General features: G+C 34.7%; 38 protein-coding genes (1 of these 38 running past the window's edge). 11 read left to right on the plus strand and 27 right to left on the minus strand.

All coding sequences use genetic code 11. The annotated features are described in order from the left end of the window. Positions 1-413 carry the 3' portion of a hypothetical protein gene (locus PL77_RS06200; RefSeq protein WP_044202995.1) on the plus strand. It extends 10 nt beyond the left edge of the window, so only the last 413 of its 423 coding nucleotides appear in the window; its start codon lies beyond the left edge, outside the window; its stop codon occupies positions 411-413. A 179-nt stretch (positions 414-592) separates the two neighbouring features. Here PL77_RS06200 and PL77_RS06205 read toward each other — a convergent pair whose 3' ends face one another. From PL77_RS06205 to pckA, 6 genes are all read right to left on the minus strand, one after another. After that, positions 593-1,507 carry a family 16 glycosylhydrolase gene (locus PL77_RS06205; RefSeq protein WP_082026422.1) on the minus strand — a complete coding sequence of 305 codons (915 nt, stop codon included), beginning with the start codon at positions 1,505-1,507 and terminating at the stop codon, positions 593-595. A 120-nt stretch (positions 1,508-1,627) separates the two neighbouring features. Then, positions 1,628-4,012, minus strand: coding sequence for a glycoside hydrolase family 3 N-terminal domain-containing protein (locus PL77_RS06210; protein WP_052444213.1), 2,385 nt, complete (start codon positions 4,010-4,012; stop codon positions 1,628-1,630). A gap of 242 nt (positions 4,013-4,254) precedes the next feature. Next, positions 4,255-5,802, minus strand: coding sequence for a hypothetical protein (locus tag PL77_RS06215; RefSeq protein WP_156152266.1), 1,548 nt, complete (start codon positions 5,800-5,802; stop codon positions 4,255-4,257). Positions 5,803-5,824: 22 nt separating this feature from the next. Beyond that, positions 5,825-7,498, minus strand: a complete 1,674-nt coding sequence (locus PL77_RS06220) for a RagB/SusD family nutrient uptake outer membrane protein (protein WP_172665810.1) — start codon at positions 7,496-7,498, stop codon at positions 5,825-5,827. 13 nt (positions 7,499-7,511) lie between these two features. After that, the gene (locus tag PL77_RS06225; protein WP_052444214.1) at positions 7,512-10,580 is read right to left on the minus strand and encodes a TonB-dependent receptor; all 3,069 of its coding nucleotides are present in this window, start codon (positions 10,578-10,580) and stop codon (positions 7,512-7,514) included. 873 nt (positions 10,581-11,453) lie between these two features. Next, complete coding sequence (pckA, locus tag PL77_RS06230; protein ID WP_044202885.1) at positions 11,454-13,064, minus strand: phosphoenolpyruvate carboxykinase (ATP); 1,611 nt, start codon at positions 13,062-13,064, stop codon at positions 11,454-11,456. Between the two features lie 569 nt (positions 13,065-13,633). Between pckA and PL77_RS06235 the strand changes: the two genes are divergently transcribed. The 5 genes from PL77_RS06235 (at position 13,634) to PL77_RS06260 (ending at position 18,068) form a co-directional block, all read left to right on the plus strand. Continuing rightward, positions 13,634-15,082 carry an arginine deiminase family protein gene (locus tag PL77_RS06235; protein ID WP_044202888.1) on the plus strand — a complete coding sequence of 483 codons (1,449 nt, stop codon included), beginning with the start codon at positions 13,634-13,636 and terminating at the stop codon, positions 15,080-15,082. Between the two features lie 506 nt (positions 15,083-15,588). After that, positions 15,589-16,083, plus strand: a complete 495-nt coding sequence (locus PL77_RS06245; protein WP_044202892.1) for a DUF255 domain-containing protein — start codon at positions 15,589-15,591, stop codon at positions 16,081-16,083. A gap of 2 nt (positions 16,084-16,085) precedes the next feature. Continuing rightward, a complete protein-coding gene (locus PL77_RS06250) occupies positions 16,086-16,478 on the plus strand; it encodes a hypothetical protein (RefSeq protein ID WP_044202894.1) in 393 nt (130 codons plus the stop codon). A 198-nt stretch (positions 16,479-16,676) separates the two neighbouring features. Continuing rightward, positions 16,677-17,249 carry a hypothetical protein gene (locus tag PL77_RS06255; protein WP_156152267.1) on the plus strand — a complete coding sequence of 191 codons (573 nt, stop codon included), beginning with the start codon at positions 16,677-16,679 and terminating at the stop codon, positions 17,247-17,249. Between the two features lie 153 nt (positions 17,250-17,402). Further along, positions 17,403-18,068, plus strand: a complete 666-nt coding sequence (locus PL77_RS06260; protein ID WP_044202898.1) for a hypothetical protein — start codon at positions 17,403-17,405, stop codon at positions 18,066-18,068. Between the two features lie 89 nt (positions 18,069-18,157). Here the strand turns inward: PL77_RS06260 and PL77_RS06265 are convergent, their stop codons facing one another. The 5 genes from PL77_RS06265 to rplS all read right to left on the minus strand — a co-directional run bounded on the left by PL77_RS06265 (position 18,158) and on the right by rplS (position 21,126). After that, positions 18,158-18,538 carry a hypothetical protein gene (locus PL77_RS06265; RefSeq protein ID WP_044202900.1) on the minus strand — a complete coding sequence of 127 codons (381 nt, stop codon included), beginning with the start codon at positions 18,536-18,538 and terminating at the stop codon, positions 18,158-18,160. Positions 18,539-18,621: 83 nt separating this feature from the next. Then, positions 18,622-19,110, minus strand: coding sequence for a YkgJ family cysteine cluster protein (locus PL77_RS06270; protein ID WP_044202902.1), 489 nt, complete (start codon positions 19,108-19,110; stop codon positions 18,622-18,624). Positions 19,111-19,113: 3 nt separating this feature from the next. Continuing rightward, entirely contained in the window at positions 19,114-19,863 is a 750-nt protein-coding gene (locus tag PL77_RS06275) for a hypothetical protein (protein WP_044202905.1), read from the minus strand. A 28-nt stretch (positions 19,864-19,891) separates the two neighbouring features. Beyond that, on the minus strand, positions 19,892-20,635 hold the full coding sequence (locus tag PL77_RS06280) for a UDP-2,3-diacylglucosamine diphosphatase (RefSeq protein ID WP_044202908.1): 744 nt from the start codon (positions 20,633-20,635) through the stop codon (positions 19,892-19,894). A gap of 137 nt (positions 20,636-20,772) precedes the next feature. Further along, positions 20,773-21,126, minus strand: a complete 354-nt coding sequence (gene rplS / locus PL77_RS06285) for a 50S ribosomal protein L19 (protein WP_044202910.1) — start codon at positions 21,124-21,126, stop codon at positions 20,773-20,775. A 356-nt stretch (positions 21,127-21,482) separates the two neighbouring features. Here rplS and PL77_RS06290 point away from each other — a divergent pair, with 356 nt between their 5' ends. After that, positions 21,483-22,118: a hypothetical protein gene (locus PL77_RS06290; RefSeq protein WP_044202913.1), complete on the plus strand. Its 636-nt coding sequence runs from the start codon at positions 21,483-21,485 to the stop codon at positions 22,116-22,118. A 103-nt stretch (positions 22,119-22,221) separates the two neighbouring features. On the opposite strand, the gene PL77_RS06295 is transcribed toward PL77_RS06290, so the two are convergent. The 6 genes from PL77_RS06295 to PL77_RS06320 all read right to left on the minus strand — a co-directional run bounded on the left by PL77_RS06295 (position 22,222) and on the right by PL77_RS06320 (position 30,561). Beyond that, positions 22,222-23,628, minus strand: a complete 1,407-nt coding sequence (locus PL77_RS06295; protein WP_082026423.1) for a PP2C family protein-serine/threonine phosphatase — start codon at positions 23,626-23,628, stop codon at positions 22,222-22,224. Between the two features lie 481 nt (positions 23,629-24,109). Continuing rightward, positions 24,110-25,516 (minus strand): PP2C family protein-serine/threonine phosphatase, encoded by a 1,407-nt coding sequence (locus tag PL77_RS06300; protein ID WP_044202918.1) that lies wholly within the window; start codon positions 25,514-25,516, stop codon positions 24,110-24,112. 715 nt (positions 25,517-26,231) lie between these two features. Beyond that, positions 26,232-26,984, minus strand: coding sequence for a hypothetical protein (locus PL77_RS06305; RefSeq protein ID WP_044202921.1), 753 nt, complete (start codon positions 26,982-26,984; stop codon positions 26,232-26,234). A 55-nt stretch (positions 26,985-27,039) separates the two neighbouring features. Beyond that, positions 27,040-28,965 (minus strand): STN domain-containing protein, encoded by a 1,926-nt coding sequence (locus tag PL77_RS06310; RefSeq protein ID WP_044202922.1) that lies wholly within the window; start codon positions 28,963-28,965, stop codon positions 27,040-27,042. Beyond that, on the minus strand, positions 28,965-29,966 hold the full coding sequence (locus tag PL77_RS06315) for a FecR family protein (protein ID WP_044202925.1): 1,002 nt from the start codon (positions 29,964-29,966) through the stop codon (positions 28,965-28,967). The genes PL77_RS06310 and PL77_RS06315 overlap by 1 nt, the downstream gene beginning before the upstream one ends. Before the next feature lie 46 nt (positions 29,967-30,012). Then, a complete protein-coding gene (locus PL77_RS06320) occupies positions 30,013-30,561 on the minus strand; it encodes an RNA polymerase sigma-70 factor (RefSeq protein WP_052444215.1) in 549 nt (182 codons plus the stop codon). A gap of 441 nt (positions 30,562-31,002) precedes the next feature. Here PL77_RS06320 and PL77_RS06325 point away from each other — a divergent pair, with 441 nt between their 5' ends. Beyond that, on the plus strand, positions 31,003-31,203 hold the full coding sequence (locus tag PL77_RS06325; protein ID WP_044202927.1) for a hypothetical protein: 201 nt from the start codon (positions 31,003-31,005) through the stop codon (positions 31,201-31,203). A 91-nt stretch (positions 31,204-31,294) separates the two neighbouring features. Here the strand turns inward: PL77_RS06325 and PL77_RS06330 are convergent, their stop codons facing one another. Together PL77_RS06330 and PL77_RS06335 are read right to left on the minus strand one after the other, a co-directional pair. Then, a complete protein-coding gene (locus PL77_RS06330; RefSeq protein ID WP_044202929.1) occupies positions 31,295-32,257 on the minus strand; it encodes an NAD-dependent epimerase/dehydratase family protein in 963 nt (320 codons plus the stop codon). Positions 32,258-32,264: 7 nt separating this feature from the next. Then, positions 32,265-33,266, minus strand: coding sequence for an AraC family transcriptional regulator (locus PL77_RS06335; protein ID WP_044202931.1), 1,002 nt, complete (start codon positions 33,264-33,266; stop codon positions 32,265-32,267). Positions 33,267-33,326: 60 nt separating this feature from the next. On the opposite strand from PL77_RS06335, the gene PL77_RS06340 reads away from it, so the two are divergent. Both PL77_RS06340 and ggt read left to right on the plus strand, forming a co-directional pair. Next, positions 33,327-34,421 carry a hypothetical protein gene (locus PL77_RS06340; protein ID WP_044202933.1) on the plus strand — a complete coding sequence of 365 codons (1,095 nt, stop codon included), beginning with the start codon at positions 33,327-33,329 and terminating at the stop codon, positions 34,419-34,421. 23 nt (positions 34,422-34,444) lie between these two features. Continuing rightward, the gene (ggt, locus tag PL77_RS06345) at positions 34,445-36,166 is read left to right on the plus strand and encodes a gamma-glutamyltransferase (RefSeq protein ID WP_044202935.1); all 1,722 of its coding nucleotides are present in this window, start codon (positions 34,445-34,447) and stop codon (positions 36,164-36,166) included. 85 nt (positions 36,167-36,251) lie between these two features. Here the strand turns inward: ggt and PL77_RS31720 are convergent, their stop codons facing one another. From PL77_RS31720 to PL77_RS06355, 6 genes are all read right to left on the minus strand, one after another. Next, positions 36,252-36,398 carry a hypothetical protein gene (locus PL77_RS31720; RefSeq protein ID WP_156152268.1) on the minus strand — a complete coding sequence of 49 codons (147 nt, stop codon included), beginning with the start codon at positions 36,396-36,398 and terminating at the stop codon, positions 36,252-36,254. Between the two features lie 228 nt (positions 36,399-36,626). Next, complete coding sequence (locus PL77_RS31725; RefSeq protein ID WP_156152269.1) at positions 36,627-36,773, minus strand: hypothetical protein; 147 nt, start codon at positions 36,771-36,773, stop codon at positions 36,627-36,629. Between the two features lie 228 nt (positions 36,774-37,001). Beyond that, entirely contained in the window at positions 37,002-37,148 is a 147-nt protein-coding gene (locus PL77_RS31730) for a hypothetical protein (protein WP_156152269.1), read from the minus strand. 235 nt (positions 37,149-37,383) lie between these two features. Continuing rightward, positions 37,384-37,530, minus strand: coding sequence for a hypothetical protein (locus PL77_RS31735; RefSeq protein ID WP_156152270.1), 147 nt, complete (start codon positions 37,528-37,530; stop codon positions 37,384-37,386). Positions 37,531-37,699: 169 nt separating this feature from the next. Then, positions 37,700-38,494, minus strand: coding sequence for a thymidylate synthase (locus tag PL77_RS06350; protein ID WP_044202936.1), 795 nt, complete (start codon positions 38,492-38,494; stop codon positions 37,700-37,702). Between the two features lie 34 nt (positions 38,495-38,528). Continuing rightward, positions 38,529-39,443: a hypothetical protein gene (locus PL77_RS06355; RefSeq protein ID WP_044202937.1), complete on the minus strand. Its 915-nt coding sequence runs from the start codon at positions 39,441-39,443 to the stop codon at positions 38,529-38,531. Positions 39,444-39,645: 202 nt separating this feature from the next. Here PL77_RS06355 and PL77_RS06360 point away from each other — a divergent pair, with 202 nt between their 5' ends. Then, the gene (locus PL77_RS06360; RefSeq protein ID WP_044202938.1) at positions 39,646-40,011 is read left to right on the plus strand and encodes a hypothetical protein; all 366 of its coding nucleotides are present in this window, start codon (positions 39,646-39,648) and stop codon (positions 40,009-40,011) included. 41 nt (positions 40,012-40,052) lie between these two features. Here the strand turns inward: PL77_RS06360 and PL77_RS06365 are convergent, their stop codons facing one another. Further along, positions 40,053-40,559: a hypothetical protein gene (locus PL77_RS06365; RefSeq protein ID WP_044202939.1), complete on the minus strand. Its 507-nt coding sequence runs from the start codon at positions 40,557-40,559 to the stop codon at positions 40,053-40,055. A 236-nt stretch (positions 40,560-40,795) separates the two neighbouring features. Continuing rightward, positions 40,796-41,260: a hypothetical protein gene (locus tag PL77_RS06370; protein WP_044202940.1), complete on the minus strand. Its 465-nt coding sequence runs from the start codon at positions 41,258-41,260 to the stop codon at positions 40,796-40,798. Between the last annotated feature and the right edge of the window lie 325 nt (positions 41,261-41,585).

A 41,585-nucleotide genomic window follows, 5' to 3' on the forward strand; every position in this document is an offset into this window, starting at 1 on the left:
CCAACCTACTACTGATCAATAAACTGAGAGAAGCTGCTTCTAATATTGCATCAGGTAAAGATTATAATTGGGGACATGTAGGAAAATGTAATTGTGGACATTTAGTCCAGGCAATTACTCCTATGAATTCCAAAGATATTTATTCAACTGCTCAAAGGCAAAAACTGGATGAATGGAGTGAGTTTGCTCACGATTATTGCCCAGCAAGTGGTATGCCAGTAGACAATATGATTGACACACTTCTTGATGCAGGTCTTGAAGTACAAGATATACCACATTTAGAGTACCTTTCAAACACTAAAGTGTTAAGTGCCCTTCCAGGAGGTTTCAGATATCTTCAAAAAGGAAATAAAGAAGATGCTGTCACTTACATGAAAGCCTGGGCTAATGTACTCGAAAAAGAGCTAGTGTAAAGGCTTATAAACTACTAACAGGTTCTCAAATTTCATTATGTCCTACTATCATTAGTTTATTTAAAGCTTTGTAAATTAGCTAACATTCAAAATAGTATATAAATAAATGGGTCGAAGTATTTCCACTTCGACCCTAATTTTAATATGAGATCTAAACTATTTAAACAAGCACATTAAGCTTAGTTTTTTGAGAATTCTTGTGTTAATACCTCTTCTTCTTTCTGATAAACACGTACATAATCTACGATTAATTGTTGAGGCCATATACTCTCATCAACTCCCTCAATAGCACCCCACGAACCTCCAACCGCTAAGTTCATCAGAATGTAAAAGTGCTCATCAAAAGGCCATTCTTTGTAGGTTTTCTGTTCATTTCTAAAATGAAAATACTTTTCATTATCTACATAAATAGAATATCCTTCCGGGCTCCATTCCAACTTATAATCATGAAATGCTTCTTCAGCATCTGACAGATAAATTCCTACCATTTTTTCAGTTCCCTTTGCGTGATTATAAGCTTCTGTATGTGCAGAACCATAAACAAAGTCCTTTTCATGCCCAACATGCTCCATAATATTAATTGAACCTTTCTTGGGCCAATCACCAAATTTAGAAACAGAAGGCAACATCCAAATTGCCGGCCATGTCCCCTTTCCAGAAGGAAGCTTTGCTCTGATTACAAATTTACCGTACTTCCAATCTCCTTTCCCTTTGGAACTTAAACGTGCTGAGGTATAATCAAATGTTTCATTGCTAATTGAATCTTTGTAATCTTCTTTTATGGCAGTTATATACAATTTCCCATCCTTTACCACAGTATTTTTAAGACGACTTGCCGTATAAGACTGTAATTCTTGATTTCCCCACTTTTTTTTATTTCCGTCTACCTCATAACTCCACTTCTCACTATCAGGTAAACCTTCGTATTCAAACTCATCTGACCATACTAATTGATAATCTATGTCGTCTGCCAATTTTGCTGATTTCTCTTTTTTAACTTCACATGATATCAAAAAAGAAAGAAACAATATTGTTAGTATTTTATCACGTTGTCTAGAATTGTTGACGAGTATGCTTGTAAATATGCTATTCATTTTCAAATGTATTAAGAAGAAAGATGTAAGTAATAATGTCGAATAATTATTTATTTAATACACTGAATACAAAAAGGGAGTTCAACGAATTAAACTCCCTTCCACCTATTCATCTATTGTCTAATTTTCGAAGTGAATCTTCTCAAATTCAACAGTCTTTGATACGTTTAATGAAACTGATTGATCACCAATCATGATTTTGAACTCTCCAGCTTCAACAGTCCATTTTAGATTTTCTGCTACAAAAGCTAAATCTTTACCATTTAAAGTAAACTCTATCACTTTTGATTCACCAGGTTTTAAGTTGACTTTTTCAAATCTTCTTAAACGCTTATTGTCTGGCGTAATTGAAGCATAAAGGTCTTTTGTATACAATTGAACTACTTCTTTACCTTCTACATCTCCAGAGTTCTTCACCGTTACCGAAACTTTAAAGTCACCATAAGGAGTAATTTCATTCTTAGAAATCTTAAGATCAGAATAATCAAAAGTTGTATAACTTAAGCCAAATCCGAATGGATATTGGAAAGGTAATGAAGAGTTATAATCATACATCCCTTCCATTTTTTCAGATGCTTCGGATGGTTTATGATCATAAGTACCTAACGCATTTGGATACATTGGGTAAGAGTATGGAAGTTTACCACTTGGGTTCACCTCTCCCACTAAAACATCAGCTAAAGCATCACCACCGAAGTTACCTGGCAAGTAAGTGTGTACTACCGCTGCCATATCTTCTTCAAACTGAGAAATCAAACGAGGACGACCTTCATTTAAGATCAATACTACTGGTTTGCCTGTTTTAGCTAAAGCCTCTGCTAACTTTCTTTGATTTTGTGAAATATATAAATCATGTAAGTTACCAGGTGTCTCAGTATAAGTATTTTCACCCAAGCATAAAAGAATTACATCTGAACCTTCAGAAGCTTTTACAGCCGCGTCGATGTCAATGTTTTTCTCTTCGTGATACAAGCCTTCATGGTTGTATTCTACACCCGAAGCAAAAGCTACATTCTCTTTTCCTAATTTGTTTTGCACTGCCTCAAGGATAGTATTGTAATCTTGTGCAAACTCTTCTACTTTCTCACCCTGCCAAGAGTAAGTCCAACCACCGTTCAATGTACGCATAGAGTTCGCATTAGGACCTGCTACAAATACTTTTGTTCCTTTTTTCAAAGGAAGAACGTTGTCATTATTTTTTAATAAAGTGATCGATTCAGAAGCTGCGTTATAAGCAATTTGCTCATGCTCTTTACTTCCGAATTTAGGATAATCACCTTTAGAAGGAGATGGTGTTTCGAATAATCCCAACTCCATTTTCACTTTTAAGATTCTACGTACTGCGTCATCAATTCTTGACATTGGCACCTCACCTTCGTTGACTAACTCTACAAGCATTTCAGCAAACTTGAAGTTGTAAGGAACCATTGACATGTCGATACCCGCATTGATAGATTTCTTAACGGCCTCCTTGTGCGTATCTGCTACTTTATCTCTGTTGTGTAAGTTTTCAATATCTGCCCAATCCGTCACAACTAGTCCTTTGAACCCTAGTTCTTCTTTCAACAATTTGGTCAAATACTTATAACTTGCGTGAACAGGAGTGCCGTTGATGATACCAGAGTTGATCATAATTGTATGTGCTCCAGCATCAATTGCAGCTTTATATGAAGGTAAATAATGCTCTCTTAATTCAATTTCTGGAAGATAAGAAGGTGTTCTGTCTTTTCCTGAACGCTCACTACCGTAGCCTAAGAAGTGCTTGATACAAGACGCTACTTTTGTTTTATCAGATAGGTCGTTATTTTCTCCTTCATAACCATCTATGGCTGCAATACCCATCTGAGAAGTAAGGTATACATCTTCACCGTAAGTTTCCCAAATACGCGGCCATGCAGGATTACGTCCCATATCTAATACTGGAGAAAAATCCCAAGGAATAGAACTAGCTCTTGTTTCATAAGCTGTTACTGCTGCACCTTGACGGTTCAATTCCGTATTCCAAGTGGCAGCCATTCCAATTTGTTGTGGAAAAAATGTTGCTCCAGCGGTATAAGTGGTACCATGTATTGCATCTACTCCATACAATACTGGGACACCAATTTCTTTCATTGCAACTTTTTGGATTTGAGAAATAACTTCATTCCATTTATCCGTCGTTCTTGCTCTGTTATTCGCCGTGTTAAGTACTGAACCGATTTTGTACTTTACGATAGCCTCTTCGAGCAGTTTTTTATCTAGTTTGAGTGGCTCATCACTTACAAACACATTTTCTCCTTTTGTAATAACATCTAGAGTAATTTGTGTCATTTGTCCGACTTTCTCTTCCAGTGATAGTTGGTGAAGAATCTTTTCTACTTTCTCGTCGATAGTTAGGTTACTATTTACAATCATTTCAATTTCTGCGGTATTCTTTTCAGGAGTTGAAATGTCTGGGGTATTAAAACCATAAAGTACAGCACACAAAGCTAGAGATGCGATCCCCTTCGTCCAATTATATTTCATTTTCTTTAATAAATTTAGATAGTTAAAGTGATAGAATAAGTAATTTTCATTTATAATTTTTAGCTGATCAAAGATAGAATTTTCTTTATTTTCATTATTTAATTTTTCAATTATTAATTAATTCACTAAAAAACCTAAAAAGAAATACCACTCTAATCACCTCACTAACAATACATTTTGTAGAAGGGAGCCTAAAAAGGCTCCCGGATATTTATTAAGTAACCTAAAGTACTTTTGTTGTATTACTGAAGTATAAAATCTGAAAGGTAGAAAGTACCAGGTCTAGTGTGTCCTTCTCCACCAATTTGAATGATTACTTTATCATAGAATGTCACTTCAGTTGCCGGAACTGAGTAAGATCCATCTTTGTTTGCATCCGTCATGATAGTTGAGAAATCAAAAGTAACTTCTATCCAAGTTCCGATTTCATCTTCACCCAGAGTATATAACGATTCTGCTCTAGATCTCCATGCTTCACCATCAGTACTGTTTTCTAATCTCAATGCAACTGTTGGAGTCATAGCCACTTCACCTAACCAAGCTGGCGTTTCATCCGCTGTACTAGGCGTCGTAAAATCATTTGAAGGCTCAAAATATACTTTCATTTTGAAGACGTTCCTTTCTGAAAGGTCAATTCTATAAGGAAGTTCAGCTTGGTAGTTTTGCCACCATCCTTGATCTCCTGTAGCATTTGTTCTTTCATACTTACCTACTAACCAGCTCGGAGAGTTGTCTGTTAATCTGAATTCATATGATTCTTCAAATACTAGTGCAGCATCTGTTACGAAATTTAAATTATCTGATTTTTGACCAGAGAAATTATCAAACAGATCTTGAGCTTCTAACTCTTTTTCTGGATCAGTTTCCTCATCGGCATCCGCAATATCTTTCGGAGCAAAAATATAATACCAAGCATTACCGTCAATACCGATTGTTCTTAAGTGTAATTTTTCCTCTGTCAATTCTAAAATTAAGAAGCTTTTACTTTCACCAACATACCAACTGAAGAAACCTCCATTTACAATGTTTAAATATCTATCATCTCCATCAGAAGTCATTTCCCATTTCCAATCTTCTGTATTTAGATCAACGTCAATTCTTAGACCATCTTCTCCACCATCAATACCTACAGTTCCTCCATAATTTGAGAAGAATGATTCTTTAGCAGCAGGTAATACATGTGAATCACCATTGTTATTCAATGTATATTTAAAACCATCCATTGAGAATGTTAACTCATCATCATAGTGACCCAAAGTTGGTTTTTGATTCTTTGATGCAGCCCACCATTCTGGGAAGAAGTTTGATGTAGGTCCTAAACCATTATGTCCTACTTCAAACCTTTGGAATTTCCATACTTTACCTTCTAAGTTATCAGGGCCACCTGTTAAGAATCTAAATTCTTCTGTATCTAAAAGAGAAGCATCTGTATTTTCAATTGTAACAACTTCTGATTTCGATGCTTGTCCCCCCTCAAAGAAAGCCATCAGTGAAATTCTATAATTTCCTGCTTCTGCAAAAGCCACCTCAACAGAATCTCCATTTGCCGAACCAAATGCCTTGTAATAAGTAGAATCATTTTCAACAACCTCTCTTTCATATGTCCAACTTGACATGAAACTTCCAGAAGTATTTGCTAACTCTAAGATATTAGGCGTTTTTGCTGACTCTTGTATAGTAAAAGTTACTGAACTGGGTGCGATACCACCTAACTCTGCGTCGTCTTTGGTACAGCTTGCCATCCCCATAAGGATGACAAAGCTTAAGAATGAATATATATATTTTTTCATGGTATGATTTCTTTAATTGTGATTATCTATAACCTTCATTTTGAATCAAAGTTGGATGTAAATCCACTTCTACTTGTGGAATTGGTAAGAAACCTCTTTTAGTCTTATCAAAAGTCACATTAAAAGTTTCAGCAGTACCAATATCACCTGTCATATTATTCCCGTTATCATCAACATATATCTCATCTGTATCAGATGGAGGAGTTAGAGTATATCCTGATACGTTGATTTCTTCCGCCGCTTCATCCAAACCTCTTCTTAACACATCGAAATAACGATGTCCTTCTAATGCTAACTCTACTCTTCTTTCTTGTTGGATATCTTCAAGTGAAATTGATGACTTATTACTCAAACCAGCTCTTTGACGCACACGGTTTAAATACTCTAATGCTTTGCCTGAATTAGTATCTAAATTCAACTCAGCGGCCATCAATAAAACATCAGCAAATCGGATGTAGTGATAATTCTGTCCCCAGTTTAATGGTGTTTCTGATTCTGCTTCATTCCATGCATGTGTAGTATATTTATTCGTATGCATAGAAGTAAAATTGTAATGAGCTTGATAAACTTCACCTTTTGAATCAATCAAATCTTTTGAATAGATAATTGTTGATGCTTTTCTAAGATCTCCATCTTCAAAAGAGCTTTCTAGTTCTCTTGAAGGTGACATGAAGCCCCAACCTGATTTAAGAATATCGCCACTGTGACCACGTGGTCCTGACATTTGACATAAAATAGAACCGTATGAGTAATCACCCCAATCACCTGAACCTGTATTTGCAAATGCAATTTCGAAGACAACTTCATTATTATAGTCTCCATTTTCATTGAACAAGTCAGCATAGTTTGTTGCTAGTTCTGCTCCTGAATTAGTAATAATATCATTTGCATAATCAATCATATGCGTCTTATTAAGAGAAGTGACTGCACTTTCGCCTTCAACAATTACAACACCGTCTTTTACTGGTAATTCACTCTTTCCGTAATACCCTGTATAAAATAAGAATACTTTTAAAAGCTCAGCTTCTGCTGCATATTTATCTAAACGACCTTCCTCACCTTCAGGAGCACTCTCTGCCATTAAGCTTATAGCTTCTGCCATATCTTTAGCAATTTGGGCATACAACTCATCTGGTGTTGCTTGTTGCACCTCTTTCCAAGCGTCCCCAGCTAGGGGTTCTGTTATTACAGGAACGTTTTCAAACAATCGAGCTAACTCAAAATAGTAATGCCCTCTTAAGAATAAAGCCTCACCTTTAAAGTTATTTTTTAAATCTTCTTCAGCTGTTGTAAAATTAATTTGATCATAATTAACCAATAAAGTATTTGCTCTTTGAATACCTCCATAACACTTATCCCATGCTGCTTTACCTGCAGCATTGTTAGTTTGAGATCTAAACTTACTTAGATCTTGGAAGTAAGGCATATCTGTTCCTGTTGGATCTCCACCTACATAAGCATCATCCCCCATAGCCATATCAAACATTCTTACTTCATTGGGGTTTGCACCATTATAATCTGAACGAAGCTTTTCATAAATCCCTACTAAAGCTTGTTTTGCTTCAACAGACGTTCTAAAGAATGTTTCAGAAGTTTGAGCATCTGTTGGTTTTAATTCTAAGAAGTCTGAACATGAAGTAATTGACATTGCCCCAATAACAATACTTCCTGCAACTAATATATCTTTAATTTTCATTTTGATTTTCTTATTAGAATGTAACATTTAACCCCATTAAGTAAGATCTAGCTTGTGGGTATGATCCGTTATCAAATCCGAACCAAGCACCTCCGTGCCCTACTTCTGGATCCATACCAGTGTAATCAGTAAATGTTAGAAGGTTATTACCAGAAACATAAACTCTCACTTTGCTAATACCTGCTTTTTTACTAATCTTTTGAGGAAGAGTGTAACCAATTTGTAAGTTTTTCAATCTTAAATAAGATGCATCCTCAATATGAACCATGTCGTTCAAGTAGTCATAGTTATGACTCTTAGTATCATCGTAAGTAAATCTTGGGAAAGAGTTAGTTGACCCTTCTCCTGTCCAACGATTTAACCAACGAGTTGGGTAATTTTGTCCTTCTCTTAAATCAGTACGTAATGTTCCGTTAACCATTTTTGCTCCCGCTTGACCTTGCCAGAACATAGATAAGTCAAATCCTTTATAGTCCATTCTTACATTCAGACCATACATCCATGAGTGGATTGGCGAACCGATGTTTGTTCTATCGTCATTATCAATCTTACCATCACCATTGATATCCACATAGCGAATATCTCCTGGTTGTGAATCTGGCTGGATAGGCTCACCGTCTTTTGCATGTGCATTTACCTCATTTTGGTTTTGGAAAATACCGTCTGTTTTGAAGCCATAGAAGTATGGTAATGCATAACCTTCTTCCATTAACAATTGACCTTGAGTATTGAATAAGCCAGGCCCGTAAATTTTACCATCTCCATTGGCTACTTCTATCACCTTGTTATCATTATAAGATGCATTTGCTGTGATGTCAAAATGGAAATCTCCATCTCTTTTAGAGTATGTTAATGCCACCTCAATACCTTGGTTTCTTACTGTACCTAAGTTATAGTTAGGACCTGTAACACCAGTGAATCCTGGTACTGGAAGAGTACCTAATAAATCTTGACGTTCTCTTGAGTAAACATCAACAGTAGCAGTAATCTTATCATCAAAGAAACCTGCATCAATACCTAAGTCAATTTCTGAAGCTGCTTCCCATTTTAAATCTGGATTAGCCATTCTCGTAATACCATAACCTGGCACCATATTCTTGTCTGTACCAAAAGGATAAGATGGTGTTCCTCCAAACAACTCTAAGTAACCAAATGCTCCGATATTTTCGTTTCCTACTTTACCCCATGAAGCTCTTAACTTTAAGAAGTTTACAACATCACTTGTTTTTAAGAACTCCTCTTGTGTAAGTATCCAACCTGCTTGTACTGATGGGAAGAAACCAAATTTATTATTCGGTCCGAAGTTAGATGAACCATCGTAACGAGCTGTTGCTGAGATAAGGTACTTCTCTTTGTAGTTGTAACCTACTTTACCAAAGAATGACACTAAACGATGTTGCCATTCTAATTGACCTGTACCCTTCTGAGTATCATTATCAGCTCCATTGTTTACATATGCATAATCCCAACCTGGAATTTGTAAATTATTTCTTGAAGCTCCTAATTGAATACCACTACCATCTCTCATTGTAGTACCAATTAATGCATCGAAAGAGTGTGCACCAAATTTCTTATTGTATGACAATACATTTTCCCATTGATAAACTACATATGAACCTGCAGATTGGTTTACAGAAGAAGTATTAACCTGGTTATCAATGTTATAATATGCCTCAGGGTTGTAATTTCTGTTTCCCCAATTACCGATATCAACACCAAAGTCAGTTCTAAATTTTAGTCCTTTAATTCCTGGTGTAGCCTCAACAAACACATTACCTAAGAATTTGTTGCTTGCATCCTCACTATGAGTATTATTGATTCTAGCCATTGGGTTAACGATCTCTCTTAAACCTTGTTCTGAAATACCATAGTAACGACCATCTTTATTTGCTGGTTTTAAATCATAACCATCAAATTCTTGTATCTTTTCTGGTCTATCCTCCCATACTGTTGTTAAAGGATCGTGTAGAAGTGCATTTTGTAAAACACCACCAAATTGGTTTTGCTCATTAATACCTTGTTTCTCTTCTCTTGAGAAAGTAACATTAGCTCCTGATTTAAAATACTCTGAAATTTTATGAGTAGAATTTAAACGTATTGTATAACGATCAAAATTTGACTTTTCGGGTGCTACAATACCTTGTTGACCAAAATAACCAACTGATGCCATAAATGTAGATTTTTCTGTACCACCTGTCATTTGTATGTTATGACTTTGAATTGGGGCTTGTTGAAACATCTCATTTTGCCAATCTGTATCTGTTGTATTATTATCGATTTCACTTTGGGTAAATCTTGGTACTCTATCCGCTCTTACAGCTCCTTCATTATGGAACATCATATACTCATTAGCATTCATAAGTGGAGTCTTTCTCCAAGCCTCCTGAATACCATAGTATCCATCGTAAGATACAATCGTTCTTCCTGCTTTACCTTTCTTTGTAGAAACTAAAACTACACCGTTTGCACCTCTTGAACCGTAGATCGCTGCAGAAGCTGCATCCTTTAATACTTCAATAGACTCAATATCATTTGGGTTTAGGAAATTGATGTTATCCATTTGAACACCGTCAACTACATATAAAGGAGTGTTGTTTCCATTTGAACCAGTACCACGCACTCTAATATCAATACCTGCACCTGGCTGACCAGAAACTGGCGTTACTAATACACCTGGCGTTCTACCTTGTAATGATTGAGCTGCATTTTGAATAGGTGTTTGTGTGATATCCTCAGATTTTACTGAAGCAATTGCTCCTGTAACAACTGATTTCTTTTGAACTTGGTAACCTACTACGACTACTTCTTCTAATTGCTCTACATCCTCTTCTAAAGCAATATTGATTGTAGTTTGCGTACCTATCACAACCGATTGCTGAGAATAACCAATAAAAGAGAATATTAATTCTTCTGACCCCTCTGGTACTGATAACTTATAGTTACCATCAAAATCTGTAATTGTACCTGTAGAAGATCCTTTTACTTTTACATTAACACCAGGTAAAAAACTGCCATCCTGAGCAGAAGTTACCTGTCCCGTGATCATTCGATCTTGCGCATTTGAAACGTATGCTGATAACATTAAGCATACGCAAACAAGTAACGAAAGAACATTTTTAGTTTGTAAAAAATTTTTCATTCCATTAAGATTTACGATAGAATAAATTAAGAGTCAAATAATAATTCAGTGTCTTTTTTAAAATAACTAAACTCTTATAGTATAATGAACAGTTGAACTTGCGCTTTTTGTTTTTCTGTCAATTCAAACATACTAGGTAGATGTATACAAATGCAAATTCTAAATTTGTTAATATTTTATAAATTATAACTTAAATAAAAACATTAAAATTATTGAATATCAACAACTTATATAATAAGTGTATCAAGTACATTCATTTAATTAATCAATTAAAAAAAATGAATTTTAACATAAAATTTTAATAAAATAGAATAGAATATCACTAGAAAAAAAGTCGAATACGTAACAATTAATTCATATTGAAATAATCTATATGATCAACTATAATTACACAAGTGTAGTTTCTACTTATTATTCGCTCTCAAAACAACACCTACATCAATAACATAATTAAACACAGCAACGCTCAATAATGTTAATTAGAGCTAAATAATCCTATGCTTAATCACATCTAAGTTTACATCAGTACTTTGAATAGAATATGAAAGTGAGGAAGGTTGTTTCTCAAAGAAAATTATTGTTTCAGAAGAACTGGTAAGTGGTTATTTCCTAGATCGAAATTGAATTATTAGAAGAGACACCCAAATGTTAGCAAGAATAGACCTATTGCCAGCATCACTATAATCTATCATTGTATTGATTACACATTCAATTGTCCTGCTCATAGATGATCATTGTGCATTCTCTTATATGCAAAAAGGCCATCACTTTCGTGACAGCCTTTTAAACTCTGTTATTATGATTTTATCCTAGTACTTATACTTTTTCAGATACCTTCGGAGCTCCTTCTAAAATTGATGGATCTTCCAACCCTTCTTCAAACTGCTTGAAGTTCTCTACAAACTTAGCAGCAAGCTTCATTGCAACAGCATCATAGTTCTTGAAGCCATTGGCTTTCCAAGACGCTTTTGCATCAAGTGCCTCATTTGGCACGCCTTCTACCTCTTTTGGTACTTGTACTCCAAACACTGGGTGTTCTACAAATTCAACATGATCTAACTGTCCTTCCAAAGCTGCGGTGATCATTGCACGAGTATATTTCAACTTCGTACGACCTACTCTATCTGAAGGACCATTTGACCAACCTGTATTGATCAACCAAATATTTGTTTTGTACGTTGTCATTTTTTCACCTAACATCATAGCATATACTGAAGGATGCAATGGCATGAAGGGTGCTCCAAAGCAAGCCGAGAAAGTTGGCGTTGGTTCTGTTACTCCTGCTTCTGTACCTGCTACCTTTGCGGTATACCCAGACATGAAGTGATACATTGCTTGTTCCTTTGTCAACTTAGAGATGGCAGGCAAAACACCGTACGCATCACAAGTAAGGAAAAATATATTTTTAGGGTGTGTTTCTGATACTGATGGAATCTTAGCATTATCAATATGATCAATAGGATAAGAAACGCGCGTATTTTCAGTAACAGTCACATTTGTGTAATCAACTACTGACGTTCCTGGGAAAAAGCGAGTATTTTCCAACGTTGCACCAAACTTAATGGCATCCCATATCTCGGGTTCATTTTCTCTCGTTAGGTCTATGGTCTTTGCATAACAACCTCCTTCAAAGTTGTAAATACCTTTATCAGACCACCCATGTTCGTCATCTCCAATAAGATTTCGGTTAGGGTCAGCTGATAACGTTGTCTTACCTGTACCTGAAAGTCCAAAGAATACGGCTGAATCACCTTTCACCCCTTCATTTGCTGAACAGTGCATAGGTAATACATTTTCATCAACCAAGAGGGCATTCAACACAGAGAAAATACCTTTTTTAATTTCACCTGTATAACGTGAACCTCCTACTAGTGCCGTCTTTTCTCCAAAATTTAAAATTGAGAAATTACCTTGACGAGTACCATCAAGCTGAGGGTTTGCATGAAAGTCAGGTGCTTGTAATACAACATAATCAGGCTCACCGAATGATCTCAACTCTTCATCACTTGGCACGATGAACATGTTGTTTACAAAGTGTGAAACAGAAGCGAGAGGAGTTACAACTCTTACCTTAATACGATATGCCGGATCAGCTCCTGCGTAAACGTTATTGACATACAACTTTTGGTTGTTTAAAAGGTAATCTACCATTTTACTGGCTAAACCTTCAAATTTGTCTTGTGGAAAAGGCTTGTTGATACTTCCCCACCAAACTCGGTCTTTGGTATAATCATCTTCTACGATAAAACGATCTTGAGGAGATCGACCAGTGTATTTTCCGGTATCGCACATGATTGCACCTGTGGAGCTGAGAGCACCTTCTCCATTTCTAATTGCTTCTGCGACCAATTGGGCTATAGACAGATCGCGATTTACTTGTTTAGACTCTGCTAAAAGTTTACTGGCTAATTTGTGTGTTGCTGTCATATTGGTAGGTTTTAATTCGTAATAAAATATTATAATAGTACAATTAATAAAATGTACCTAATGGGTTGATTTCAGCATTATGATAGTAAGTAATTTGAGTAATGTGTTGTTGCTTGTGTTTAAAGTTTACTATACAATACTACAATCTATATTATCATATTCTAGTGACCTACATCAACATTTATTAGTAATTTTATCACTATCCTAGGTAAATATCATTATTACATACCTTAATAAACTGATTAACAGAATATTAACAAATAGTTAAATTTTAAACCTTTGAATTATTTGTAAAAAATACGTTTATTTTTCAACAGAAATAATTCTCTAATAATTGAATTACTCATCAAATGTAGATATTACGTTTAATATAACAAAAGAAAAGAAAGCATAATTCAGTCTTTTTCTTTAAAATATTCAATTTTAGAATATAATCACTAATATTCATCATCATTTACACATGATTTTAATACGTAAATTATACATTTAAAATTAAAGCGTATTTTGTTTGATTGAATTAATAGATTAACGCATATTTGACCCTTTCACATACATTATATAATAGCGACATGCATACTAACCAAGACATTCATGTGAGTTCAGAAGTAGGAACTTTACGAAGATTAATGATACACAGCCCAGATGAGGGCATTGGCAAAGTAATTCCTACAAAAGCACAAGATTGGCTTTTTGAAGACATTATTCATTTGGAGACAATGAGGAAGAAAGAATATGATCTTTATTTAAAAATTCTACTCTACTTTCTAGACTATCAAAACATTCATCCTCGTATCCACTCCATTGATTTACCTGAATCACAAAGACATTTTTATAAGCCTGATAAAAAAGATTATTTCAATAGTGACAAGGTGATTGAACCGCAAGCATTACTTGCTCACATTTTAGAAAAAAATGATATTAGAAGCAGAATGATCGCTTCTGTATGTGCACACGAGGGTACTTCTTATTCTCTTCAAGACGAATTAATGGAATTGGAATCCACTATTCTTGCTAGAACAATGATATCTGGAATCCTTCCTGACAAAAGAATGATTTTCCCTCCTATCCCTAACTTTATCTTTACGAGAGATCTTGGCATTACTGTCAATGATCATATTTTGCTGAATAAGCCCAAGAAAAAAGCTAGAACTAGGGAATCGATTATCATGAAGTATATCTTCTTTAATCACCCTATGTTTGCAGAATATACAGACAAGGTGATTGAGATTACAGATCCTGAAGATTTCTTTTTACTTGACGATGAAGAACAAGAACAAAAGATCGTGACAATTGAGGGTGGTGATGTGATGATGGTCGCTCCTAACCATCTTTTAGTAGGGGTAAGTGAGAGAACTTCTATTCATGCTGCAAGCAAAGTAGTACGCGAAATGCACAAAAGAAATATTGTAGAGAAAGTAACTGTTGTGAAAATTCCTGCAAAAAGAGCTTACATGCATATTGACACTACTTTCACTCAAGTAAAACGTAATCTTTGGGTGATGTTCGGTTCTTTCTCTAAAGAGGGTTTGAAAAAAGAACAAGGTGATTTTATTCCTTCATTGGGTAATTCGAAAAGTGAAAACGAGTTGGAAATCCTTCAATATGTAAAAGGACAAAACTATGATCAACCAATACGATTTGACTATCTGGAAGATCTACTCAACGATATAAGTTTAAACGACCTTCATTCTACTGAACCAACGCAGTTCATCTACTCTGGCAACAATATGTTCCCTCACGGTAGAAGAGAACAATGGACAGACTCATGTAATGTTCTTGCACTCAAAGAAGGAGTTGTTATTGGCTATGACCGAAATGACAAAACTTCTGAAGGTTTTAAAAAGCATGGTATGAAAGTCGTAAAAGCAGCTGATTTAATTCAAGATTTTGCTCAAGAGAAAATTTTACCTGAAGATGTAAAAGACACATTAATTTTACTTCCTTCAGCAGAACTCTCAAGAGCTAGAGGTGGATCGCACTGTATGTCTATGCCTCTAAAAAGAGATTTCTTATATTAATTTTATAGAAGTACAAAGTCAAAAGTATCATTTATTTTCAACTTAGTACCTCAGGGTTAAAAAATGAATCCATCATTAGTATTTCGAATGCATTATAGAAATATTAATGATGGATTTTTATGTTTTATTTCACTCAATATCACATCGAAACGTTTTTCATTTCACTACAAACCGGCTATTTTTTTCTTGTGATATTGCAATAACTTTTTTAATAATGGTTAATATTTATAGTCATGTCTATGACACTGCCTAACTTCCTTACATTTATTTTTTATCCTTTATTAGATAGAATATATTTATAGTGGCGATAAAACCATTTGTGATTACAATTGGCCAAGCACCTAACATGATACCATATATCACAAAAACAACACACCCTACAGAATTTACCAAACGAAGAAGTTTTACATTTTTGAGGGAAAATGATATCATTAATAAAAGTGAGGCCAAGTAACCTACATACTCAGGTGAAAATTCCATATTTACGAACGAAATTAAAATTTAAGATGAAAAAAAGTATAGCAATCTTATTTACAGCATTATTCTCTCTTTTAGCTGCTAATTCAGCCTTCTGTCAAATTGAAAAATATGATCCGAATGCAAATGCGATTGCTGATGTTAAAGCTGCTATTCATTTAGCAAAAAAAACAAATAAACACGTTTTCGTAAAAGTAGGAGGAAATTGGTGTAGTTGGTGTAAACTTTATGCAGAATTTACACATGATAACGAAGATATTGCAAATATCATGGAAGACAACTACATAAAAGTCCTTGTCAACTGGAGTAAAGAAAATAAAAACCCTGCGGCAATGGAATACCTAAAGTTCCCTCAACGATTTGGTTATCCCGTATTTGTGATTATTGACGGGAATGGCACAATCATTCATACTCAAAATTCAGCGTATTTGGAACAAGGGAACGGGTATGACAAAAACAAAATTATGCAATTTTTAATGGGATGGACGCCAAAGGCTGTAGATCCTGATACTTATAAAAACTAAACATGAAACCTATTTTATTCCTTATTGCTTATTTCCCCCTTTTATTATTAGTCCATTCTTGTAAACCTGTCACGGTCTACCCTCTAAAACAAGGAGAAGTCGCTTTTGATTGGAGTAATAGCACTGCTTTAACCGCAAAAGTTATTGTATTGGATCGTTACCCTATGGAACCTCCAGTGTATGGAAAAACCAGGGTATTTACTAGAGCCAGTGACACCGTGAAAGTCAGTACACAGTCTTTCGAATACAGAGGTTCCTGTACTGTTGAACCTTATGAAAATCAGGAAAATTTCCCTTATGCATCTGTAAAATATAGTGTCAGTGTAAGTCAATCCAGTACGAAAGAAGTACAATTATGGGATATCAATGTTGATAATACTAAAGGTTCTAATTAAATTTTCACAACCATAAATCACTAAGACCGATTGACTTAAATAACATAAACTTTTAAAAAAGTTCACCCCAACTTAACTTTTAATTACTTATATTTTATAATTTTTGTTAATAGTAATTTTCATCATTTTGTTTTTTCAGCAAAAGCATCTTATTTATAACATGAAAAATAAACTATCATAAGTTAAATGTAACTTCACGTGTCTACTAAATATTTTTACGCTATTGTAATAGCGGCTATTTGTTTGATAAGCGCTCCCAATGAATTATTTGCTGAAGAAGGCGGTAAAAAGAAAAAAGGAAAAAACGGAGACGAACATGATAAAACCTTGGTAGAAGGGGAACATCATGAAAATCACTTTGAACTAGAATTATCATTCAACAATGGTAACCAACTAGAATTCACAAGCTCGGTTTACTTTGCCCACCTCACTAAATTTCAGGGAACTGTTGAATTAACTGGTCATCACTTTGCAGGTTGCTTTGTGAGAGAGATTCCTATTGGTCATTCTAAATGGGGTACTTTTGTAGGACTGGGCTCTACTTTTGGTTTCGAGCATTTACATGAAGAAACTGATAATGGAAGCCACCAACCTCATTCTAAAGAAAGTACAAACCAAAAAGATTGGAGTGGAAATGTTATTGTACAATCAGGATTAGCTTATTCTTTAGATAAGCATTGGAGTACTGGTTTCACACTTTCTCCGGGTATTGATGTAGAAACTCGTCAGCCTAATTTTGGTATGACACTCGACTTAGTTTTTGGTTTCTAATCAACTTGATGACAACATTCCTTAATTAAGAAATATTAATTGTTTAATCATAAACATAAATGATAATATTGCGTTGAAATTCACATCTACACTTTGTTATTGAAGCGTAGAAGTGATAACCTAATAGACTCATTAATATTATCAACTATCGATATGATTTACAATAATTTCTTATTTCGCATTGCTTCATCGGCTATATGTATAGTTGGTTTAAGTTTTTCCTCTTTTGCACAAACAGAACTGGAACATCATCAATATACTGAAAGCAACGAAGAAGATTATACTTCTCATTCTAAGGTTCACTCTGAATCTAATCTGGAAAAGGAGTTCGAACATCACAATGAGAATGAGAAGCATCATAACCGGTATGAATTAGAAATCTCCTACAATAATGGAGGTAAGTATGAATTTACAGGGTCAATCTACTTTGCTCATTTGACTAAGTTTCAAGGTACAGTAGAATTTACCGGTAAACACTACGCCGCTGTTGTCGTTAGAGAAATTCCTATTGGTCACTCAAGATGGGGTACATTTGTAGGTGTAGGCGGTACGTTTGGCTTCCATGATCATGAAGTCCCTTCAGATCATGATGAGCACTATTTGAATGTTGAATTGCATGACGCTCCACATCCTGATGATTATAGCTCTACTGATGCAGAGACCCATCGAGAATGGAATGGAGCCGTAATTGTTCAAACTGGATTGGCCTATTCGATCAATCGCCATTGGAGTACAGGATTTACACTTTCTCCGGGTATTGATGTCCAAACAGGTGAACCTACTTTTGGAGCAACTATTGACCTAGTTTTTGGTTTTTAATACAACACAACCTTATCAATCAACAAGAAATAAAAATGGGATAGAAATCATTGTGATGAATTCTATCCCATTTTTCATGTTTGAGAAGTCTAATTACATTCTGAAACTGTAAAATCATTGATTTGATCATAGAACTCAAATTCCATCAACTGATCAATATCCTCTTCTATCCAATCGTTATCACAACCTCTTTTAACCATTTTATAATGAAGTACATAATCTTGCTTTTCATTAGGGTTAATTTTCGCTGCTTTTGAATAATTGCCTTTAACAAACTCATTTCTTGAATTTCTTAATTCAAACGTTCCATCTGCAAAAAGCTTGATTTCATTTTTAAAATCCTGATCAAGGTTTGTTCTTTGGTAAACTTGAGCCTGAGGCAGAGCAGGTGCTACTTCATTGTCATTTGAACATGAAAAAAGAGCTAAAACTGCTACTAGAAAAATAGAAAGAAGTGATTTTGTATTCATCTTATTATAAAGTTTTGATTCAACCTTAAAAGGGAAAACAAAAACCAAAACCCCTATCTATTTCCACATTTTTTTATACTGCTCTAAATTTTAGACTTCAATTCTTTTACCACATGAAACACAACAGGACATGTTAAGGTATTTCGTGCATGTAATGCAGGCCTTTGATTAAAACCTTGATTTTGCGTTAAGGGATAATCTCTACATGCTTTTGGTCTTGCCTCATAAATAGAACAGTAGTTATCTGCACCAAGGAAAGGACAAGGTTGTTGATTCATCACATAATCTCCATCACTATCCACACGCATGTACTCAGAAATCACCTCCGTTTCTTTCATTCTGAAGTGTTTTGCTATTCTTTTTACATCTGTAGCAGTTACTACAGGGCTAATCGTCTTACAGCAATTCGCACAAGTTAAGCAGTCAAACTTTTGAAAGGCCTCTTCATCTGCATCATTGACAATTTGATCAATTTGTTTTCCTTTCTTGACTTTTTTAAGTCGTTTTAAAAAGGTTTGATTTTCTTTATATTTTGATTTGGCATTTTTTTGCCAATCTGCATACAAATCCATTTTTTATAATTGATAAGCGTACATCATTTTTTGTTTAAAGCAAAATACTCTTTGTGTTGCATGATCATACAATACGAATTCTACTTTTTTTAAGGGAAGCTTGATGTAGCGAGTTTCTAAACTGTAGAGTGCTTTAAAGTGCAACTCATCTTTTTCTAACCAATACACCTCCTCTGAGGTTAATCCGATGGCTTTTGCTTTCTTGACCGCATAAGGTTCTGATAGAATATTCCCTAAAAGGTCAAATGTAAAAACACCTCTGTATCGATCTAAAACATAAAGGTTATTTTGATGCACTCTCATCCAAATGGGTTCCCAAGAGGTACTATTGATTAGTTGCTCTAATGGTACATCTATAGAGATCTTTTTCACATCAGGAAAATACTTTTTCAGACGAAAACTTCCTTGATCATATAACCAAATCCCTCCATCACTCGCATTAGTAGCTACTGAAGCATACTCTACAAGACCTGGATCAAAAATGTACTCAGACTGTTCGGTCAACTGTTGCCCTAAAATCCGAATACCCTGCCAATCCTCAGAGAATAAAACTGTATTGAGCATTGCCCAAGCATCAATCTGAACCTCCGCTGGAGAAGATGGAGAATACCATCTTTTTTTTTCACCATCAACCCACTGGCTTAAGTTACCTTGTTCATCTGCAACATAAACATATCCTTTCCGATCAATATCTACTGAAACAACCTCTCCTACTTCAATCTCATAAAGTAATTGTTGTGCTTCTGTAAACATTGTAGTAAAGGATAATAAAAATAGTAAACTACTCCTTATAAGTAAGTAGTTCCACTTTTTCTCCATCAAATGTTGCGTATGTATCATAAGAGAGCCATTCACCTGTGTTAATATATTTACCACCTTGATCCAAATCTAACTCAAGAGGTAAGTGCCTATGACCAAAGATATAATAATCTCTGTATTTTTTAGACTGTTGTTCCTGACAATAGACCCAAATAAATTCCTTCTCCTTACTAATGAAGCCATGTTCTTTCTTAGCTCCAGAAGCTCTGCTATGCCTTGACCATGCTGACGCAATACCTATTCCAATAGTAGGATGTAAAAATCCGAATAACCATTGACAAAGCTTGTTGGCAAAGACCTTTTTCAAAAACTTATAACTGTAATCTCCAGGACCTAATCCGTCACCATGACCAATATGGAACTTCTTACCATAGATCTCAACATCAATAGGTTCTCTGATAATCTTGATTCCGAATTCTTTCTCAAAGTAATCAAACATCCACATATCATGATTACCAGTAAAAATAGAGATCTTGATGCCTTTGTCTACCAATTCAGCTAATTTCCCTTGGAATCTTAAAAAACCCTTTGGTATAGCGAAACGATACTCAAACCAGAAATCAAATAGATCTCCTATTAAATAAATATGATCTGCGTCTTTGGAAACCATATCCAACCATCTGCATATCTTTTTTTCTCTTTTTTGACTTTCTTCTAGAGAAGGAGTTCCCAAATGGAAATCAGAAGCGAAATATACTTTACCCATGCTTCAAAGTTAAGAATTAAGAAGGAAGTAAGAAGAATGATTAAACCTATAAAAATCATTTTTCAAACAAAAAAAACCGACTTTCTGATGTAGAAAGCCGGTTTTGTATTTCTTTGGTAAAAAGCCAAGATAAAAGATTAGAATCTTTTCTCTCTAACTTTAGCAGCCTTACCATAACGACCACGTAAGTAGAATAATCTTGCTCTTCTTACTTTACCTTTTCTCAATACTTCGATTTTATCGATGCTTGGAGAGTTTAATGGGAAGATACGCTCTACACCAATTCCACTAGAGATTTTACGTACAGTAAAAGTTTCTCCTAAACCACCTTTGTTACGGCGTTGGATTACAGTACCTTGGAACTTTTGAACACGCTCCTTGTTACCTTCTTTAATTTTTACGTATACTTCGATTGTATCTCCTGCGCCGAAAGCGGGATGTCTCTCCATGTTAGATGAGAAATCCTTTTCAACTTTTTTAATTAAATCCATTGTGATAAGATTTATCGTACAAAAATTTTCGAATTGCAAAGGTAAAAAGAATATCCTTATAAAGAAACTATCCTTCTATTTTTTATTAAGTATGCTTTTCTCTTTAGGTATATTGACAAAAGTTGTAAAGAATAAGGCTTCATTCACCCAAAAAAAGCAAGATAGATGTACGTAATGTTAATTTTATTAAGTTTTATTTACAAAAACGCATAAATACTTACATCACAAGCAGTTAGTTGCATAATTTCTGTAAATTATAGTACTATTCATTTATAATTGCCTTACCAACCAAGTAAAACAATACAAAAATAGTCTACAAAATAATTACAAACTGAACGAGCCGAACCCTTTATACTATGGAAAATGACCTACTAAAGCTATACGATGATTTTACATTAGGCGTAGCCGCCTATCAAAGAATTTCGCCCAATACATACAAAATCTACTATATCAATAAAGTAGGTGTATTGTTGGATCGTTTTAATCTAAATCATTTGGGTAAATATCTACACGAAGTTTACCCTGAAATCGTTTCTTTTGGATTCATTGATCAACTTGAAGAAGTTTTTGACAGTGACCAAGAAATGACAATTCCTTTTCACGCTTATGAAAAGCCTGATGGAGAAATACTCTACAGAGCGAATAAGTTAAAGAAAATTGGAACTGACCTTATTCTGAATATCTATAATGATGAATCAGAAACTTATTCGTATATCCGAGACATGAAAGATAACAACCAAAGACTGAATAAAGCTTTGGATCTAATATCACATGATATTCGTGGTGAAGTTACTACTTCTCTTGGACTCATTGAATTACTCAAACAAGAATTTGATGAGACAAATGACGTGGAAGCGTCTTTGCAAATTATACAGAGAAATATGGAAAATATTGATTTTAAGATCCATGCATTAGTGCATCTACTCTTCGAAAAGTCAGATCAGATGAACGATATGAAAAGTTGGGATAATAACTCTTCTCCATATCGTTAAATCCGTTTATAAAAAAAGCACCCTTTTACTTACGCATCAGTAAAAGGGTGCTTTCTGTTTTATGGAATCCTTCCAAAATCGCTAAAATGCCACTACAACTTACTTAAGTCAGGTTAAAGCAAAGAACGGTAATATCATCCTCTTGCTCTTTGGCAAAATTTTCTGTAATGTATTTATCAAAACTTTCTTTCCAAGACTCATGATATCCATTATAAAAGCCTTTAATCAACCCTTCTAGCGTGTTATGCCCTACAACTTCTCCCTTCTTGGTTTTATGATTGACAAAACCATCCGTAGATAAAATAATCACATCATCAGAAGAAATATCATATTCATAATCTTTATAAGGGATCGATGCTTTAGCACTTACTGTTTTACCAATTGATCTATCAGAACTTTTCAGTGGTATGGTGCCATTTTCATTGACGATGTAACCAATTCCACTGGCTCCAGAGTAAATAATATGATGGTCTTCAATGTACACAATTGACATATTACAGCCTCTTTCATTGAGGTTGCTGTAATAATTAAAGTTATCTCTTATGTATTGATGCAGTTCATAGATCAACTCTGTAGGACTAGAAGGTAGCCTTTGAAGTGTGTCAAGATAAGATGTAATCACTGTTCCCAACAGCATTCCTGTCAACCCTTGGTTATAACAATCTATCATTGCAACGATCGTTGTTCCCATAAAGTTATTTACATAATAATAATCTCCCCCAACAGTATCTTTAGGTTGATAATAGATATAATATTCTGCAAAATAGTCTTTTAAAATTTTATCTGAAGGGAGTGTATTTAACTGTATTTTAGAAGCATATTCAATACTTGTTTTAATGGCTTCCAAACTATTTTCTGCTTTTATTTTGTCCAATTCGTGCTGTTGTTTCTCAAGCTTTTCATTTTTGATTTCCTGCTCCTGAATTGCAATAATTTCTTCCTGTTGTTGCTTCAGTTCTTCCTCTTGTTGTAAGATTTCATTTTGATGATCTCTTAAAATATTTTCTGCTTCATCACGCAGCTTATTATAATTCGTAATTGTGATGAGTACATCCATTCCTACACCGATAATAATAGCAAAAGTGAAGATATGAATATTAATACTGCTCACATCTAGTGGAGGAAATGGATTCAATCCTAAAATTCCAATTACAAAAAGTGTTACAATACACACAAATGACGCCGTAGCAAAATATCTCCCAACTTTGGCCCCGAAGGAAAGATAAGCCGACATAATTGGTGACAAGAAAAAATAGATGACAGGTGAAAAAATCCCTCCTTGTACTATACAGAAAGAAAGTACAATAATTGTTATATACACATGTAGTATATAGTTTTTCAGTTTTTTATTGTAAGGAATAAAAAGCAATGGAGCGTAAATCAACGTATGAACTCCAAGCATTACAGCTTCCCTATGTAGTCCTAATGGAATATCTACAAAGATAAAACCGATCAACATGTATAAGATGAGTTTTAACTTCGTAGCCAAAAAGTTATTCTGATTATTCATTTAATTAAAAAACGTAGTGTTTAATGTAGCCTGATAAATAAGAGTTCAACCTTTTAAGCACATTATACAATACTTCTGACTACCCACACATCAACCTTTTTGAATGATAATTTGTAGTGAAAAGAAGTCCACAATAATAAGTTCGTTAGTGAATAAGTTTGACTTTGTAGCATATAAAACTACAATATGTGAAGTCGATGAAATATGATATAATTCCTGAAAGCCTGATTCCGCTACAAAGGAATATATTTTCATTGGTTCACAATACTTTAGAGCGCTAATGTTTCTTAACAACACACACAACAGTAAAAGAATCTCTATTGTTATATTGTTGACTAAGTTCTCGTTAACTCCAATCGACCTTTCTATAAGCTTTTCCCTTCAAATCTAAAGACACCAATAGCATCAATTTTATCCTGTTAAATCATCAGAAATATCCTGATTTCTAACCACCATAAAAATTAAAATGAAAGAGTGTTTATTATGTTAGGTTAAAACACATCACTGTAATATCATCTTCTTGTTCTTTCTTGAAATACTCAGAGATATACTCATCAAAACTTTCTTTCCAAGTATGTTTATATCCTTGATAGAAATCTTTGACAATCTCTTCCAGCACTTCACGTCCTATCACCTTGCCTTCCTTAGTTGTATGATTGACAAAACCATCTGTTGACAACACAATTACATCATCTGAGTTAATCTCATATTCTTTATCCATATAAGGAATAGAATTAGGGTCATTGTTCGTCACACCAACAGACCTGTCAGAACTCTGAAGTCTTACGACTTCTTCATTCTTCACAATATATCCAATACCATTGGCACCAGAATAAACAATATGATTGTCTTCTACATATACAATAGAAAGGTTACTACCCTTATTATTAATACTACTGTAATAGTTGAAGTTCTCTCTGATATATTGGTGCAATTCATAAATCAACTCTGAAGGACGGTCAGGCAGTGACTGCAAAGTATCTAAGTAAGAAGTGATCACCGATCCCAAAAGCATACCTGTCATACCCTGATTAAAACAATCAATCAACACCACTACCGTAGTACCTCTAAAACTATTTACATAATAATAATCTCCGCCTACAGTATCTTTAGGTTTGAAATAAATATAATATTCTGCAAAATAGTCCTTCAATACTTTATCACTAGGCAAAGTATTCAATTGAATTTTAGAAGCATATTCAATACTCGTCTTGATCGCCTCTAAACTATTTTCTGCCTTGATTTTATCGGATTCATACTGCTCCTTCTCTCTTTTTTCATCAATGATCATTTGTTCTTGTGTAGCAATGATCTCTTCCTGCTGCTGCTTTAACTCCTCTTCCTGCTGTAATATCTCATTTTGTTTTTCTCTTACAATAGTTTCAGCTTCATTACGAAGTGAATCATAATTGATGATCGTAATAATTACATCAACTCCAACACCAACAATAATAGCGTAAGTGAAAATTTGAATATTCGAGGATGCATCATCCAAATTAGAGAAGGGAATTAAATCAAAAAGTCCTAATACAAAAAGTAATGTTATACATCCTAAAACAGCATAAGCAAAACGTTTACCGACTCTCCCCCCAAAGGAAAGATAAGAAGACATAATAGGGGAAAGGAAAAAGTAAATGATTGGAGATGAAACCCCTCCTTGAACAAAACAAAGAGAGAAAACCATAAACAAAGAGTAAACATGCAAAACATAGTTTTTCACTCCTTTATTATAAGGAATATAAAGCAACAAACCGTAAACAACGGAATGAATAGCAAGTAACTTAGCTTCATTGTAAAGCCCTAAAGGTATATCTATAGGTATAAAACCTACAAGCAAGAACATAATGAGATTTAACTTTGAGGTCAAAAAGTTATTCTTATTCTCCATTATTTTTAAAAGTAATATCTAAATAGTTTAAAAAAGGGTATACTTTTCACACAAATCATTATAAAAAAATACTGCTTATTCTCCTTCTCTAGAAAGAATCTACGAGATATAAGCACAATAATTTACTGAAAGTCGCACATTGAAATATTCTGAAAAGTAATAGAAATTAAAGCTTAATAGTTTAAAGTATTATACAAATTAAATAGTTTTTCTTCGATTTTCCGTATTACAATCAAACATAATGCATAAAACAAAGCTTACAGACTTGATTTACTGAATGTTAGATAACATATAATTTTATCAGCTATACGATGATTACAAGTTACGTAATAGGGTTCGTGAGGACGTTTTACTAAAACATCCCGACAGTATTTTAGAAGATAATTATAAACTCCTTGTCTTTTGACCTGTAATTAGAGAATCCATTTAGTACTACCTCCATCGGCCTTGAAGAGAAAAGCGTTAAGAATTTCATGGATTGAGCCGTTAAAAATGATTTTGCTGTTTGAGCATCTCAAAACGATGAAGTTTTGATCGAGTTATCCTTTCAATAGGCGAGAGGAATGAAATTTAGCTTTTTGCTTCGTTTTTGTGTTAAGACAAAAATGACAAAGAAGGAAGCTTGAAAGCAGATCCTATAAATACTTACAGGAAAATAGGTTGAAAGTTTTTAGCAACTATCAAAGTTCATTTCTACACATAAACAAAGACTGCATTACCAAATCTCTGGAATAAGTACTTTACGGTGTGTAGGATAATCTTTAAACGTTTTCAGGTACCACTCGTGATGATCTCTTGCTCTTGGAATCAAATTAGCCAATGTCCATACTAAAAAACTTAAACTTGCCACACTCGGTACCATCAGAAAGAACCCAGTCCATTCCACAATTTCACCGAATAAATTAGGTGAACTTAGACGATTGAATAAAAAACCTTTGGGCACAACATAGTGCGTTTCTCCTGGTTTTCTTAAGTTCAAAAGAATGTTGTCAGACATAATATTAATGTACATTCCTCCTCCGAAGAGCACCACTCCAATTACAAATAGTGGAAGCGAAAAATAAAACCACTCACCTCCTAGAAAATAACCGTTGAGTGTTCCGTTGATACTATTGAAAAACATCGCAGAACCAACAATCACCAATGGCATTTTTTTCTTTTTATTCGACATTCTAAATGGAAATATAAAGGTGCGATTGATGTAATGTACAGTCCAAAAAGTAATACCAACTTTTGCCACCCAAGAAGCCTCTAATCCTCCAGAAGTAATAAAACTAGTCCACAAAGTAATAGGCGAAATGATTTCCATAAAAAACCATCCCCAAGTGTTTGAAATTACAGGCCCCCAGTCTGATCGAGTGTGCCTTCCAAATGGAGCCACAACTTTAAAGAAGAAAAGAATACAAAATGTAATCAATGCTACATTAATCCAACCCCAACCAATGACTTCGAACAACTGCTGATCCATAACGAACAATTAAAGACTGAATAATAACTTCTTATACAATCAATTTAACATTTTCTTACCAAGAAAACCTAATTCCAGCGGTACCACTTATCCAAAAAAGACCAATATCAGTTTGTTCAGAATAAAATGAGGGAGGTGCTGAATATTCATTGTTCTGAATAAAAGGATCATAGTTTACGCTAGGTCCTGCAGTAATGGAAATCCCCTTCCAAATCGGCTGTTCGTACATCAAACTCCACTTCACAAAACGATGTTCAAACTCAGAAGTAGCGTCGTTATAATTACCATGCATTCCTACCTCTGTCAGCAATCGTTTGAAAAGATAAGCACCGAAGCCTATCCCAAAATGATATCCTTGATAACCGTCCAAGTACCCTGAATTGAAAATGCTTGTCCCCACTTTATAATAATTGTAGAATTTTCTTGTACCGGTCTGAAATGACAAATTCAACATACTAAATTCATCCAAATGATAACTCACGGAATGATAGCCATTTTTATAATAGCTGAACAGACCAATAGGCAAACCTTTTGCTCCATCATTGGCTACGTTGATCAAACCGATTTGCACTCCTTTTAAAGTGTCTGCAAAATTATAAATACCTGCAACCTGCATTCCTTTTATTTCACCAGAAGTATGGTTATAAATACCCGATACCTGCCAACCAACCACTGAACTAGAATAGTTCGCTATCCCTGACAGTTGCATTCCTTTAATGTCTTTCTGATTTGTGTTCAAAATGCCACTTACCTGCGCTCCCTGTATTTCTTTGGCATAACTATAAATCCCACTTAGTTGTAAACCTTTCACAAAAGTTCGAGTGGCACTTGTAATTCCTCCAACTTGAACACCCTTTACATTTTCCCTCACCACATTATTAATACCGCCAATTTGAACACCAAAAACAGAATCAGCTACAATATTTGTAATACCGCCGACCTGCATACCGTTGACTTCTCCCATATTGTAGTTGACAATCCCACCAATTTGAGCGCCTGTCACATTTCCACCTACAATATTACTAATACCACCAATTTGGACTCCCTGCATATGGAAGCGGTTGATGTTTACTAATCCACCGATTTCAACCCCTCTATCTACACCTGCTGAATAACCAATAAGAGTATTAAAAGAAAGACGGTTGGTATAAGAACCTCCAAGGAAATTACTGTTACTTAAGAAAGGAACCAACGTGAATTGTGCAGTTCGATGCTCTATGTATTCAATACTATTCGAAATGATATCCACCTTTTTAGGCACAAATCGCTTTACAATGTTGAGTTGATGAGGATTTTGAGTGGATAAAGTAAGATCGGAATCAATAGGATTGGAATTATCGTTATAAGGAGATAGAGCCACATTATAAAGCACTTCATTCTCATCATCTCCAGGGTTAAATTGTACCATGGTATCATAAAAACCACGATTACGGAAATAAACACCTTTTTGCATCCTTTCCAACGGTACTTTTAATGCATAATACCCCATACTGTCGGTAAGGGTTAATACCTTTTGTGATTCATCATAGACAACCACATTCTGAAGGCCCATTCCTGTAGAAGCATCCACTACTCTACCATTTAGCAAAATATCTTCTTTCAGACGCTGTAACTCTTCTTTTGTTTTTCTTTTACGCTGATCAATTGGACGAATTGTAAGGGAAAAAGCTTCACGGATAATCACGTGCATACCTATCTGCTTGAACTCGTAGTTATAACCTAGAATATCAATTAATGCTGCTTTTACGGTGACATTTTGCCCTTTGAAATTGACCTCTTGGGTCAAATCCAGAATGGAGGGATTATAGGAAAACGAAAAGCCACCTTGATCTTTGATTTCATCTAAGGCCGCTTCCAATGTTTGTTTTTTGATCTCAATACTAATAACACGTTGAAGTAAGTCTCCCTCTTCGTTATTAGCAAAAACTGGATGTATTAGTAAGGAAAGGAAAAGAAATAGAATAAATAATCGGTGTTTCATTAATCGATATAATAGGCTTTATCACCTGTTTTTTGAACTTGTAAATTTAAAGTAGCTTGTAGGATTTCGAAAACCTCTTCGATGCTGTTTTCTTTAAAATCTACGGTTAGCTTTTTAGAGTTCAAACTTTCTCTATTTACACTAATATTTACCTTATAAGCACTTTCCAGCGTAGAGATTACTTTCGCAAAAGAAGTATTATGAAAATTTAATGCTTTGGTTTTCCAAAATAAGTTGTTCATCGATACATTTTCCTCTTTATAAGGCATAGCACTATTGGCATCAATTGCCCCTTCTGAGTTCTTTTCTAACAAGACAAAACTCTCTTCTTTCGGCGATGATACCGCTTCAAGTTTTACCAACCCTTCCGTTACGGTGACAACAACATCCTCTGCCGTTGCTTTTACATTAAATTTTGTTCCCAAGACAGTTATATCGCCTTTTGATGTATGCACAATAAATGGTTTATTTTCATCATGAGCAATCTCAAAATAGGCTTCCCCATCTAATGTTACTTCCCTACTATTTCCATCAAAAGAGGCTACGGATAAAGTAGAATTACGATTAATAGTAATATCAGAACCATCTTTTAGTGTTTGCAGTGCAGCCTGTTTTGGTTGATACACCTCTACTGCCACAAAAGCATCCTCATCTACTTCTTCTTTTGAAGTATAAAAATTGATACCCACTGCCAATAAAACAATAGCAGCAATCGAAGATGCAATCCTTTTCCATGGTGTGAATTGGACTTCTTTAGTGGTGTTTTCCTCAGCCGCGATGGCTTCATTCATTCGATTCCACGCTTTGTCCACATCCACATTCATCTCTGGAATAGAGGCCGTAAGCGTGGCCTCCCAAACCTTCCGGAAGGATTCGAAAGTAGCTTTATTTTCAGCTGAATCGTCGATCCAAAGTTTCACTGCTCTTCCCTCCTCTTCTGTAGTTTCTCCAAGAAGATATTTAGTCAATAAAACTTCATCTATGTTATTATTCTTTTCCATAATCACTGATATGACACTTCACTTTTAATTTACCCCTATAGGAAGGTTAGAAATTTTTCAAAAAAAATAGAATTAAGATTGTAAAAAATCCGGTAAGCTCCGACCTCAAATATTTTAAGGCAGAAGACATCTGATTTTCAACTGTTTTAACACTGATATTCAGTTTCTTCGAAATTTCAGCGTACTTCAGTCCTTCAAAACGAGAGAGTTGGAATATTTCTTTCCTCTTTTCGGGCATACTGTCAATGCTTTCGCGAATTTTCAGATCCAATTCACTACTTTCCATGGTATCTACCTCATATTGTGATGCATCATTGATAGCTTCCTCATTATAAGATTTATATTGTTCTTTGACTTCAATATGTCGTATAACATTCAATGATTTATTTCTAACCGCTCTATACAAATAGGCTTCAATTGAAATATCAATCTGTATTGTTTCTCTATTTTCCCACAATTTGAAAAGGATATCATGTACCACATCTTCTGAGGCTTGAATATCTTTTAGAAATGTATTTGCAAAAGCACATAGCTTAGGGTATTGCTCCCTAAATAATTTTTCAAATTTATCTTTTGTAATGATTTCTTCTACCAAAATATAGTTTTTGTAAAATGGGATATTAAAACACTTTGCTTAATCACAAAGATGCAACTAATTGAAAGTAGATCAAAAGTAAGTTTTTCAAATTAAAAACTTTCTTAAAACAAAGAATAAAACAGCCTTTTCAATATCAAAAACAGACATCTAATAAAAAAAATACTTTTTTTTCAATTTCGAATAGGGGTATTTCTCTATTGAAAGGTCATACTATCGAAGCTCACAAAATGAGCATAACATTGAACTTAATTTTAAAGACAAAATGAAAGAAATAATGTTCTCGATTATTGCTGCCAATATAAGTATAGAAAACACGACTTTGTTTAATTTATCAAGGCGTCAAAACTCTTAAGTCTCTGGATTGAATTCAATTTTAAACAAAAAAAACTAGTATGGGTTTTACATTAATCTATACTACATCAGTACATCTATTTAAAAATGAAAAAGGTAACACATAAAAGAAGCTTCAATGAAGCATTTCAAATCGCTTTAAATAATCATTCTCTTTTTAATCAAGAGACTTTTGATCAAAACTACCAAGCTCTCCATCAACGCATTGAGTCATCCTATCAAAATAATGCGTCCAATAATCGCTCATTTCTGCTCAAAACCTTAAATAGTTCAATTTCAAAAAGTTAGATGAACTCAAAATGAACAAATTCACGATAACTTATAGATAATGAGCAAGTTAATCACCAACAAACTCACACCATTGTGAATAAAGTCAAAATTAATCCAAAATAAGCTCCTGATTTTCAATCCATTTGTGAATATCTCGTAAAGAATTGTGAATAACTCTAGGCCTAAAATCTAAGTTATTCACTGCTTTTTGATGAGAAATAGGACTTTTAAGCTCTAAAAGTGTATTAATTGAATATGAGTTAGTTGGAAGTGGTGATTTTGAAAACTTACCCACAAAATCAGTAAAAGTTGCCAACATTTTCATGACCGGTGTTGATAACTCAATAGGACTTATTAACTTTTGTGCAATATTCCCATATATTTTTGCAATTTCTGGAATGGAATAGTAGGTATTACCCAAAATATATTTTCCTTCCACTTGATGTTGTACTGCAAAAATACAACTTTTTACGACATCTTTAACATCTACTACATCAAAGCCTCCTTGGGTTAACATTGGAAGATGGTAAGAGTGGATCAAACGAAAAAGCTGATTGAAACCATTGAAGTAGAAATCTCCTCCACCAATAATTGAAGTGGGATTTAGAATTGTAATTTTTATTCCACTTTGCTGACTTAAGTAACGCTCCATTTGTGCCTTGGAATAGTCGTAACTTCTATTTTCATCTTTTACCAAGGCAGCCGTTTCATCAAAGACACCAGTAGTTGGCACTTCCATACTATGAATTGAACTGATGAATATAAAGTGTTTGACTCCTGCCTTTTTTGCAGTTTCAAACAGATTTTTTGAGCAAATGTAGTTCACATTAATGACATCTTCATTGACACCATACTTTGGATAAACCACTGCTGCACTGTGAATAACTGTATCTACTTTATTCACAAACTGTTGAAGACTATGTTGATGAGTTAAATCTCCTACGATTTGTTCTACATTGCTGAGTCTGTTTGTTCTCTTTCTGACAAGTACGCGGTGCGGCATATTTTCTTTTTGAAGGTATTTATGCAACACATACCCCACATGTCCGGTAGCTCCTGTTAAGGCTATCATAACGCTGTTACGATTTATTTTTCAATTCGATCATCACCTTAGGTGACATCCCATAGTATTTCTTAAAAGCATCAGAAAATTTAGAAATACCTTTAAAACCTAAGTCTTGTGCTACCTCTGTCACTGTCTTTTTTTGATGAATCAACATATTTCTTGATTCATCCATTCTCAGTTGTGTATAAAACTGATAAAGAGGTTTCCCGAATTCGGCTTTAAAATCCCGAATCAACTTTGATCTACTGATACCAAACTCGTCACATATTTCCTCTAATGAAGGAGGCTGAGATAAGTCTTTTGAAATAAATTCTCTGATGGCAAAAAGGCGTTCTGTATCAAATGAGTCTAACCTTTTAGCATCATTGACATCACGTTTGGTTAAAAACTCAAAGATCTGTCCCAGAATAAAAATAGATTGACTGTAGACCACAGACTTGTACGAAATACTATCTCTTTCCACCTCAAAAATTTGATCCATAGCGGTAGCTATTTCATAAGTAGGAGACTCAAAAAACAACCAAGGTTCGGGGTTATGTATCAATTCTTTTATTTCATGAAAGCGATCTCCAAAGTAATCATCTAGCAAGTTTTTTTTGATCATCATGGTGACCCACTGAGCATTTGTTCCGATACCACCGTAATTGATGACTGACTTCCTTAGATTAGAAATCATCAAGCCTCTTTGTTTACCAGGACCAAAAATCTCTATTTTATTGTCTGTTTCATAAATATGCTTGATGTCACCATCTCTCAATAACATGATATAGATAAAGTCCGCATCACTTTTAGGGTGATGCCTTACTCCTACCTCTTTCTCAATCACACAATCGTGTACTATAATTTTGATATCATTCAGTAATGTAAAAAAATGATAGTCGATTAACCCATACTCTGATTGCGTTTTAATTCTTTTTCCATTGAACGTTGTACCTGTTAAGGTTGCAATTTGATTTGGAAAAGAGGTTTCATCATTATGGTCTACATTGATTATTTTATCTTCATTTATTGTCATTCGGCAACAGTAATTTCTAATTTTAGGATTTAGTTCTGTACATAAAAATAGTCACAAACCATGAAAATCATCTCATTTACTAAAATCAAGAAAGGAAAACCTAAGAAAAAGGCAAAAACAAATGAGGATAAACTGACAAAATTGTGGTTTGAAGTACAAAAAAAGAAAAAGCGAAATGCTTTACTGACAAAGGAAGTTCACTTAATGCTTACAGCTTATCAAGAACACCTTGAGGAAGTAGCCTCTTCTCGTTTCACTACCTTATATTCTTTTATTGAACGAATGCTTTTTTTAGGGAAAGAAGCGAAACTGACGAATAAAAACCATCAGCTGTTCCAATTATTAGTACAGCATTATCTCGTAGAAGGCTTGCAATCTCCATTTGCCAAAACATTAAAGTTTGATCAGTTGATTCCGGAATTTCAAATGCTCGCTGAAAACGCTTCTTCTAAAAAAACAAAATCCCAAAAGAGGAAGGAAAGAATTGAACACATCAAAAAACAATTGAAATTAAAGTCAAGATCTGAGGAGATAGAACACTTGTTTACCGATAACGATTGGGAAAAAATGATTGAAGACGATCATCAAGTTCAAAAAATATTTGAGGAGAAAGTACAACCCTACTTATTGAACAAACAACAAAAGCAACTTCAAAAAGAAGCATTTCAGAAAGCAGACCAAAAAGAGAAAACTACAATAAATTATACTTCTGTTCATTCACTCTATAAAAAACTAGCCAAGAAATTTCACCCTGACTTAGTGACAGGTGAACAGGAAAAAGAAGAACGACACCACCTCATGTCCATCATCACTGAAGCGAAAAACAAGGAAGATATTACAACGTTATTGGACCTGTACAGTACGCACTTTACAGAGGACAAAATAGAATTTAAAGAGGAGGAGTCCGAAAAGTTGCTACAACTCTTAGAAAAACAAGTGAAGGAATTGGAAGAAGAAAAAGAGAGAATTATTGGCGGGCCTAAAGAACATTACATTTATAATCTCTTTGTTGGAAAATCAGGAAGCGGTATTGAACGCGAAGCTTTACATTTGAAAGTGAGCGAAAAACATAAACAACAACAACTAGAAGCTCAATTAAATGAATTAGAAACAATTGAGGATTTACAAAGTTTATTGTTGAGGTATGATTATTAAGCATATATATCAATTCAATTATTATGAGAAAACTACTCTTAAAAACACACTTTAAATCTGTTATTTTATTAGGGTACCTACTTGCAGGTTCACTTTTAGCTTCTGCTCAAGACAGAGTAACAGGGCACACTTTTGCAACCCGTTCAGAAGTTTTAGCTCAAAATGGCATGGTGGCCACTTCTCACCCTTTAGCCACTCAAGTGGGGTTGGATATTTTGAAGAAAGGTGGAAATGCAATTGATGCAGCCATTGCAGCCAACGCCACTTTAGGATTAATGGAACCGACAGGCTGCGGTGTAGGTGGTGATATTTTTGCGATTATTTGGGATGCAAAAACACAAAAACTCTATGCCTTAAATGGAAGTGGCCGTTCGCCTAAAAAATTGACCTTGGAGTATTTCCAAAAAAATAACTATTCAAAAATACCTGCTTTGGGGCCTTTGCCTGTTAGTGTTCCGGGTACCGTAGATGGATGGTTTGAGATGCACAAAAAATTTGGAACAATGGAGATGAAAGAAATCCTTTCGCCTGCTATTGATTATGCCGAAAAAGGTTTCCCTCTCACGGAACTGATTGCTTGGTATATGGAGAAATCGATTCCAAGGTATCAAGCCAAAGGTTTCCCCAATATTGAAGACACTTACATCCAACAAAACGGCGGCACACTACCTGGAGAGGGTGACATCTATAAGAATCCCTATTTAGCCAATACATATAGAAAAATTGCTGAAGGCGGAAGAGATGCGTTTTATAAAGGAGAAATTGCGAAAACGATTGGATCATTTATCAAAGATCAAGGTGGTTTTTTAAGTCAGCAAGATCTTGAAGCACATCATTCGGAGTGGTTGGATCCTGTTTCTATCAATTACAGAGGATATGATGTATGGGAACTTCCTCCTAACGGTCAAGGTATAGCAGCACTTCAAATGTTGAAAATTTTGGAGCAATATGATTTTTCTAAAATTCCTTTTGGCAGTGCCGAACACCTCCATCTTTTTACAGAAGCTAAGAAATTAGCTTTTGAGGATAGAGCAAAGTACTATGCTGATATGGATTTCTATGATGTTCCTTTATCAACACTATTGTCTGAAAAGTATGCCGTGGAAAGAAGTAAGGAAATCGGTGAACGAGCTTCTACTTATGAAGCGGGTAAAATCAGTGCCGGTGAAACGATCTATATGACCGTAGCGGACAAAGAGGGAAATATGGTCTCTTTGATCCAATCCAACTATAGAGGAATGGGATCGGGTATGGTTCCTCCAAAGTTAGGCTTTATGCTACAAGACCGCGGGGAACTCTTCTCTCTTACCGAAGGGCAAGCGAATACTTATGAACCGGGTAAAAGGCCATTCCATACCATCATTCCTGCTTTTATCACCAAAGATGGCAAGCCTTATGTTTCTTTTGGTGTGATGGGAGGTGATTTCCAACCTCAAGGACACACGCAAATTGTAATGAACTTAATTGATTTCAGTATGAACCTACAAGAAGCTGGAGACGCACCACGCTGGGATCATACTGGCGGTGCTGCTCCTACAGGTGAAACCACTGAAAATAAAGGAATGATCAGAGTGGAATCAGGTATTCCTTACGAAACAGTAAGAGGATTAATGGACAGAGGACATCAAGTTGGTTTTACGAGAGGTGCTTATGGTGGCTATCAGGCTATCCTTTGGGATGATCTCAAAAAAGTATATCATGGGGCAAGCGAGAGTAGAAAAGATGGACAGGCTGCGGGGTATTAATGAAAGTACCTTTTATAATAAAAAAAGAACACTGCCTGTAAGCAGTGTTCTTAATACTCAATAGAGTTAGAAATAACGTTCTTTATTATCTTTCTGTTCTTGAGATATTCCCAAAAGGTGACTCTACCACCAAACCTTCAGGATCTATACTTTCTTCTGAAGTTTGTGGATCACAACTCACCGACAACAACGATAAAAGTGTAAGAGATAAAATTGCTAAAAGACGTTTCATAATTAGTTGGCGTTAAATGGAAATAATTGTTTTAAGAAATGGACTTGCTTACCATGTTTCAAGTGTTAAGCGTTAGCGTCACTTGGAACTGCTTATTGGCGAAGTCTCCCGACTTCGAAATGAATGAAAGTGTAGCATTTATATTCGAAGTCTGGAGACTTCGCCAATGTATCATCACAAGTATCGGCTTAACACTTGCGATATAAAAAGAAAATAGAAATCAGTGTTTTATCCTTGATCTCTACTAACACTACCAATCGGAGATTCTACCTCCAAACCTTCAGGATCTATACTTTCTTCCGAAGTTTGTGGATCACAACTTACCGACAACAACGATAAAAGGGTAAGAGATAAAATTGCTAAAAGACGTTTCATAATTAGTTGGCGTTAAATGGAAATAATTGTTTTAAGAAATGGACTTGCTTACCATGTTTCAAGTGTTAAGCGTTAGCGTCACTTGGAACTGCTTATTGGCGAAGTCTCCCGACTTCGAAATGAATGAAAGTGTAGCATTTATATTCGAAGTCTGGAGACTTCGCCAATGTATCATCACAAGTATCGGCTTAACACTTGCGATATAAAAAGAAAATAGAAATCAGTGTTTTATCCTTGATCTCTACTAACACTACCAATCGGAGATTCTACCTCCAAACCTTCAGGATCTATACTTTCTTCCGAAGTTTGTGGATCACAACTTACCGACAACAACGATAAAAGGGTAAGAGATAAAATTGCTAAAAGACGTTTCATAATTAGTTGGCGTTAAATGGAAATAATTGTTTTAAGAAATGGACTTGCTTACCATGTTTCAAGTGTTAAGCGTTAGCGTCACTTGGAACTGCTTATTGGCGAAGTCTCACGACTTCGAAGTGTATGAAAGTAAGGCATGTATATTCGAAGTCTGGAGACTTCGCCAATGTATCATCACAAGTGACGCCTATCGGCTTAACACTTGCGATATAAAAAGAAAATAGAAATCAGTGTTTTATTCTTGATCTCTACTAACTCTTGCAATCGGAGATTCTACCTCCAAACCTTCAGGATCTATACTTTCTTCTGAGGTTTGTGGATCACAACTTAGTGTCATAATAGACAATAACATCATAGATAAAATAGCTAGGATTCGTTTCATAATTAGTTAGCTTTAAATTGTTTTTGAAATAGTTTACGCACTCAAAAGTAAAAGCATTTTTAATAAAAACAAATACTCTAAGAGGTTGATTTATAATGCCCAATAAAAAAACAGGCTACCTTATCGTTTCAATAAGATAGCCTGTTTCTATTTTTAACCACTCCAATTACTATACAGATACTTCTGCTTTGATATGTGGATGTGGATCGTAATCTGTCAATTTGAAATCTTCGAATTTGAAAGAGAAGATATCTTTCACCTCAGGATTGATTTCCATTTTTGGTAATGATCTGAAATCTCTTGTCAACTGTAATTTAGCTTGATCAAGGTGATTATTGTAAAGGTGGGCATCACCTAAAGTATGTACAAAATCCCCTGGCTCTAAATCACAAACTTGAGCAATCATCACAGTCAGCAAAGCATAAGAAGCAATATTAAATGGAACACCCAAAAATACATCTGCACTTCTTTGGTACAACTGACATGAAAGTTTACCGTCTGCTACATAAAACTGGAATAAAGCATGACAAGGCATTAAAGCCATTTCGTCCAACTCCCCTACGTTCCATGCAGAAATTACCAAACGTCTTGAATTAGGGTTCGTTTTGATTTCATTGATCAACCAAGAAATTTGGTCAATTGTTTTTCCATCAGCACCAGCCCATGAACGCCATTGTTTACCATAAACAGGACCAAGTTCACCATTTTCATCTGCCCATTCGTTCCAGATTCTCACACCATTGTCTTGAAGATACTTTACATTTGTATCCCCATTCAAAAACCATAATAGCTCATGGATGATAGAACGAAGGTGTAACTTCTTAGTCGTTAAAACTGGAAATCCTTCTGATAAATCAAAACGCATTTGATGACCGAAAACTGATTTTGTACCCGTTCCGGTACGATCTCCTTTCTCAGCTCCTTCCTCTAAGATTCTGTTTAATAATTCGTGGTATTGTTTCATTCTGCTCTCTTAAAAATTCGAATGCAAAAGTGCATCATTTCCTTTCGATTACCAAATTATTAACACCATCAAAATAATAATCCGTACGAGCTGCACCACCAAGAGATAAATACGACAATGTGCTGTCGTCATATTTTTGTGTTCCTCTGAGTACTTGTTCTCCTTTTAGTGTGAGGTAATATTTACCTTCTTTCTGTTCGATCAAATCCAGAGAAAGTCTTTTGATGATATTTTCATATTGCAAATCCCCAAAACCTTCCCATGTTTGTCTACGGAGTAATTTCCCTATCAGTTTAAACAAGGTCAGTGGTTCGTCATTCAAGTATTTCAAAATTCTTCTTTCCAGTTTATTTAACCCAGAGGCTGGATTTGGGAAACGTTCAAGATGTGCTATCATTGCTTCTTTTAGATAGGCAAAGTTGACCGGGTGTTTATTGATCATACGAAGAAAATCCTTTAGATTATCGCTCGTGTACTTCTTCCAAAATCGTGAAGCGTATTCAAGGTCGTTCTCCGATAGCAACAATCTTTCATTGAAGAGCCTTGGGTAATCATTAATTTTATATTCTCCTAGTCCTTTGTTCTTGTCTGTATTGATGATAGAAATCTTATCGTACACAAAGCTATTTTGAGTAATAAAAGCCAATATAGCCATAAGATTCACCTGACAGAATAAGTCGTTTTCAAACCAAAGTACAATTTCATCTTCGGGTTTTAAGTAATTAAGTTGTTGTAGCTCATCATGTAAAATACGAGCATATTCATCGGAAGAGATATTAAAATTAGAATTCAGGAAGCTTGTTCTTGATTCAAAGAAAGACAGAGTGAACAGTGGTCCAAAACAGTCTCCTTCTACGAGCATTTCCCTGAAAACTATCGAAGTACCTTCAAAGTGATTCTTCTTCCAGATTTCAAAACTACTATCGCCATTTAGTATGTGATAAATCATAAGCAAGCATTAATATATTTACATTGAAATGGTTTAATTGTTACAAATATCGCAATTTAAAACTATTAACATTGAATAATTAGAGTCAAAATTAGCTATTTTGGTATATTTTTCATATAATGCATATCAGGACGTTGATATTAAAGTATCATTTTTTGTGTGCGTTCTTTCTAGGTAACTTATAACTTATACAACGACTATCATGAGAGCATTAACGAAAAAAGAGCAAGACATCATTGCCATCCTTAAGGCGAGTCTGCGTGAGTCAATGAAATTTGGTTTTATAGCAGAATATATGAGTGTTGTCTTACCCGATCATAAAGCATTAGCAGAAAGTGCATTGGCAAAATTATGCCCGCATTCTGGTGCTCAGAAAGAGAAACTGACAAAAGATGATGTGAGCATTATTCGTAAAGTGATGGAATTCATTACTGAACCTAATACTCCTTTTGTGAATATTATTCACCCTTATCATAGAAGTTTGGCTTTAGAATATCAAAATACGTGGCTTTATAACCTATCTGAATTAGGTACACCCATGTCCACTGTACCTTCATATCTAAAATAATTAAAGGTGACATGTTTAGGAAGTCAGAGCTTCCAAACATGTTAACCGTATTGAGGATTTACATAAACGCTCAATCCTCTTAAACGTGTCTTGTATTGATGGCTTATCTCTTCTCGTAACAATTCAATTTCAGCCTTTCGAAATTGTAAATCTCTTTTCAAGATGGAGATATTTTTGGCATTAAAATAGGCTTTCAACAAACCTAATCCCATAAAAAACTTAAATTGAATGCTAATGAGCGTTGGTGGAGCCTGAGTCATAATTATGGCTACAACTTCTAGAATAATGATAGCTTCAACGATGCCTATTACCGTTTTTGTAAGGTAATGATCAAAGCAATAAGCCCCTATCAAAAGTGCCAGAATCATAAGGATATACACTCCAATTAGAGAATAGTTTTCGGTTGAATAATGATTAAAAATATCGTATAAAGGTGCAACGATCATTAGCGCCAACATGGCTCTATTGACCAAAATGTTATTATTGAGCTTTTGAAACAAATTGAGTAACCTGTTTTCTTTCTCTATAATTTTTTGCTGAGTCTGCATGAGCAAAATAGTTTTTGAAAGGTAAAGTTTAAAGAACTATAAATCAATAAGTAATATTCATTGAGTTGATAGAATAAGTTAACAAAATATACTTTAAATTCCAATGGCAATTACAAAACAAAAGTAGCAAAATCACTTACTCTATTATTCTCCTGACCAGAAAAGTAAAATAGTCATTACCCCTCTTTTGGAATAATGACTATTTGAGTAGATTCTGCGAAAAGAATCAAACCTATCTATTTATCTTCATTTTGCAGTTTACGCTGACGTTTTCTTTCTTCAATGGCATCCAATTTCACCTGTAATTCTACAGCATCTTTTGCAGCCATATAAGCTTTGATAAGTCCTGATACAATCGCTACTTTAATCAATAGCCCGAAAAATGAGAGAGAAGCCCCAATCAAAAGTCCTAAGACTTCCAAAGTCAAATAAATCGCTAATCCTGCTAATACTGCTTTTTTGGGCATTTTTGTCACCAAGAAACCTAAAATAGCAAAAGAGACCAAAATGATAGAATACAATACCACTACAAAACTAATGTTTGCTGAAAGTCCTCCGAAGATGCCAAAGAGTTGAGTAGCTGCAATAGCGAAAAGGATTATTCTTCCTTGTTTCAACTTTTCCTTGCATTGAAGCATTAAGTTGTAATTGATTCTTTCATCATGTTTGTCCAACTTTTCTTGTTGTGTAAGCGTTGACATAAAATTTTTTATTAATAGTTTGCTAAAAATAGGATACAGAACTTACACCGCTCAAAAGTTGGGTTTCATTAATAACAGGGTCCGTTTACTTTTTGAGAAATGCATGTATAAGTACCGTAACACGTAATAATTTTCTTGAAGATAATTATCTCATTTCAAAAAACATAATGAAAAATAGGTTTCCATTAGCCATCAAATTCCATTGCTTTCACTTAAACCCACTACATTGTAAACTAAATTATCGTCAACTTTCAATTGATATTTATACAAGCTTTTTATGTTCTACTTTCAAGCTGCCTTCTTCTTCATTTTTGTCTTAACACAA

Origin of the sequence: Flammeovirga sp. OC4 (genome assembly GCF_000812565.1) — a bacterium.
Classification (GTDB): domain Bacteria; phylum Bacteroidota; class Bacteroidia; order Cytophagales; family Flammeovirgaceae; genus Flammeovirga.

What these genes read in the sequence shown, in the direction of transcription:
- PL77_RS06335 (WP_044202931.1), bottom strand. Translation starts at nt 33,266, where the DNA reads ATGACAATAAATGAAGATAAAATAATCAATGTAGACCATAATGATGAA.
- PL77_RS06265 (WP_044202900.1), bottom strand. Translation starts at nt 18,538, where the DNA reads ATGAATACAAAATCACTTCTTTCTATTTTTCTAGTAGCAGTTTTAGCT.
- pckA (WP_044202885.1), bottom strand. Translation starts at nt 13,064, where the DNA reads ATGACAGCAACACACAAATTAGCCAGTAAACTTTTAGCAGAGTCTAAA.
- PL77_RS06215 (WP_156152266.1), bottom strand. Translation starts at nt 5,802, where the DNA reads ATGAAAAAATATATATATTCATTCTTAAGCTTTGTCATCCTTATGGGG.
- PL77_RS06305 (WP_044202921.1), bottom strand. Translation starts at nt 26,984, where the DNA reads ATGGATCAGCAGTTGTTCGAAGTCATTGGTTGGGGTTGGATTAATGTA.
- PL77_RS06340 (WP_044202933.1), top strand. Translation starts at nt 33,327, where the DNA reads ATGAAAATCATCTCATTTACTAAAATCAAGAAAGGAAAACCTAAGAAA.
- PL77_RS06330 (WP_044202929.1), bottom strand. Translation starts at nt 32,257, where the DNA reads ATGATAGCCTTAACAGGAGCTACCGGACATGTGGGGTATGTGTTGCAT.
- PL77_RS06225 (WP_052444214.1), bottom strand. Translation starts at nt 10,580, where the DNA reads ATGTTATCAGCATACGTTTCAAATGCGCAAGATCGAATGATCACGGGA.
- PL77_RS06370 (WP_044202940.1), bottom strand. Translation starts at nt 41,260, where the DNA reads ATGTCAACGCTTACACAACAAGAAAAGTTGGACAAACATGATGAAAGA.
- PL77_RS31720 (WP_156152268.1), bottom strand. Translation starts at nt 36,398, where the DNA reads ATGAAACGTCTTTTAGCAATTTTATCTCTTACACTTTTATCGTTGTTG.
- PL77_RS06270 (WP_044202902.1), bottom strand. Translation starts at nt 19,110, where the DNA reads ATGGATTTGTATGCAGATTGGCAAAAAAATGCCAAATCAAAATATAAA.
- PL77_RS06205 (WP_082026422.1), bottom strand. Translation starts at nt 1,507, where the DNA reads ATGAATAGCATATTTACAAGCATACTCGTCAACAATTCTAGACAACGT.
- PL77_RS06275 (WP_044202905.1), bottom strand. Translation starts at nt 19,863, where the DNA reads ATGTTTACAGAAGCACAACAATTACTTTATGAGATTGAAGTAGGAGAG.
- PL77_RS06310 (WP_044202922.1), bottom strand. Translation starts at nt 28,965, where the DNA reads ATGAAACACCGATTATTTATTCTATTTCTTTTCCTTTCCTTACTAATA.
- PL77_RS06295 (WP_082026423.1), bottom strand. Translation starts at nt 23,628, where the DNA reads ATGAATAATCAGAATAACTTTTTGGCTACGAAGTTAAAACTCATCTTA.
- ggt (WP_044202935.1), top strand. Translation starts at nt 34,445, where the DNA reads ATGAGAAAACTACTCTTAAAAACACACTTTAAATCTGTTATTTTATTA.
- PL77_RS06300 (WP_044202918.1), bottom strand. Translation starts at nt 25,516, where the DNA reads ATGGAGAATAAGAATAACTTTTTGACCTCAAAGTTAAATCTCATTATG.
- PL77_RS31730 (WP_156152269.1), bottom strand. Translation starts at nt 37,148, where the DNA reads ATGAAACGTCTTTTAGCAATTTTATCTCTTACCCTTTTATCGTTGTTG.
- PL77_RS06355 (WP_044202937.1), bottom strand. Translation starts at nt 39,443, where the DNA reads ATGATTTATCACATACTAAATGGCGATAGTAGTTTTGAAATCTGGAAG.
- PL77_RS06365 (WP_044202939.1), bottom strand. Translation starts at nt 40,559, where the DNA reads ATGCAGACTCAGCAAAAAATTATAGAGAAAGAAAACAGGTTACTCAAT.
- PL77_RS06210 (WP_052444213.1), bottom strand. Translation starts at nt 4,012, where the DNA reads ATGAAATATAATTGGACGAAGGGGATCGCATCTCTAGCTTTGTGTGCT.
- PL77_RS06350 (WP_044202936.1), bottom strand. Translation starts at nt 38,494, where the DNA reads ATGAAACAATACCACGAATTATTAAACAGAATCTTAGAGGAAGGAGCT.
- PL77_RS06245 (WP_044202892.1), top strand. Translation starts at nt 15,589, where the DNA reads ATGAAAAAAAGTATAGCAATCTTATTTACAGCATTATTCTCTCTTTTA.
- PL77_RS06220 (WP_172665810.1), bottom strand. Translation starts at nt 7,498, where the DNA reads ATGAAAATTAAAGATATATTAGTTGCAGGAAGTATTGTTATTGGGGCA.
- PL77_RS31735 (WP_156152270.1), bottom strand. Translation starts at nt 37,530, where the DNA reads ATGAAACGAATCCTAGCTATTTTATCTATGATGTTATTGTCTATTATG.
- PL77_RS06325 (WP_044202927.1), top strand. Translation starts at nt 31,003, where the DNA reads ATGAAAAAGGTAACACATAAAAGAAGCTTCAATGAAGCATTTCAAATC.
- PL77_RS06260 (WP_044202898.1), top strand. Translation starts at nt 17,403, where the DNA reads ATGATTTACAATAATTTCTTATTTCGCATTGCTTCATCGGCTATATGT.
- PL77_RS06235 (WP_044202888.1), top strand. Translation starts at nt 13,634, where the DNA reads ATGCATACTAACCAAGACATTCATGTGAGTTCAGAAGTAGGAACTTTA.
- PL77_RS06315 (WP_044202925.1), bottom strand. Translation starts at nt 29,966, where the DNA reads ATGGAAAAGAATAATAACATAGATGAAGTTTTATTGACTAAATATCTT.
- PL77_RS06290 (WP_044202913.1), top strand. Translation starts at nt 21,483, where the DNA reads ATGGAAAATGACCTACTAAAGCTATACGATGATTTTACATTAGGCGTA.
- PL77_RS31725 (WP_156152269.1), bottom strand. Translation starts at nt 36,773, where the DNA reads ATGAAACGTCTTTTAGCAATTTTATCTCTTACCCTTTTATCGTTGTTG.
- rplS (WP_044202910.1), bottom strand. Translation starts at nt 21,126, where the DNA reads ATGGATTTAATTAAAAAAGTTGAAAAGGATTTCTCATCTAACATGGAG.
- PL77_RS06280 (WP_044202908.1), bottom strand. Translation starts at nt 20,635, where the DNA reads ATGGGTAAAGTATATTTCGCTTCTGATTTCCATTTGGGAACTCCTTCT.
- PL77_RS06250 (WP_044202894.1), top strand. Translation starts at nt 16,086, where the DNA reads ATGAAACCTATTTTATTCCTTATTGCTTATTTCCCCCTTTTATTATTA.
- PL77_RS06360 (WP_044202938.1), top strand. Translation starts at nt 39,646, where the DNA reads ATGAGAGCATTAACGAAAAAAGAGCAAGACATCATTGCCATCCTTAAG.